At 42.2% G+C, this 42378-nt stretch carries 41 protein-coding genes and 3 pseudogenes; 29 read left to right on the top strand and 15 right to left on the bottom strand.

Annotated features, from left to right (window positions below; genetic code table 11):
• Positions 1–443: 443 nt before the first annotated feature.
• The 3 genes from MiSe_RS26105 to MiSe_RS26095 all read right to left on the bottom strand — a co-directional run bounded on the left by MiSe_RS26105 (position 444) and on the right by MiSe_RS26095 (position 1889).
• The gene (locus MiSe_RS26105) at positions 444–827 is read right to left on the bottom strand and encodes a hypothetical protein (protein WP_226586130.1); all 384 of its coding nucleotides are present in this window, start codon (positions 825–827) and stop codon (positions 444–446) included.
• Between the two features lie 185 nt (positions 828–1012).
• Entirely contained in the window at positions 1013–1555 is a 543-nt protein-coding gene (locus MiSe_RS26100; RefSeq protein WP_226586129.1) for a GIY-YIG nuclease family protein, read from the bottom strand.
• Positions 1556–1565: 10 nt separating this feature from the next.
• Complete coding sequence (locus MiSe_RS26095) at positions 1566–1889, bottom strand: hypothetical protein (RefSeq protein WP_226586128.1); 324 nt, start codon at positions 1887–1889, stop codon at positions 1566–1568.
• Between the two features lie 562 nt (positions 1890–2451).
• Between MiSe_RS26095 and MiSe_RS26090 the strand changes: the two are divergent.
• From MiSe_RS26090 to MiSe_RS25980, 23 genes and pseudogenes are all read left to right on the top strand, one after another.
• Positions 2452–3204, top strand: a pseudogene (locus MiSe_RS26090) (ABC transporter permease); the annotation flags it as partial.
• A gap of 7 nt (positions 3205–3211) precedes the next feature.
• Positions 3212–3450, top strand: a pseudogene (locus MiSe_RS53995) (ATP-binding cassette domain-containing protein); the annotation flags it as partial.
• A 231-nt stretch (positions 3451–3681) separates the two neighbouring features.
• On the top strand, positions 3682–3900 hold the full coding sequence (locus MiSe_RS26080; protein ID WP_226586127.1) for a hypothetical protein: 219 nt from the start codon (positions 3682–3684) through the stop codon (positions 3898–3900).
• Between the two features lie 244 nt (positions 3901–4144).
• On the top strand, positions 4145–4981 hold the full coding sequence (locus MiSe_RS26075) for an ABC transporter permease (protein WP_226586126.1): 837 nt from the start codon (positions 4145–4147) through the stop codon (positions 4979–4981).
• Between the two features lie 15 nt (positions 4982–4996).
• On the top strand, positions 4997–6274 hold the full coding sequence (locus MiSe_RS26070; protein ID WP_226586125.1) for an ABC transporter ATP-binding protein: 1278 nt from the start codon (positions 4997–4999) through the stop codon (positions 6272–6274).
• Positions 6275–6328: 54 nt separating this feature from the next.
• The gene (locus MiSe_RS26065; protein WP_226586124.1) at positions 6329–7216 is read left to right on the top strand and encodes an SDR family oxidoreductase; all 888 of its coding nucleotides are present in this window, start codon (positions 6329–6331) and stop codon (positions 7214–7216) included.
• 43 nt (positions 7217–7259) lie between these two features.
• Complete coding sequence (locus tag MiSe_RS26060; RefSeq protein WP_226586123.1) at positions 7260–8150, top strand: class I SAM-dependent methyltransferase; 891 nt, start codon at positions 7260–7262, stop codon at positions 8148–8150.
• Positions 8151–8210: 60 nt separating this feature from the next.
• Complete coding sequence (locus MiSe_RS26055; RefSeq protein ID WP_226586122.1) at positions 8211–8384, top strand: hypothetical protein; 174 nt, start codon at positions 8211–8213, stop codon at positions 8382–8384.
• 150 nt (positions 8385–8534) lie between these two features.
• Positions 8535–9455, top strand: a complete 921-nt coding sequence (locus tag MiSe_RS26050) for a CgeB family protein (protein WP_226586121.1) — start codon at positions 8535–8537, stop codon at positions 9453–9455.
• Positions 9456–9509: 54 nt separating this feature from the next.
• Positions 9510–11024, top strand: coding sequence for a B12-binding domain-containing radical SAM protein (locus MiSe_RS26045; protein ID WP_226586120.1), 1515 nt, complete (start codon positions 9510–9512; stop codon positions 11022–11024).
• 5 nt (positions 11025–11029) lie between these two features.
• A complete protein-coding gene (locus tag MiSe_RS26040) occupies positions 11030–11884 on the top strand; it encodes a hypothetical protein (protein WP_226586119.1) in 855 nt (284 codons plus the stop codon).
• A gap of 22 nt (positions 11885–11906) precedes the next feature.
• Positions 11907–13277: a glycosyltransferase gene (locus MiSe_RS26035; RefSeq protein ID WP_226586118.1), complete on the top strand. Its 1371-nt coding sequence runs from the start codon at positions 11907–11909 to the stop codon at positions 13275–13277.
• 97 nt (positions 13278–13374) lie between these two features.
• Positions 13375–14184: a class I SAM-dependent methyltransferase gene (locus MiSe_RS26030; RefSeq protein ID WP_226586117.1), complete on the top strand. Its 810-nt coding sequence runs from the start codon at positions 13375–13377 to the stop codon at positions 14182–14184.
• A gap of 421 nt (positions 14185–14605) precedes the next feature.
• On the top strand, positions 14606–15328 hold the full coding sequence (locus MiSe_RS26025; protein ID WP_226586116.1) for a hypothetical protein: 723 nt from the start codon (positions 14606–14608) through the stop codon (positions 15326–15328).
• A gap of 26 nt (positions 15329–15354) precedes the next feature.
• Positions 15355–16515, top strand: a complete 1161-nt coding sequence (locus tag MiSe_RS26020; protein ID WP_226586115.1) for a glycosyltransferase family 4 protein — start codon at positions 15355–15357, stop codon at positions 16513–16515.
• Between the two features lie 320 nt (positions 16516–16835).
• Positions 16836–17972: a glycosyltransferase family 4 protein gene (locus MiSe_RS26015; protein WP_226586114.1), complete on the top strand. Its 1137-nt coding sequence runs from the start codon at positions 16836–16838 to the stop codon at positions 17970–17972.
• 7 nt (positions 17973–17979) lie between these two features.
• Positions 17980–19098 (top strand): glycosyltransferase family protein, encoded by a 1119-nt coding sequence (locus MiSe_RS26010; protein WP_226586113.1) that lies wholly within the window; start codon positions 17980–17982, stop codon positions 19096–19098.
• 5 nt (positions 19099–19103) lie between these two features.
• Positions 19104–20477, top strand: a complete 1374-nt coding sequence (locus MiSe_RS26005) for an O-antigen ligase family protein (RefSeq protein ID WP_226586112.1) — start codon at positions 19104–19106, stop codon at positions 20475–20477.
• Positions 20477–21643 (top strand): glycosyltransferase, encoded by a 1167-nt coding sequence (locus MiSe_RS26000; protein WP_226586111.1) that lies wholly within the window; start codon positions 20477–20479, stop codon positions 21641–21643. The genes MiSe_RS26005 and MiSe_RS26000 overlap by 1 nt, the downstream gene beginning before the upstream one ends.
• Entirely contained in the window at positions 21640–22857 is a 1218-nt protein-coding gene (locus tag MiSe_RS25995) for a glycosyltransferase (RefSeq protein ID WP_226586110.1), read from the top strand. The genes MiSe_RS26000 and MiSe_RS25995 overlap by 4 nt, the downstream gene beginning before the upstream one ends.
• A gap of 133 nt (positions 22858–22990) precedes the next feature.
• Positions 22991–23803, top strand: a complete 813-nt coding sequence (locus MiSe_RS25990) for a 2OG-Fe(II) oxygenase (protein ID WP_226586109.1) — start codon at positions 22991–22993, stop codon at positions 23801–23803.
• Between the two features lie 35 nt (positions 23804–23838).
• The gene (locus tag MiSe_RS25985) at positions 23839–24558 is read left to right on the top strand and encodes a class I SAM-dependent methyltransferase (protein ID WP_226586108.1); all 720 of its coding nucleotides are present in this window, start codon (positions 23839–23841) and stop codon (positions 24556–24558) included.
• 18 nt (positions 24559–24576) lie between these two features.
• The gene (locus MiSe_RS25980) at positions 24577–25515 is read left to right on the top strand and encodes a class I SAM-dependent methyltransferase (RefSeq protein ID WP_226586107.1); all 939 of its coding nucleotides are present in this window, start codon (positions 24577–24579) and stop codon (positions 25513–25515) included.
• Between the two features lie 54 nt (positions 25516–25569).
• Here MiSe_RS25980 and MiSe_RS25975 read toward each other — a convergent pair.
• Positions 25570–26762 (bottom strand): annotated as a pseudogene (locus tag MiSe_RS25975) (RNA-guided endonuclease InsQ/TnpB family protein).
• Between the two features lie 154 nt (positions 26763–26916).
• On the opposite strand from MiSe_RS25975, the gene MiSe_RS25970 reads away from it, so the two are divergent.
• Together MiSe_RS25970 and MiSe_RS25965 are read left to right on the top strand one after the other, a co-directional pair.
• Entirely contained in the window at positions 26917–27930 is a 1014-nt protein-coding gene (locus MiSe_RS25970; protein WP_226586105.1) for an SGNH/GDSL hydrolase family protein, read from the top strand.
• 354 nt (positions 27931–28284) lie between these two features.
• The gene (locus MiSe_RS25965; protein WP_226586132.1) at positions 28285–29580 is read left to right on the top strand and encodes a glycosyltransferase family 4 protein; all 1296 of its coding nucleotides are present in this window, start codon (positions 28285–28287) and stop codon (positions 29578–29580) included.
• Between the two features lie 79 nt (positions 29581–29659).
• On the opposite strand, the gene MiSe_RS25960 is transcribed toward MiSe_RS25965, so the two are convergent.
• The 8 genes from MiSe_RS25960 to MiSe_RS25925 form a co-directional block, all read right to left on the bottom strand.
• Positions 29660–30133 carry a TspO/MBR family protein gene (locus tag MiSe_RS25960; protein ID WP_226586104.1) on the bottom strand — a complete coding sequence of 158 codons (474 nt, stop codon included), beginning with the start codon at positions 30131–30133 and terminating at the stop codon, positions 29660–29662.
• A 154-nt stretch (positions 30134–30287) separates the two neighbouring features.
• Positions 30288–31001 (bottom strand): PEP-CTERM sorting domain-containing protein, encoded by a 714-nt coding sequence (locus MiSe_RS25955; protein ID WP_226586103.1) that lies wholly within the window; start codon positions 30999–31001, stop codon positions 30288–30290.
• A gap of 134 nt (positions 31002–31135) precedes the next feature.
• On the bottom strand, positions 31136–31795 hold the full coding sequence (locus MiSe_RS25950; RefSeq protein ID WP_226586102.1) for a PEP-CTERM sorting domain-containing protein: 660 nt from the start codon (positions 31793–31795) through the stop codon (positions 31136–31138).
• Between the two features lie 134 nt (positions 31796–31929).
• The gene (locus tag MiSe_RS25945; RefSeq protein WP_226586101.1) at positions 31930–32580 is read right to left on the bottom strand and encodes a PEP-CTERM sorting domain-containing protein; all 651 of its coding nucleotides are present in this window, start codon (positions 32578–32580) and stop codon (positions 31930–31932) included.
• Between the two features lie 134 nt (positions 32581–32714).
• Positions 32715–33368 carry a PEP-CTERM sorting domain-containing protein gene (locus MiSe_RS25940; RefSeq protein WP_226586100.1) on the bottom strand — a complete coding sequence of 218 codons (654 nt, stop codon included), beginning with the start codon at positions 33366–33368 and terminating at the stop codon, positions 32715–32717.
• A 580-nt stretch (positions 33369–33948) separates the two neighbouring features.
• Entirely contained in the window at positions 33949–34800 is an 852-nt protein-coding gene (locus tag MiSe_RS25935) for a YkvA family protein (protein ID WP_226586099.1), read from the bottom strand.
• A gap of 283 nt (positions 34801–35083) precedes the next feature.
• Positions 35084–35485: a hypothetical protein gene (locus MiSe_RS25930; protein ID WP_226586098.1), complete on the bottom strand. Its 402-nt coding sequence runs from the start codon at positions 35483–35485 to the stop codon at positions 35084–35086.
• Positions 35486–35851: 366 nt separating this feature from the next.
• Positions 35852–37609 (bottom strand): DUF6798 domain-containing protein, encoded by a 1758-nt coding sequence (locus MiSe_RS25925; protein ID WP_226586097.1) that lies wholly within the window; start codon positions 37607–37609, stop codon positions 35852–35854.
• 486 nt (positions 37610–38095) lie between these two features.
• On the opposite strand from MiSe_RS25925, the gene MiSe_RS25920 reads away from it, so the two are divergent.
• From MiSe_RS25920 to MiSe_RS25910, 3 genes are all read left to right on the top strand, one after another.
• Positions 38096–38368 (top strand): hypothetical protein, encoded by a 273-nt coding sequence (locus tag MiSe_RS25920; protein WP_226586096.1) that lies wholly within the window; start codon positions 38096–38098, stop codon positions 38366–38368.
• A 305-nt stretch (positions 38369–38673) separates the two neighbouring features.
• A complete protein-coding gene (locus MiSe_RS25915) occupies positions 38674–38856 on the top strand; it encodes a DUF6888 family protein (RefSeq protein ID WP_226586095.1) in 183 nt (60 codons plus the stop codon).
• The gene (locus MiSe_RS25910) at positions 38853–39065 is read left to right on the top strand and encodes a DUF6887 family protein (RefSeq protein WP_226586094.1); all 213 of its coding nucleotides are present in this window, start codon (positions 38853–38855) and stop codon (positions 39063–39065) included. Before MiSe_RS25915 ends, MiSe_RS25910 begins: the two co-directional genes overlap by 4 nt.
• A gap of 133 nt (positions 39066–39198) precedes the next feature.
• Here MiSe_RS25910 and MiSe_RS25905 read toward each other — a convergent pair whose 3' ends face one another.
• The 3 genes from MiSe_RS25905 to MiSe_RS25895 are packed head-to-tail and all read right to left on the bottom strand — an operon-like array spanning position 39199 to position 40359.
• Positions 39199–39615, bottom strand: coding sequence for an Imm1 family immunity protein (locus tag MiSe_RS25905; protein WP_226586093.1), 417 nt, complete (start codon positions 39613–39615; stop codon positions 39199–39201).
• A 9-nt stretch (positions 39616–39624) separates the two neighbouring features.
• The gene (locus MiSe_RS25900; RefSeq protein WP_226586092.1) at positions 39625–39960 is read right to left on the bottom strand and encodes a hypothetical protein; all 336 of its coding nucleotides are present in this window, start codon (positions 39958–39960) and stop codon (positions 39625–39627) included.
• A gap of 18 nt (positions 39961–39978) precedes the next feature.
• Positions 39979–40359: a hypothetical protein gene (locus MiSe_RS25895; protein ID WP_226586091.1), complete on the bottom strand. Its 381-nt coding sequence runs from the start codon at positions 40357–40359 to the stop codon at positions 39979–39981.
• 844 nt (positions 40360–41203) lie between these two features.
• On the opposite strand from MiSe_RS25895, the gene MiSe_RS52185 reads away from it, so the two are divergent.
• Complete coding sequence (locus tag MiSe_RS52185; protein WP_307731538.1) at positions 41204–42121, top strand: CHAP domain-containing protein; 918 nt, start codon at positions 41204–41206, stop codon at positions 42119–42121.
• The last annotated feature ends 257 nt before the right edge of the window (positions 42122–42378 follow it).

The following is a 42378-nucleotide window of genomic DNA, read 5'->3' as shown; positions in this document are numbered from 1 at the left end:
TGCCCCTACAGGGTGTTCGATCGGGGTGTAACAAGATGGTCGGGGCACGGCATGGTCAACATTTTCCCCTGATGGACAGTTATTGATGCCGTGCCCCTACAGGGTGTTCGATCGGGGTGTAACAAGATGGTCGGGGCACGGCATGGTCAACATTTTCCCCTGATGGACAGTTATTGATGCCGTGCCCCTACAGGGTGTTCGATCGGGGTGTAACAAGATGGTCGGGGCACGGCATGGTCAACATTTTCCCCTGATGGACAGTTATTGATGCCGTGCCCCTACAGGGTGTGGCATCGGGGTGTAACAAGATGGTCGGGGCACGGCATGGTAAACATTTTCCCCTGATGGACAGTTATTGATGCCCTGCCCCTACAGGGTGTGGCATCGGGGTGTAACAAGATGGTCGGGGCACGGCATGGTCAACATTTTCCCCTGATGGACAGTTATTGATGCCGTGCCCCTACAGGGTGTTCGATCGGGGTGTAATAGATCTTTGCTGCAATGACAACTTCCGTAACAAGGGGATGATTGCTGACTGGTTTTAATTGCTTGATGACGCAGTGGTGGCGAGAAGGCAGGTAAGTATCCTCTGCCAGAAAAGTGTGACCAAACCCGCCAGTAGCTAGCGCCCGAATAATTTTATAACGGTTGTTTAACAGCGTCGGCGTCATTTGATTGACTAAATCTAGTTTTTCTTGAAGGGTAACAACGCCGAGGGAGAGGAAATATATAACCGGCGATACATATCCAGGCAGATTTAAGGTAGAAATATTTCGATTAGACCTCTCCAGAAAAAAACTCAAGGGCAGGCAAGATGCCCACCCCACAAGAGTTTTTGGAGAAGTCTATTAGACTTGTTCCACCCATTTACTTTTCCATCAATTTGTGGGCAGGCACCGACGCCTACCCCACAAGAAAAAATGCTCTCTTGTGGGATGGGCATCCTGCCCGTCAGAATGATTTTTGCCAGAAGTCTATTGTTATAGGGACAATGATTAATTTGATATTTTTCTTACTTCAAATCGAGCAAACCGCTGTCTTTCAGCTTAGGATTAAAGCGAATTTCGGTTTGAACGCCACGGGCTTTTAATTCGGCAAGAATTTCAGCCTCAACTCGTCGGGCGACATTTTTTAATATCTTAGATTGCGCCAATTCCTCACCCGCTGCTTGAGCATAATTTGCCTGTTCTTCAGGCGTCATCAGAGGTTTGACATTAATAGATTGCGTCCATTTCGCTTCATCGGTACTATTTCCAGAGGGAGTCGTACCATTTTCAGCAATCCAAGCAGCTTGGATATTTTCTAGAATCGTGCGGTTGGGGCGGTCAATAGTTTGGACTTTCACCCAATAGCAGAGTTGGGGTTGACGTACCAAATGCTGTTTGAGGCTGAGATAAACATCGCGAGAATAGCCGATAAATTGCAGGACTTGGTGGCGATCGCATATCGCATACACGCCGACTTTCCCTTGTAATTGAACGGGTAATTGTCCGTTTTCGTCAATATAAGGGATAAACTCTAAACCGGCGAGGGAGGGAATAGTTTCGGTAGTCATTGGTTAGTTTTTAGCTAATTTTTCGATAAATGGCACAAAGGCGACTGGGATTAAATATCTTAGCTTTGAACATAAAATTAGGCGGTACGTTGATAATTGCGTACTCGTCGGATTGGTGATACATCTCGAATTCAGCTGGCATCCCTTTAGGCGTTGAGGTACTGTAGGGAACCGGCTGAAACAGCAATGAGGTAAACTCAACGGACGAGCATTGAAGCTGTTCGCCGATTTGGGCGAGAAAAGCTTCCCCCGTCAATAAGGCGAACAGGGTAGCTTTGGCTTCCGCGTCGAGGGCGACACTGCGATCAAAGTTTTCGACTATCTTGAGAGCCATAGGGACGATGGGTTAACGCTTAAAGCTGCTACTTGGATCAGAGTATGGGATTGGGTGCGCGACGTGGTATAAAGAATTTTGACAATCATCGCCGTTCACGGCGATGATTCTTGGTTCGCTGAGTCCACTTACCTCAGATGCCTTGCGTTATCAGAGACAGAGGTGGTTCTCTCCCCAAGCGTTACTTCGGGTGTGCCCCACCCTAGTTGAATCACTTCAAGTTTTGTTGGAAAAACTGATTCGTCTAGTCCCTGCAAATCTTTTACCCACTTCCAGGAGGATCTAGAACTATGAAGTAGAACGCCATAGATTTGATTGCCAAGGTTCAGTGTATGCCGTTAGGCTACTAGGTTTTTCATGTGGTTGAATACCTTGCCACGTCTATACTATAGCCTAAAAGTCCCCCTAAAATGGGGAGGCTAATAACCCATTTTTTAGGTAAAATAGGCGGCGAGAGCGATCGCACCCCAAAGCGCGTGTTATTCTAGCTGCCATTAGGGAGCAGCGGTTGCAGCGATCGCCTCAGTGGTATAAATTGTTATTGGTTAAAGGTTGCTGGGGTATGAGCGATCGCATTCAAACCGAATTAGTAATTGAAGCAGGTCGCACCGAAAGTCAGTATTGGAAAGATTTGTAGCAATATCGGGAGTTATTCTACTTCCTGGCATGGCGAGACATTCTGGTACGCTACAAGCAGACAGCGATTGGCATAGCCTGGGCGTTGATTCGACCTTTTGTCACAATGGTTGTGTTCACGATAGTATTTGGCAACCTAGCCAAGTTACCATCTGAAGGCAATGCCCCTTATCCAATTTTGGTATTTGCAGCCATGCTACCCTGGCAATTTTTTGCCAATGCGCTTGCCGAATGCAGCAACAGCTTAATAGTCAACAGCAATTTGATTTCCAAAGTTTACTTCCCCCGTTTGATTGTGCCTGCGAGTGCGGTAATTGTCAGCTTTGTAGATTTCCTAATTTCTGGCATGATTTTGCTGGCGCTGATGGCTTGGTACAACTTTGTCCCCAATTGGCGCATAGTGACGCTGCCGCTGTTTATCTTAATTGCTTTTGCCGCAGCGATGGGAGCAGGACTTTGGCTAGCTGCACTCAATGTAAAATATCGTGATTTTCGTTATATTGTGCCGTTTATCGTGCAGTTTGGCTTACATATTTCACCTGTTGGGTTTAGCCGTAACATTGTCCCGCAAAAGTGTTGCTGGCTCTACTCATTGAATCCGATGGTAGGAGTAATTGACGGCTTCCGCTGGGCTATATTGGGTGGAGAGTCAAAAATTTACTGGCCTGGATTTAGCATATGAATAGTTTTGGGCATTAAAGGATATTTCTTTGGAAGTGAAGCAGGGCGAGGTCGTTGGCATAATTGGTTGCAATGGAGCTGGAAAATCAACTCTATTAAAGATTTTGATCTAGATCGCTGAGCCAACGGTAGGACGCATTTCTATCATTATGATGAGAATGTCACGTTTGCTAAAATTGAAAAGTTTTTAGATACGCCAGTCAAGCGCTATTCTTCGGGTATGTATGTGCGCTTGGCATTTGCAGAGTGGGATAAGTTTGTAGATATTTATTAAAGGAGGTGATGTTACCATTTAAATTGCTAAGACTTAGATTCTCAAACAGTATATTTGAGAATTTTAGACCAAAAAAACCAGCTTTAGCATTGCCGTGCCAAGCTGGAGTTTTCAACAAATTCTTTGGTCGTTGTTTGTCCTGACATTCCTGACGGAAACATAAATCCTCAAAATCGCCAAATAAGGAGACTCTGATTGCTTATGAGACAGAAACCAAAAGACAAACCTTATCAGTTTAGCAAAAATTTGGCTCGTTTGCTAATGGTGGTATGGGCTGGAGCTATTTTTGTCCCGATTCCATTAGTCTTGTTGGAAAAAGCCCCGGCACGCTTAGCTATAACAGCTCAATTGATGATCTGGAGCAACTTGCAGCAGGCTTGCCGACTGTATCAGGACGCACAAAACCAGGACAATGAATGAGAGAAGCACCAGAGAGATCAGGGTAAGCGCTAGTTAGGAAAACCGCTAGAGCGATCGCCAACGGACTTGTTCCGTTGGCGATCGCTCTTTTCCCTGACTGATACCCTGCTATCGCTGGGTTGGTTTAGCGGATGCGATCACCATGGGAAGTGGGTCTGCTGTAATCTTGTGTAGGAGACAGAGTAGAATATTAAGAATCCTAAATGTATACCCTCAAAATGCCTGCTGGCTATTCATTGCTGTGATGAGCGATCGCATTCAAACCGAGTTGATAATAGAGGCGGGTCGCACCGAAACCCAATACTGGAAAGATTTGTGGCGATATCGGGAGTTATTCTACTTCCTAGCATGGCGAGACATTCTGGTACGCTACAAGCAGACAGCAATTGGCATAGCCTGGGCGTTGATTCGACCTTTCCTGACAATGGTTGTTTTCACGGTAATATTTGGCAACCTAGCCAAGTTACCATCTGAAGGCAATGCCCCTTATCCAATTTTGGTGTTGGCAGCCATGCTACCCTGGCAATTTTTTGCCAATGCACTTGCCGAATCCAGTAATAGCTTGATCGGTAACGCTAACTTGATTTCCAAAGTTTACTTCCCCCGCTTGATTGTGCCAGCAAGTGCAGTAATTGTAAGCTTTGTGGATTTCTTAATTTCTGGGATGATCTTGTTAGCGCTGATGGCTTGGTACAACTTTGTACCCAATTGGCGCATAGTGACGCTACCGCTGTTTATCTTAATTGCTTTTGCCGCAGCGATGGGAGCAGGACTTTGGTTAGCTGCACTGAACGTAAAATATCGAGATTTTCGTTATATAGTGCCGTTTATCGTGCAGTTTGGCTTATATATCTCTCCTGTTGGTTTTAGCAGCAACATTGTCCCCCAACAGTGGCGCTTGCTCTACTCTTTAAATCCGATGGTGGGGGTCATTGATGGCTTCCGCTGGGCTATATTGGGTGGAGAGTCCAAACTTTACTGGCCTGGATTTACCCTATCTTTGGGATTAGTTGCGTTGTTGTTTGTCAGCGGTGTATTATACTTCCGCAAGACCGAGCGCACGTTTGCAGACGTTATTTAGGCAGGAAGCGATCGCGTGTCTGATACCGTAATTCGCGTTGAAAATTTAGGGAAAAAATACATCATTGGGCATCAGAAGCAGGAGCCTTACAGGTCGTTGCGAGACGCAATGGCTAATCGAGTTAAGCAATTAAGTCGCCAACTGCTTAAGCCTTCCTATGGTCAAAGCACTTTAAATCAAAGCTCTGAAGAATTTTGGGCATTAAAGGATATTTCTTTCGAGATTAACCAAGGCGATCGCGTTGGTATAATTGGTCGTAACGGCGCCGGAAAATCAACCCTATTAAAGATTTTAAGCAGGATCGTAGAACCAACCACTGGGCGGATTTGGCTCAAAGGGCGAGTCGCAAGCTTATTAGAAGTGGGAACTGGCTTTCACCCAGAATTGACGGGTCGAGAAAATATCTATCTTAATGGTGCTATTTTAGGGATGAGCAAGGCAGAAATCAAAAAAAAGTTTGATGATATCGTAGGGTTTGCGGAAGTCGAAAAGTTTTTAGATACGCCCGTGAAGCGGTATTCTTCAGGAATGTATGTGCGCCTTGCATTTGCAGTAGCAGCTAATTTAGAACCAGAAATTTTAATAGTAGATGAAGTGCTAGCAGTAGGAGACATTGAATTTCAGAAAAAGTGTTTAGGTAAAATGGGGGAAGTGAGCAGAGAGGGACGAACGGTACTATTTGTCAGTCATAGTATGGGAGCAATATCCTCCTTAACAGATAAGGTTTTTTGGCTAAACCAAGGAACTTTGAACCTGAGTGGGGACACCACTAAAGTTGTGACGAGTTACCTGAATCAAGGGTATCAAAAAGTGTCAGTATGGAATACCTCCCGCTTGAATAGAAATCCCCTACAGATTTTACGAGCTGAAATTTGCTCGGATGAGGATTTAATCGACGTGCGAAAAGGATTTACCATTATGATTGACTATGTAGTTCGTCAAGTCATATTTGGTGGAGTTGTCGCAGCTATTATTCATGGCTTTGATGGAACTCCTTTAATTAGTACAGAAGATGTGGATACTAATCTAGAATTACTGAATAAACGCCATCCAGGTAAATATAGAACTTCTGTGAAAATTCCGGGAGATTGGCTAAACGCTGGCATATATATGCTGAGATTAGTTTCTACGATTCCTTACCAAATCGAGTTTGATAATATCGAGGCATTTCGTTTTGAATTAACAGAAACAGGTAACCCCAAAATCAGGGCGCACAAGCAAGCCTACTTTCTACCCTATCTAGACTGGGAACAGAAAAAAATTGATGACTACAAGGAAGCAGAGAGGAATTAATGAAGAAGTATTGATCGAGATAAAGTAGATATAGTCAATAGAAACAATGGAGTTATGAGTAAGATATTAATTACAGGCGGAAGTGGATTTGTTGGCTCTAATCTGGCTCGATTTTTTGCCAAAAGTAAGTCAGTGTTTGTCAGCAAATTAAGTGCGCCTATAGCTGCCGATTTACTATCATCCGTCGCCAAGCCAGTGTCATTGGATGTGCGGGATGCCAATGCAGTATTTACTACATTTGAAGAGGTATTGCCAGAGGTAGTAATTCATGCTGCGGGCAACAAAAATGTCAAGTATTGCGAAAATCATCCCGATGAAGCGTACGAAACCAATGCGATAGGAACCAAGAACGTAGCTCGTGCCTGCCGCAACATTGGGGCGCGGATGATTTATATTTCCACCGACTTAGTTTTTAGTTGCACAGACGGAGGCTATAAGGAAACAGACCTACCACAGCCCAGTTTAGTTTATGGGAAAACAAAATTGCAAGGAGAAGAATTAGCTCAACAGGAATTAGACAAAGTAGCAATTTGCAGAAGTGGTGGAATTTACGGCAAGGCTTCGCCTCTATTAAAGTGGTTATCAGCACAGATCGAAGCTGGTCAAACGGTGGAATGTTTCGCTGACGTACTGAACACGCCAACTTATGTGAATAACCTGGCGGAGATGATAGAAGTAATAATGCAGCAACGCTTAAGTGGTATATTTCATACAGTAGGACGAGAGCGGGTGAGCCGATTCCAGTTTTTTCACTCTTATGCCAGTATCTTTGGACTCAATACCGAGCTAATCTCTCCTGTACAAGCAGGCGATCGCAGAGAGCAGATGTTACTACAACCAGATGCCTCTCTTTCGATTGAGCAAACATCTGCAATTCTGGGAGTCAATTTTAATTCTGTAACAGAAGGATTGTCTCGCTTAAAGTTAGCAGGTGGCGTGTAATGCCAAACATTTATTAGGAGCGTGCTGAGAGCAAGTAATAACCATGACTTCTGTAAGCGATCGAACAGTCAATTTACCAATTTGGCGAGTTAAGTTTTTTGAAGATTTAAAACGCTCGGTACAACTAGAAGGTAAAAAAGTATTGGAAATCGGTTGCGGGGATGGAGCAATTGCCAAATTAGTGGCAAGGCAGACAAATCCTCAGTTTGTCTATGGGATCGATCCCTATTCTTATGCGATTTACCCAATTTATGAAGAAGAAAAATTAATGTGTCTGAACCTGAACGCAGACAATTTATTATTTCCGAATAGCTATTTTGATGTAATTTTTTCCCACAATGTTTTTGAACATATTTTAGATTTGCCACAGGCGTGGCAGGAAATCAAAAGAGTTTTAAAACCGGGAGGCATCTTTTATACTCATTTCGCTCCTCTATGGACTCATGCTTACGGACACCATTACTATGATGAAACCGATGAAAGTTTCTCTTGCATAATTCCCCCCTATGGACATTTGTACATGAAGCCAGAGCAAATTAATCAATTGCTCAAAGCCAATACCACATTACCAGAAGATCAGAAAAAAGCGATAAGATTTATATTTGGAGATGTTTGTAATAAAATGTTTCCATCTGAGTATCGAAAAGTTTTCCTGTCAAACGATGATTTTAAAATAGAAGAGTATTTAGAAATAAAACAGCATCATCACAATCGACCAATTCCTCAAGAGGTATTTGAAAAATACCCGTCTGTGCCAAAAGAAGATTTTGAAATATCGGGAATCACTGTCAAAGGAGTAAAATTATCCCAGACTGAACCAGAAAGTGAATCTTTGAAAGAACTTTATAGATTTTACGCCTATTACACAGAGTCCCAAAATAAAAAACTGCTGCGGCGGTTATCAATCAAACTAAAAAGTATTTTTAGTGGTTAGTGATGGATGAAAATTGAAAAATGTTTTAATTAATCGAGGTAAGTTAAGCCAGAGGGTAAGATGAAAAAACTGTCTCCTTACATGAGAAAAGCAGATGAACGGGGTGGATTTTGGGGAATTACGCGGGAGAGTTGGGCTGAGGTTAACTTTGTGGAAACAGCAGGCAACCAAGTAGGCGGGAAGCATTACCACAAGGAAACTTATGAGCTTTTTTCATTAGATCAGGCGAAATAGAAATTGAAATTGATAACTTGCGCTCGGGGGAACACATTGAATTTTGTGATAAAAAAGGAGATGTGTTTATCATCGAGCCAGTGGAGCAATATGCTATCTAAGACGCTAGACTTAGAAAATCCTGACTTTCATAGAGAATGAGGCAGCTTTATGCGGCGTAAGTGGAAGATTGGGTTACGTTTGTTTCATATCAATACACTGGATGTCAGCAAGCCGGGTAACGTTCATGGTGACGAAGTAGTAGCGCGCGGCTGGGAGAAGTATCTATTGAGGCGCGACGATGTTGAGTCAGTGTATGTGTATGGAGCCAGCGGAGCGATCGCAGAAGAACTAGACGTCCTCATTCACTTCAATCCTTTCTTGGAATTACATCCTAAAGTTAAGAATATTTTATATCTCCAAAATGCTTTTGCTAAAGAAAAATATCCAGGAGGAACAGCAGGGGTTTTTCAGGAAGTTAAATCCAAATTTGATGGTTACTTATTCACCAGCCAAAAGTTGATGGAAGTATGCGCTAACGGGGCTGTTGTTCCTTTTGCTACCGACCCCGAATATTTCTACCCGCAACCATCAGAGGTTTACCAACATCCTGTATCCTTTGTAGGGAATGATATTAGAGGCCCTATAGTGAACCTACGCTACTTTTTACCCGCGATACCCTTTGGGTTGACGATCTATGGAAATCTGTGGTCTGAACCCTTATCTCAAGTTTGGCGGGGCAAGTTGCCAATGCCAGATCTACCTAAATTATATACAAGTAGCTTGATTAATTTAAACGCCCATATTCTAGAACATATTGAATTGGATACAATTAACTTAAGAATTTACGATATTTTAGCTTGTGGAGGTTTCATTTTATCTGACTATGTAGAGTCTATACCATATATGTTTGGAGATGCTGTCGTGTGTACTGAAGGATATGAAGACGAGTGGGCAAAATTAGTTAGTTATCTAGCCGACCCGGAGGAGCGACAACGGCGCAGTCAAGAGGGACGTAAAATTGTTCTGAGCGACCATACTTATAGGAACCGCGTAGAAACTTTAATCAATTATTTGCAGCAATTTTTGTAGTTATTTGTATTCAATATTGGGGTATAGCTAATACAACTCATTCAGGAGAAAAAAATGAACGTAATTTTCGCAAATATACCCTTCATCAAGTATGACAATCAAGGTAAGATATACACGGGACCTAATGCAGGATCGCGCTGGCCTTGGACGCTCCCAGGGATTCATGGTTATGCTTGTTTTCCATTTTTCATGGGGTATGCTGTTAGCTACTTAATCGAGCATGGAGTTGATGCCAAGTTTTATGATGCTGTTGCCCTGCATCACTGGAATTATGAATTAGTAAAAGAAAATATTGCTAAGTTTAAACCCGATGTTTTATTTCTGGAAACATCTACGCCTTTGTACCGCAAGGTTGAAGAATTTGCCATCTGGGCTAAGGAAAACTTTGACAGCCGTATTGTTTTGGTAGGCCCCCACGTTCAAGCTTATGTAAACGATCTAATTCAAAAACCCTTTGTCGATCACTGTGTTATTGGCGAATATGAAAAACCCGCTCTTGATATAGTATCCAAACTGGATAAGGCCAAGCAGATTTACACCTACGAACACGTAGAAGACATTAATTTTTTGAATGGTAAAAATTTTCTACCCTTTAGACCTTTTGAGTATCTATATAACTACTGGGAACCTACCATGAACACGCCGCGCCCTCAGTTGGCAGTCAGCACTTCGCGCGGTTGTCCATTTAAATGTACGTACTGTCAATGGCCGAAAGTGATGAATAACGGGCAGTACCGTAACCGAATGCCTGAATTAGCGATCGATGAAATCAAGACAGTGATAGAGGAATACAAAACCTATGAAGAAAATATTCAAAGAGAAGAAACTCTATTAACCAAAGTCCAAAAGTATAGTATTCGCAACCTGAAAGACACGCTCAAGGGGCGGCAAAGTATAATACAAGGCATTCAAAAAGTCCAACGTGGTTATGATGTTAAAGGGATAGGGAGTATTCTATTTGACGATGACACTTGGAATTTGGGAACTAAGAGAATTACAGAACTTTGCAAAGGGCTTAAAGAGATTGGTCTACCTTGGACAATGATGGGGAGAATTGACACCTCTAGTTTAGAAATATACGATCTGATGGTCGAGAGTGGCTGTGTTGGAATGCGGTTTGGGGTTGAAAGTTTCAATCAAAAGTTGGTTGATAACGTTAAGAAGAGCTTGAATACTAAGAGAAGCTATGAAAATATTAAGTATTTGATTACCCGCTTCTCTAACATGGAATTCCACTTTACGACCATGAAAAATATACCAGGAGAAACGGATGAAGATTGGGAAAAAGATCTCAAAATTCTAAATGAATTAAAGGATATAGGAGCCAAGTCAAACAACATCATCCACTGGCAAAACTCTGACTGTGTGGCGTTCCCCGGTACAGAGTTATGGGAAGAAATGGTAGCTCTTGGCAAGGGAGAGGAATTAAGAAACTTTGAACTTTACGATGGCGGAACGCATAATGATGCAAAGCTGGCTGAAGCCGTTGGCTGGCTTGGCAAGGACTATAAACCAAAGTGGTCAAAGTATTCTAAGATGGGAGAACCAACTAATCTGCCTGCGGAATGATTCAAATGAAAATTCTGATCGATGGCTGCGTATTTACTCAGAATAATCACACCGAAGCCATTCAGTTTTGGAGGCAACTGATACCACCTTTGATATCTCAATTACAGGGGCATACAATATATTTCCTCAATCGAAGTTCAACCCCGGCTTTCCCAGAACTTGACTGGATAAAAAATCTGTTTGCCCCTGGGGTTGACTTCTCAAATTTTGCTATTGAGACTTGTCGCTTATCGGCTCTGTGCCAAGAGCTTGACATTGACTTGTTTATCAGTACTTACAACACCAGTGCAGGCACTCAAGTAAAGTCCTTGTTTTTGTTAGGGGAGCCATTTTCGTCAACTACTTTGCCAAATCAGGATTTGGTCTTAATATCCAGGCAGCGTGCTAGGAAAATGGCTTATATTTGCCTGATATGTCAAGATGGTGCTGAAAATATAGAAGATCTGGGTATTGTAAAGCCATATTGCATTTGGTTATCTGGTTGCGATCGAGTACATGGCCTTCAGAACCAGTCCGAATTAAACTGGATATCTATTGCTAATCAGATCGTCACGGCTATACACGAACTGGTGAACTATGAACCCACTGCTGAGGCTATTGCTCGTATGAAAGCTGAGGAGGAAGCAGTAAAAGCAGAGGCGCTGGATATTAAACTTAGAGCAGAGGAAGCAGTTAAATCACAGGCATTCTATCCCGACTATAACCCTAACACAAGCCAAAAAACAGCTGATTTTATGTACTTGTCTCGGATATATTATGCTTTGAGAAGAGTAAATAGATATCCAGAATATGCAATCAGAATTTATCAATGGTTCAAAGCAAAGATCGTAATAGTAAAAAAAAGTATTACGGCTGATTAATGTTTAGCTAGTCACATGATTTATGAAAAAGTTGCTGTCTATTTGCTATAATTTCCCACCAGAGCCAAGGACGACGAGTAATCGGATAGCCAGAATTATGAAGTATTTACAGAAAGACTGGCAGATTGAAGTTATAACACCAGTGGAAGATGGATATTTAGGAGAAGAAATTGCGGTTCATTCAGTCAAAAATTGGTATCCTAAATATTTGATAGATCTGCTAATAAAAATTAAGTTGGAAAAGTTATTAGAATGGGTCATTCCTTTTTGGGGGGAACCAGCTTTTTTTTGGTTGGCTCCAGCATTAAACAAAGCTAGAAAATTAATCAAGCAAGAAAGACCTGATGTTATTGTTGCATTCATGATGCCTTATTCTATTGGAATAATAGGCGTTATAACGAAGTGGTTAACCGGGTTACCTTTGGTATTAAACTTTGATGACTCGCCCACTTGTGATGATATGCATAGCAGTTTTTACAGTTGGTTCCATTATCGCCTGACGTTATGGATGGAAAATTTTTACGTCCATCAGGCTGATGCAGTTATCTACGTTTCACAACTAAACTTAGAGAGGGTGCGATCGCGACAACCTCAACAGGATCGTTCAAAGTTTCACCTGGTGCGATATGGAGCCGATCCAGAAGAATTTTCTCAATATCCAGCAAGAACCGATAATGAGTTTCACATTACCTACACGGGAGCAATGGCTGGCTGGTTTGAATTTTATTATAAGCCTGGAGAAAAAACATGTATTAAAAAAATTTATCAAGCTTGGCTGAAATTAGGGCATTATCAGATTGCTAAACTTGACCAGCGAAGCGCCAGTCCGATGTTTGTGGGTCAAGCTGTGCAACAAGTGTTAATCAATTATCCAGAGTGGGAGGGAAAAATTAAAATTAAAATTTATGGAAATTTGTTTGCTAAATACGTTGTTGACCGAGCTTTACAAAACCAGAATCTTACAAATATTGTTTCTGTTTCTAGTCCAGTCTCCAATGAAAAGTCTATTGAATTAGCTTGCCAATGTGACCTGTTGTTTCTGACGCTACCGGCACGTCCGCCTGGGTCTTGTCCTGGGGGTCGCATATCAGGCAAAACCTATGAATATTTAATGACTGACCGCCCGATTCTAGCAGCGGTTCCAAAAGGAGAAAACTGGGATTATCTCGAAGGTAAGCCAGGAGTTTGGCTGGTGGAACCAACAGACGTATCTACCATGATAAAAGTTATTAGTAAAATTGCTGCTGCAAAGTTTTCAGGAAAACAGCTAACCTTCGACCGTACTCATTTATATGATGAACTGAGCTATGTAACTCGCGCCAAAGAGTTTTCTGATGTCTTGGATAAAGCTATATATATTCGCCAAAGTTATCCAAAAATAAGAATGATATGAACTAAGAAATTCGCGATTAAATAAAAGTTACAGCTTGATTTAGCCGGTGTCAGGCTAGCCAAATATTTAACAACTTTAGTTGATTATTGGTAAGAAGATGACTGCTACAACCTTAAGAACCATTTATAAACAGCTAGTCCCCTCAGCGATAAGAGATGCAGTGCGTCCTCTAAAAGATCCATTAGGTATGTATGTCTCACAGGTTATTAGACAAAAATCCAACTGCGAGGTCATGTCTGGGCCATTTAAAGGGATGAAGTACAATAAAATGGACAATACACATCCATTATGGTTGCTCGGAACCTACGAAATGGAAATTCATCCAGCTATTAATCTCTTGCAAAGCTTTGAGTTCGATCAAATTATTAACGTGGGTGCAGCCGAAGGTTATTATGCAGTAGGTATGTCCCTACTGTATCCAAAAGCATCGATTTACGCCTTTGAGGCTCAAACTGACACTTTGCATCCCACAATTTCAAAATTAGCTTCAGAAAATTTGGTGGGTGGAAGGATTGAAATTCTTGGGTTGTGTCGCCCAAGTGATTTAAACAAATTGTTAGAAAAAGAAACTAAGAAAAGCTTGTTGATTATGGATGTTGAAGGCGCGGAAGTTGAGCTTTTAAATAAATCGAAGGTGAGCGGATTGGCTCGGACTGCTGTTCTTGTAGAGATTCATGATATGTTTGTTCCGGACTGCTCTAAAATAATTTATGAGAGATTTAAAAATACTCACAAAATAGAGAAGTATACCACCCGTCCGCGCACCTTAAATGATTTTCCTTTCAAAACTTTTACTATTCCTAGTTGGCTGACAAAGCAGGCTGTTTTAAATTTCATGTATGAATCCCGCTTCAGCAAAGAGGTTACACATCAAGATTGGTTTTTAATGCTCCCTTTGTTAAGGTGAAATCAAATGGAGTTGTTTTTATGTATTTTGGCCCTCTTATACATGATGACTCAGCTTTCCCCGCTCAATTGAACCAAATGCTTACCGTACAAGCAAGTCTATTTGCCATCCCATATGCCCAAAGAAACCCGGTTTTCCAGAATAAGTACGGCAGATTGAGTTTTTCAACATCGTTTGGTAAAAATAGAAAGCGATTTTTATCATTGTTTAAACGAATTAATGATTTTTAAATGGAAAAAAAATGGATATATCGTGTATGTTGGGTTTAAAAAATAAAATAAAACAAAGTGTCAAATACAGATTTTGGTATAGTTATTATAACTTACTGCGCCAAATTAAATGCCTTCAACGTCCTAATATAAAGTGGAAACCTCTAGACCCCTGTTTGCCAAGGTTTGTTTCAATTGTGCATGAAGCTGATGTGCCGTTACTGGCATATAGCCTCAACTCTTTGATGCGACAAGTGGATAAAAGACCTAACTTTTGGCTGGTTGGAGATTCTGATGCTGCTTATGCTAAGCTATATTCTTGGCTTTCAGGTGCTTCACCACCCGATGTAGAGTTTTGGCACTGGGAAAGTTTATTGTCCAAGTTAGATTCAAGGTATCAAACTTTTATCAAAACTTGGTTGAACTCTGGAAAGTGGGGGGGATATGCCAAAAAGTTTGCGATTACTTTAGCAGCAAATGCGGATTCAGATATTCTACTTTTTGATGCAGATGTTTTATGGTTTGGTGATTTTCCCTCTATTTTACAATCTTTGCGCCAGAAAAATCCGACTATCTTAGCGGGTCAAGATTATCAGCAATCCTATGACCTGGAGGTGATAGAATTTTTAGGCGATCGCAGCATCTTAGCAGGCGCTCCTTTAAACTGCGGCTTGGTATATTATTCTCAGGGTATTTTACCCCAAACTATCCCAGCCGAAAAGTTGATGAATTTGCTTCCTTATGCGAAACAAGCAACAACCCACCTGGAGCAAACCATTATTGCTCATGCTTTTTGGCAAGCGAACGGTCAATGGTTTGATTCAGACACCCTTGCGACTACAATGATAGATAACTTCAAACTCAGAAGACAAACTGAATCATTGGCTCGTCACTACGCTGGAGGAAAACATCTTTTCTGGCGCGATGCCTATTAATTGTTAAATGATTTAAACCTCAGGTAATGAAAATCCTTTTCTGTAGTCCTGCCCCTCTAATTAAAGAACTTGGCGCTCCGAAAATTTGGATTGAACTCGCTGAAGAAATGGAGCAACTCGGCTGGGAATGTAAAACAATTTCTCTACAGCAACTTGCAACCATACCAAAGCATCTGAAAAATCATCAACTAAGTTGGCAACTTATTTTTTCTGAAGCATTACGACAATATTTGCGCGAACATGCTGCTGAATATGATGTCATAGACTATGACCAGAGTTATCTTCCTTACTCTAGAAGCGAATTTCACCCACGCACCCTTTTCGTCGCTAGAGCTGCACTGCTTGTCCACCATTTGGAAAAAATAAATATTCCACAGCCAAAAACCTGGAAATCTAAAATTCGCGGTTTAATCAAAGGTAAACGCGATGCTATAGACAAGCAGAAAATAGCACAGCTTGCTCACAAAACGGTGATTGAATCTGACTTAGTGAATGTGGCGAATTATGACGATAAAGATGAGTTGGTTAGGTGCGGAATTCCAGCCGAAAAAATTATTGTAATTCCTTACGGAATTAGTCGCAGTCGCCGACCAATATTTGATGGTATTTCCCTCGAAGTTCCAGGGGAACCAAAAGTAGTTTTTGTCGGCACGTTTGATTACCGTAAAGGAGCCAGTGACTTTCCAAGTATTGTAGAAAATATTTGCGATCGCATTCCGAATGTAACTTTTCGTTTATTAGGCACGGCTGGTTTATTCCAAACTAAAGAAAAAGTTTTATCTTTCTTTCCCCATGAGTTAAAAGAGCGAATTGAAGTAATTCCTAGATTTAACGCCCAAGAGTTACCAGAACTTTTAAAGTCTTGCTCGGTTGGAATTTTTCCCTCTTATTTAGAATCCTTTGGCTTTGGAGTTTTAGAAATGCTTGCAGCTTCTATTCCTGTAATTGCTTATAATGCACCGGGACCACCGATGATGTTACCATCAGAATATTTAGTTGCTCCAGGCGACACTGAAAGTATGAGTGCAAAAGTAATTGACCTGCTAAAAGATAAAAGCAAACTGGCTCAAGCACGAGTATGGGCAAAAGAGCGATCGCAGAAATTTTGTTGGCAGGAAATTGCGAAACATACCAGCCAAACTTATTTAGAATATTGGCAAAGGAAGCAAGCCAGTTTAAATCGCTAGTATATATGTTTTTGCATTCTTACTTTAGATAACATGAATATTCAGTCAATCGTTGCCTCACTCCCGTCCTATTTCAGACGTCATAAGCTAATCCAGTTGCTCTTGCTTATTTCACCAAACTCACGTATCCAATTAATTCAATTCAATGGTACAGCCAGACTCTTTGCAGACCTGGGAGACCCTTGGCATAGACAAATTTTGATTACAGAACACTGCGAACCTGAGTTCTTTTAACTAGCAACTTGAGTTAATATTAATTCCAGAGTAAAATTTTTAGGTAACTAAATATTTAGCCTAACGCAGAGAATTTGAGAGGAAAAATGAAAATATTATCCATTAGCAATTGTCCCCTAATAGAATATCAAGGTTCAGGCTATATTATCCTTAACTTCTGTCGGGGTTTGCGTGATAGGGGGCATGAAGTAGACTTATTTGGGCCAGAATCTTATGAACCTTTTGAATTTTTAAAAGGACGAGCAACCAGTTATCGTCAAGCTGTGGGAATCTTGTTTTTGACCCTAGGTCAATTAACCAAAAAAAAGTATGATATAGTTGAATTTTATGGCGGTGAGTCTTGGTTAACTGCTTTAGTTTTAAGCAAAATTTACCAGCGAAATTTTTTAATGGTTAGCCATTCCAATGGTCTAGAGACGCGCTTATACAAAACCTTAGTTGCAGCATCTAAAACAGGTGCTATGACCAGCCCTTTTACAAAGTGGTATCAGTTCGATCAAACAGCTTTGTTTAAAAGTGCTTTTACTCAAGTCGATGCACTTGTGACCCTGAGTGAAGACGAACTTAAGTATGCTTTAACCTTGGAGTACATGGACAGATATCATGCCATTTTTGTAGAAAATGGACTGAGAGAAGACTACTTGAATTTAAATGTTGAATTTGAGAGGCAACCCGTAATTGGTTATTGTGGTACTTGGATAGAACGAAAAGGCATTAATTTAATTAAATCGGATATTTCTCAGGTGCTAGTTGAGTTTCCCAACTGTAAATTTAAACTGATTGGAGTCGGATATAATTTCAAAAAAGAGGAGCATTTTCCCAGAGAGGTATGTTCGCAAATAGAAGTGATTCCTTTAGTAGAAAATAAGCAAGAATTGCGAAGTATATACCAGTCAATATCTATATTTATTCTGCCATCATTTTACGAAAGTTTTGGAATTGTAACAGCTGAGGCAATGGCTTGTGGTTGTGCAGTTGTTGTTAGTAAAATAGGATTTGGTGCAAGTCTTAAACACCGCCAAGAAGCGATTGTCATGGAAAAGCTGACGTCTCCAAATCTCTATCAAGGCGTTAAGGATTTATTGCAAGATCAAACACTCTGCTTAAGGATTGCCAAAGCAGGTTACCAACGAGTACAAAATCTCAGGTGGGATTTAGCTGTAGAAGTGTTGGAAAATAATTATTTGAAATGGTTAAATGAATTTCAACAAAAAAAGCAGTAAATTGAGGATGAAACTCGGAAAAATTATCACTATTACGGGGAGAGTCCATCCTCATACTTGTGGGGTTGGGGATTACTCGGTAAATTTAGCCGCATACTGTCAAAATCAGTTGGGTGTGACGATTGATATAGTTGTGGAACAAGGTTGTCAGGAATCAGACAATCCTGTCAAAGTTTTCTCTACAGTAGAAAGTTGGTATAAATTAGGTTTGCAGCAACTTCTAGAGTGGCTGAAATCAGAAAATGTTGAAACGGTAATTTTACAGTACACTCCGTGGCTTTATTCTGACAAAGGCTACAACTTGGCATTATTGGATTTTTGGCAACAGTGTCACAAAAGCTTTGAAACCTTATTAATTGTTCACGAAACCTACTTTTGGTTTCTTAAGTATCCGGGGACGTGGATGGTGGGGTTATTACAACAGTATGTATTGCGCTCGCTCCTCCATTCCAGTCATCACGTCTTCTGTGCTTCCGAACTTTACCTGCATCGCTTGAAAAGATTCAGTAACTCAAAATCAAAAATTCACTATCTACCAATTCCCAGTAACATTCCATTCCAACCCCTTTCTTCCTCGCAAAAACAATCGGTACGTCAAAAATTAGGAATTGCCCCCGAACAACTGGTAATAACACTGTTTGGTTGTGGTGAGTCAATTCTGCCAAACTGGATTTCGGCATTGGATCTTTACCTCAATTCCAACTACTCTATTATTTGGTTATTATTAGGAAACGCCCAGTCACTCAGAACCCTAAAAAATCCTGCCATCCGTCCTGGTTATCTCGCTCCGATTGAATTGTCCCATTACTTACAAATTTCCAATTTAATGTTAATGCCTCACCGCTTCGGCATCAGTGCTAAACGCACATCGCTCATGTCCGCTTTAGAACATGGCATACCCGTAATTGGAACGGATGGAATGCTTACAGACTCTTTCTTACGGCAACTCCCCAGCGTATTTTTAGCCCCAGAAAATTCTTACCCCGCTTTCGAGAAACAAGTGCTAAATAGTTTGACTCAACTCCCCGACCTTGATAATTTAACTAAAGTAACTCAAAACTACTACGACTCAAATCTCAGTTGGAGCGTCGTCACTAAAACTTTGCTTCCTTATTTGCAACCGTGAGGAAAATGTCAGGCAAAACTGCTCGCACAATCTCAATTTTTCTCCATTCGCTCCTGTTTTTAGCGATCGCATCCGCCGTACTGACGTACTGGTATGTATCAGAGTATGCCCTAAAAGGCAACTGGCATCCGGAATATTACACAAGAGTAAGTTACATTTTGCTAGTACCGACTTGGCAAAAAGTTTTGAAAGATGGCTTTACCTTGTTACTGCTGTTGTTTAGTGCTTTATTACCACCAACCAATACTGGCAAAAGTTTTTCTAGTAATAGAGGTTTAAAAGCCAGTTACGCACTGTGTCTTTGCGTTTTGGGAATTGCTATTGCTAGAAGCATCACTAGCGAGCTGAGCTTGGTAGCAATCATATCCTGCCTTAGACCGATATTTGTTGTCTTTGCCCTGTTTTTCTTTTGTCACCGTCACCTGAATCGATGTTCTCTGCGCTGGGTTTTTGAATGGGTAAATGTTTTAGCAGTTATTCAAGTTTTCTATGCAATTCGTCAGCGATTATTTGCGGTTTTATACAATGGAGTATCCTGGATAGACAATGGCACAGTCCGCTCTGTGGGAACTTTTATCGGTCCCAATACAATGGGGTTATTTTTAGCCTTAGTTTTTTACTTAAATCTTGAAATTTTACCTCGACACAGATGGCGGTATATTCTTTTGTTATTCTGTGTAATAGGAGTTTTTTTCTCAGGCTCGCGCAGCGCCACCTTAATTGTAGTTTTACTGACTTGCTTCAGTTTATTTAATCAAATCAAGCGAGGGTTTAAAAGCAACAAAGAACGCTCGTTAATGACAGCATTGGGAGCGATATCGCTGCCTGCTATTTTAATCCTTTTAATTCTTCAAGTCAATAGTTTAAATACCCGTGCCGCTGGCACGTCTGCGTCTAGTGGAAGATTAGAAATTATTTTCAACTACATAGATCGCTCCGATACTTTTTCTCTATTGTTTGGTAAACATTTAGGGTTTGGGTCAGAAATTCTGTTCACTTTACATAAAAATGGAATACTGAAAGCAGATAGCGGCAGTTTATTTTTAGCTGACTCTACTTGGGCTTCTTTGCTAGCTCAGTTTGGCTTTTTAGGAATTTTTGCTATTTTTATTACAATCTACTACCTTTGGAAAACTCCTGAATACATTACTCTTCCTTATAAGCCAGCTATAAAAAATAACTTAATCGCTCAAAGGAGCGGATTGCTGGTTTTTATCGCAATTATTTCTTCAGTGGCAGTTTTGCAGGAATCTTATGCCATTTTGCCAATGGTATTGGCGCTCTTATTTGCACTCAGATTAGAGCTACCCTTATATCAAACCTATTATACTATCGAAAAAAATGATGCTTATGCCAACATAGAAGGCGGAGAAAATTAATGGGAATAAGCCGTTCATTGATACATATTTGGCTACCAAATTTAAACCCATACAAAAATATCAAAGGAGGAATTCAAGTTTATTCAGAGTTTCTGATTCAAGCTATGCAGAACCTCTATAGCAAGAGCAATTATGAAATTTTTTCCAAACACGATACCAGCAAACCTCCAGCAGCTTTTAACGTTAGAAATACGCGATTCAATTTTGTGGGAAATTGGCCTTTAGCTTTACGGACGGCTGTTTTTGCGCTTCAACTTTTGCTATTTGGAATTTGGCAACGTCCGCGCTTAGTTTTAACAATTCATCTCAATTTTACCCCAGTAGCTTACTGGTTGAAATGCTTGACGGGAATTCCTTATTGGACGGTAGCTCACGGCGTCGATGCTTGGAATATCAAAAGTCCTAGTTTACAGAGAGCTTTGCATCATGCCGATCGCATTTTATCAGTCAGTGGTTATACGCGCGATCGCTTGCTCAAAGAACAAAATCTCGACCCCAAAAAAATCTCAATTTTACCCAACACATTCGACGCCAATCTATTTAAAATCGCTCCCAAACCTGTTGAATTACTCAAACGATATAACCTGACACCCGAACAACCCGTTATTTTAACCTTGGGACGATTATCAAAACTCGAACAGTACAAAGGATATGACAAAATTCTGGCAGCACTTCCCCAAATTCGGCAAACTATTCCTAACGTTCACTATATTATTGCTGGAAAAGGTGATGACCGCTCCCGCGTCGAAAATTTAATCGGCGAATTGAATTTACAAGATTGCGTCACCCTGGCAGGTTTTATTCCCGATGCAGAACTTTGTCAACACTATAATTTGTGCGATGTCTTTGCCATGCCCAGTAAAGGCGAAGGATTTGGTATCGTATATTTAGAAGCCCTCGCTTGCGGCAAACCAACATTAGGAGGCAATAAAGATGGCGCCCTTGATGCTTTGTGTCATGGAGAATTAGGAGCTTTAGTTGACCCGGATAATGTCGATGAAATTGCTCAAACTCTAATTCAAATTTTACAAGGCAAATATTCACATCCGATAATGTATCAACCTGAAATATTACGAAAAAGAGTGATAGAAATTTTTGGATTTGAACGATTTCAGCAAACATTAGCTGAATTAATAAAATACTCTACAACAGGAGAAACATCGTGAAAGTTTTGCACGTTATTTTTTCCGTTTCATCCTTGCGAGGCGGGCCGAGTCAAGCAGTATTGAGTTTGGTGAAAAATTTAATAGCCTGTGGCGTTGATGCTGAAATTGCCACAACAAATGAGGCAGGTTCAACGTTGTTAGATGTACCTTTAAACCAGAAAATTGAATATGAAGGCGTGCCAGTTTGGTTTTTTGAACCCTTTTCACCGCCGAATCAAGGCGTGTCAATTAATTCAGATAAAGCGTTTATATTCTCAGCAACTTTAACGCAATGGTTGTGGCAAAATATCCGAAATTATGACATTTTAGACAACCACTATCTGTTTTCCTATGCATCCACTTGTGCGGGTGCGATCGCTCGCTGGCAAAATGTTCCTTATACCGTCCGCACCACCGGACAACTTGCCCCTTGGGCGCTTGCTCAAAGTCGGCGAAAAAAACAACTTTATTCCTTTTTAATTGAACGACATAATCTAAATCGAGCAGCGGCAATTCATTGCGCTTCTTCTGGCGAAGCAGAAGATGCCCGCAACTTTGGCGTCAAAGCCCCAATTATTACCCTACCATTAGGCGTTGAACAGATACAAGAGCAACCGGGAGCAAAACAACAACTCAGGCAGAATTATCAAATACCTGCCACAACACCCATCGTGCTATTCCTGGCTCGAATTCACCCCGTCAAACGTCCCGAATTACTATTAAAAGCACTCGCTCAATTGGCACAAAACTATAATTTTCACCTAATTTTGGCAGGAACGGGTGAAACTAGCTATCTCGAAGATCTGAATAATCTAGCATCATTACTGGGTTTAAAATCTCGGATTTCCATGCCCGGTTTTGTCACCGGCGAAGCTAAAGCTTTACTATTACAAGGATCAGATATTTTTGTGTTGCCATCGGTAATCGAAAGCTTCGGGATATCCATCGCTGAAGCAATGGCAGCCGGATTGCCCGTAATCGTCACTGAAGATGTTAAAATTTCATCAGAGATTTTGGCAGCACAAGCAGGACTTGTGGTTCCTGGAGAAGTGGAAGCGCTTGCCCACGCCCTGGCAAAATTACTCCCAAACCCCAATCTCCGCCATCAAATGGGCGAAAATGGCAAACAACTGGCAACTCGTTGCTATAGTTGGGAAGCGATCGCCTCCCAACTTGCCTCGGTTTATACTGCCATTGTTCAGGAACAACCCCTTCCCCAGTTTCCCGAAACATAGTAGCATGAATCCGATCCACTACAATTGCTATCCCTTGAATTGGCAGTTAATTGTCAAGCGGTTTTCCGATAAATTTACGGATCGTTATCAAAAAAATCTCAGGTTTTTGAGATAGTTTTTCAAGGCGAATTAAATGCTTAACTACAACTTGCTCGAAACTCGCATCGATGAATTTGCCAAAACCTTTGCCGAAGCTAAACCGTTTAGACACCTGATTGTTGATGAATTTTTAGAACCAGAAGTAGCCGCCGAAGCTTTCAGCGTTTTTCCCAAAATGCAAGAAATGGATACGCTGAAAGATTTCAGACAGTATAAAGCTCAAGACCCAGCTATTGATAAGTTCGATCCCATTTTTAGCCAAATTATATTTAAACACCTACAATCCCCCCGCTTCCTGGAAATTATGACCAAAATAAGCGGCATTCCCAACCTGCTTGCCGATAAACAGTTATATGCATCAGGACTGGCTCAGGGGGCTAATGGCAGCTTCTTAAACGTTCATATCGATAACAGCTCTCACCCTAAGACAAAACACTATCGCAGGCTGAATCTTCTGGTTTATTTAAACAAGTATTGGACAGAAGAAAAGGGAGGACACTTAGAACTATGGTCAGCAGATATGTCAGATTCCGTAGCGATTTTACCTACCTTTAATCGCATGGTAATTTTTGCGACCGATAAACAGTCTTGGCACGGTCATCGCCACGTCAACACCCCAGACGGAGATACGCGCAAGTCTATTAATATCTATTATTTCACCGAAGAATCACCCGATAAAACAGATTATTACCACGTTACAAGTTTCCGCGCCAGAAAAAATGAAATCCTCAATCAAGTACTCTACCCAGTCGATAATATGGTTCGCACGATGGCTCGTAATCTCAGGCAGAAAAAAGACCAACATGCTGTTTTGTTTGATGAAAATCAGAAGCAAAATGACCAGTGAATTGGCATAAATGGCAACAATTATCTAATTAGCAAATGTCCTACTCTCAACGCATTCTTCAGCAAGGCAACCAACTTACTCGTCTCGCTCATCGCTCTAGATTTAGTGCAGTTTTAGATGCGATTGGTAGCGAAAAATATACACAGGCACTCGACTATGGCTGTGGCGATGGTTGGCTGCTTAAAAACGCTTATGAACGCGGCATCATCACCTCTGGATTTGGTGTCGATGTTGACCAGTCGGTACTATCTGCCAGTCAGGAAATATTCGCCGATATACCCAATTTTAATTTTTTCCATGTCCGCGACATTGCTGAAAAAATAACCCCTCACAGTTGCGATTTAATTTTTTGCACCGAAACCCTAGAACATGTAGATAATACAGAAAAAGCACTCGAGCGAATGCTCGAGTGCAGTAAACCTAATGCCAAAATGATTATTTCAGTGCCAATTGAATTAGGGCCATCGCTTTTAGTGAAGCAAGTTGGACGCTATTTAGCTAATCTTAAAGGTGAATATGGATATGAACGATATAGTCCAAGCGAATTATTTTCTGCCGCAATTCTCTGGGATACTAATAGTTTTCCCTCTTCTCACTCGTTAAACGAACCCAACAAAGCTCACAAGGGATTTGATTATAGAAAAATGGAAAAATTGCTACAGGATCAAGTAAAAATTGAGCGAATAATTTTCTCCCCTTTTCCCTGGTTTGGCAACCTGCTGAACAGCACGGTGATTTGGATTTGTAGAACTTAAATGTTGGGGTAAAATCTTATGTATGGCCTGAAACGAAATGTTAAAAATTTGGGTAAACGCCATCTGAGAAATCTGCTTGAATTTGGGCAAAAATTTGGAATTTCTATTCTGCCGGTTCATTTTTATTCAGAAGTTCCAGATTTGCAAGAACTTAGGAAAGAAGATTATTGGAAGCAACCCCACAGCATGTTCGGGGTGAATGGAAACGATCTCCAAAGTCAGCTTTCTTTTGTCAAAGAGTGCTGTAGCGAAGAATTGCAAGAGAGACTAAAGAAAGGAGATATATACGCTCATGCTTGTGCAGAAAATGGAGAACCAGGTTTTGGATTGGTAGAAGCTGATTTCTTGTTCTGCTTTATATACAGTAAGCGTCCAAAACGGATTATTCAAGTGGGTTGTGGCGTTTCCACATCTGTCATGCTGCTTGCCAGTCAGGAATCAGACTATAAACCGGAAATAATTTGCATTGAGCCTTACCCGACTGAGTTTTTGCAAAAATCTGACAAAATGGGTAAAATAACGCTAATTCCTGAGAAAGCTCAAAAAATTTCTTTAGATATTTTAACAAACTTGGGTGATGAAGGAATGCTGTTCATCGATTCCACTCATACCGTCAAACCAGGAAGTGAGGTGAATCGGTTGATTCTTGAAGTATTGCCAAGATTAAAACCAGGAAGTTTTGTTCACTTTCACGATATCTACTTTCCCTATGAATATAGCAGAGATATACTGAGCAAAGCTTTGTTTTTTCCCAATGAAACTGTTTTATTACATGCGTTTTTAATCAATAATAAAAATTCCTGCATCAAAGCATCACTGAGTATGCTGCATTATGCAAAAAAAGAAGAACTTCAAAAACTTCTTCCTAACTATGAGCCAGAAGCTAACGAATATGGCCTAGAAGTATCAGATGCAAGGGGTCACTTCCCTTCATCTGTATATCTCCAAGTTATATAGTAAATCAGACAGAACCACTGCATAAACATATAACTATAATGTTTAACTCAAAACTTAAAACTTAAAACGGTTGACACTCCCCGGTCTCTTGACGCGGGGATTCTTAAGAGATTTTTTAAGCCAGCCCCCAGCAGTGCGGTACAGTCCCCGCTTGACTCGCTTACCGCTGAATCGATATTCAGTCGGATTATCGGCATTGTAGGTCGGCAAACTATCACCATCCAACGCACTTGCTGATCGGTGTACGATTCTTCCTGCTCCTTAAACTGCAAGCCATAGCGCTCACAGAGCGATTGCAGTTTCAATCTCAGCAGGGAATGGGGAATCTGCACAAAGTTTTGATTGTTGCGCTTACCAATATTGATGTCTTGCTTCATGCCAGGATTGAAGCCGACAATCACGGTTCCAATCTGACTGGTAATGCAGAAATCAATCATGTATCGCGCCGCTTTGTTCAGATAGTCTCTGACTTGATTATTGCGCTTGCGAGTCAGCCTTGCTTGTCGCTCGGTTGTTCCTTTAATCCCCTGCAAATCTTTGATGCTTTGCAAATTGGCGTTGACCTTGTTGAACCACTGGTTAATTGCTTTGAGCGGTTTTCCATCCACGATAAAGGATGCCCCAGTATTACTAACACAAGTTGCCAGATTGTTCAGTCCCAAATCAATTGCAAGTGCTTGATTGGGGTCTACAGGTTGCGGTTCTGCTTCCTGCTCCACAATGTATTCGACTTCAAAAAATCTCGCATTGTATTTAGGCAGAATCCGAACTTCTTTGAGCTTCCTTCCTTGCAACCGCTCTGGAAACGGAATGCGAACCCTTGCGAATTGCTTTTTGAAAGCGTTCGACATCGGCACCTCAAAGAATCCGTCCTTCACTTTGATACGCGGCACGATCAACGGGAAATACCCGTCTTTGGGCAAGTATTTCGGCAATCGAATCTGCTCAAAGCGGTACAGTCCGTTTTTTGCTGCCTGAATCAACTTGAAGAACGAACGAAACGAGCGGTCTACCACTTTCAAGGTTTGTTGAGCGATATCAGTGTTGAGAAGCTGATAGTTCTCGTTCCCCTTGCAGTGGTGATAGTTCGATTCATATCGAAGATATTTCTGTTCAGAAAAATAGAACTGCCTAACCGAGTAAAGCCCTACGTTGTAGAGGTTTTTGCTCAGCCTGCACAGTTCTCTCAAAGCCGTGAATTCAGGCTTGCTGAGTCCGCGAATTTGGTTTTTCTGAGTCAGATACATAACAGTACTCTCGCTATATCTGATTAGATCAGCGAAAGTAGGGTAAAAGTGCAAGCGATGGTCTGCAAAGACTGTAGGCGGCTTTAGCCCCGCGCGTGTCGCTTTTGCTCCCAGGGCTGAAGCCACTGGGTTTCCAAGCTCCCGGAGGTTCTTTATGAGATTACCGGCAAAATACTGGATACCAGGGGGAGCGATCGCACTTGTAGTCGCGACCGAATTAACCCTCAGATTCGCCTTTGGCTTGGGAACGCCCGTTTTAGTCCAAGCCGATCCCCAAACCGGGTATCGATTTCAACCGAATCAAAAAGTATTTCGATTTGGCAAAAGAGTTGAGTACAACCAGTATTCTCAACGATCCGAACCTATTACACCCCAAAAGCCGTCGGGAAAACTGAGAATTTTGATGGTAGGAGACTCCGTGCTAAACGGCGGCAATCCTACCGATCAGAGTCAAACGATTACCGAATTATTTGCCGCAAAATTAGCTGCATCCGGGCAAAAAGCCGAAATTCTCAACGCCTCGGCTGGTTCTTGGGGCATTGGCAACCAATTAGGATATCTGCGGGAATTTGGTACGTTTAACGCCGATGCCGTAATCGTGCAAATCGGCACCCACGATCTGACTCAACCTACCAGCAATAGCAAAAGCGTTGGCAATCACCCGGCTTTTCCCACACAAGCGCCCCTCCTGGCAATTCAAGATGCTTGGACTCGCTATCTTTGGCCTGCCTTAGCTGGTAAATTAGGGCTTAACTCATCGGGAGCGGATTTTTCAGCTTCGCCTACGTCCCAAGATCCGGATCAACAGTATCAGCAAAACATGCAGCTGCTCAAAGAAATAGTAAAGTTAGTTCGCAGCCAGAATATAGCCGTTTTTGTCCTGTTCACGCCGAATCGGGACGATTTGATCCCCAAGGCTAACCAGCCCAAGTACAAATCCGAGTTTCTGCGCTTGTTGTTGACTTTGCAGGTTCCTATCATTGACTCTCATCAAGCCTGGTCAACCTTGCCCCCAACAAAGGTAGAATCCTACTTTCGAGATGAAGTCCATTTGAGCGTGGCAGGGAATGGTGCGATCGCCCTTGAGCTGTTTGGGCAACTTTGCATCCGTCGTCAGTTACCAGCTTGCGCTCGCTTAGGGCGTTCTCCTTCCCCAGGTAGTCGTTGAACAATCTTGCAGCAACGAGGGGTGTTTGGGAATGAGTTAATCGCGAGAAAAACGCCGATCTAGATCTATACAGTCTGTGGGGGTTAAAATCCGGAATCTTCACGCAAGACTTTGTAGTGACCTAAATAAAAGTTTCATTGCAGGTCACAGGCAGAAGCAGAAAGCTCCTCACCAACCCTGCCTTTGAAGCCCCAGATCTTTAAACCGGGGAGGATGGCAGCACCGGAGTTGGTTGAAAATCGTTGATCGTTGATTTTGTTTTTGACCTCGCAGAAACCTTTAGGGCATGATAATTGGGACTTTATAGGAGGGGGGTATAAATTGTACCAGTCCGCGACTCATAAGCAAGGTGGCATCGGCAATGATAAAGCTCAAAAACTACAGCCTTCGATTAGACTGTCGATTATTACCCAGTTTTATCCACCCGACTACGCCGCTACCGGACAGCTAATCGAAGAGCTAGCGATGCAGTTGAGGAATACTGGCGCTTACGTCCACATTTTTACAGGACAGCCTGGTTACGCCTTCCAAAAAAAATCAGCGCCAACCATCGAACGGAAAGACAAACTGCTGATTAGGCGATCGCGCGCCGCCAGACTTTGGCCTAAACGAATTCGCGGCAAAGCCATCAACGGCCTTTTATTTTGCCTGCGTTCGGCATTCCATTTACTCAAAAGCTGCTGGCGGGGCGATGTTTTGCTCCTCACCACCGCACCGCCGTTTTTACCGTTGCTGGGCTATTTAGCTCACCTGATCTTTAAGCTGCCCTACGTTTGTTTGCTCTACGACTTGTATCCCGATGTCGCCGTCGAACTGCAAGTCATCCCCGAAACGCACTGGATGGTTCGCTTTTGGCACCTCGTTAACCAAGAAATCTGGAAAAATTCCTCTGGGATCATCGTCCTCAGCCCCAGCATGGAAAAACGGATTTTGGCAAAATGCCCAGAGGTGGCTGACAAAATTGCCGTAATTCACAGTTGGGCCAATCCAGATTGGATCGTTCCCCTGCCAAAGCAAGCTAATTGGTTTGCCCACAAGCACAATTTAGTTGACAAATTTACCGTTCTCTACTCCGGCAACATGGGGCGCTGTCACGATATGGAGACGATCCTGGAAACGGCAAGTTTGCTGCGAAATGAGCCGATCCAATTTGTCTTCATCGGCGACGGTGCCAAGCGTAAAATTTGCCTGGAACAAGCCGAAACCTTGGGCTTGACCAATTGTTTATTTTTGCCTTATCAAGACAAACAATACCTTCCCTACTCTCTGACTGCTTGCGACTTGTCCTTAGTCAGCATCAGTCCGGGAATGGAAGGATTGGTTGCTCCCAGTAAGCTTTACGGTATCTTGGCAGCAGGGCGTCCGGTAGGGGTGATCTGTGAAGAACATTCCTATTTACGCCAGCTGATAGACGACGCCGATTGCGGTGCGGCTTTCCAGAATCATGATGCCCAGGGTCTAGCTGAGTATATTCGCCACTTGGCTAAAGATCCCGAACTGGCGCATCAGATGGGCAAAGCGGGGCGGCGCTACCTCAAATCAAACTTCACGTTGGAAATTATTGCTAGACAATATTCCCAAATGCTGTACCAAGCATTGCGCGACAATGTAGAACCGGAAGCTTCTATCGTCGTTGAGCAAGTGCAGTAGGTGAAGTACCCGCCGCTAAACGCTTCGCGTTATAGCGATGGACTTGCCGGCGGTCTAGTGAATCAAGATTCAGAGTGCGCTATTTTGATTCGGGGTTAAGGCGACTCATTTCCCAAGTGGTGTAAGTTCCTATGGGACTCCATATTATATAGGGAACTAGCAACAAAGCCGCCCACCCAGAAATTTGCCAAACTGTTAAGGTCAGCAAGACACCCAAAATGGCACCAACTCCCCCGACAATGGTGCCTGCTTGAAGACTGCGAAGCCTTAACATCACTGGATTGAATGCAACGATCGCAATTTCGACTAAAAGGTAAAAGCCCATCAGCAGCCAAGTTCTAGGGCTGCCTGGGTCTTTTTCCCAGACAATATAAGCAGACCAAGCACCGCAAATAAAAATAATCGTCCAAATAATGGGGATGGCAGGTTCAAAAGTTAGCCACTTGGGACGCTGCAAGCGTTTGAACCACTTTAGATCGTCCGGCGTCACCAAGTTACTACCCAGCGCCACTAAAAAAGTAACCGCGCCAATTACCATCCAGGATTTAATCATCTCCCTACCCGCTTCCTGCACCGCATCTGTTGCGATTGTGTCAGTTTCAGCAGCGAGTTTAATCAGTCGTTGGTGGGAATTGCGATCGCATCACACCGCGATCGCCTTTTAATCGCGAGTTTTTGAAGATGGCGAATTGGGATAAAAACTTTATCTATGCATGGGAAGATGCTTTCTTTTTCCTCAAAAGCCAACCGAAACCCAAAACGCTTAACCCAAAAACCGTACCTGGTTCTGGGACAGAAGTTGGAGGCGGGGTGGGAGTTGTACGCAACGAAAACCCCACTGTTCCACTACCGCTTCTATTCTTAAAAGGTTCGCTTAAATCTAGTGGGAGGTCATATCTAAAATCTCCTGCACTTTTTCCTCCTAGTATGTAGAAGTAAACCGAAAAAATACTGAAGTTAAACGAACTAAAATTTGAAAACGAGACAAGAGAAAGATCGCCCCCTCGCGGGATCAAATAACGCGGGAAGCCAGACGGATCTAAAACGGCTTCAGTGCCCGAAAATGTTAGAGGATAGCAAAACTGAATCCCAGCACGGCATCCGTCATATCGTAAATTAGATTTGGTATAAGTTTTCCCCGCAAAGTCAAAATTGAATTCTGTTACGTCAAAAACAGGAACCAGAGGACTTCTGAAAGAGGGAGAACTGTAATCAACCGGAAGACTTGTGGCAGAGGGAGAAGTGTCATCGTAGCTGAAAAAACCACTATATTGGTTGCCAAGTAACGGGCCATCAGTGATATTTACAGTGAAATCATAGGTGATAGTGGCAGCTTGAACTGAGGCAGTTTCCATCACAGCTAAGCTCAAGACTGTTCCAGCAGTCGCTAATGCTAATTTTTGGTAAATGCTGTTAGCCATACTTACTCCTTCACTTTGGGTTGATATCTGTCATTTGTGGATTTCATGCTTTGGTTATAGTGCGATCGCACACCCTACTCTGGCCAAAGCGAGCGCGAGTTTTTGAAGATGGCGAATTGGGATAAAAACTTTATCTATGCATGGGAAGATGCTTTCTTTTTCCTCAAAAGCCAACCGAAACCCAGCATACTTAGCCCAAAAACTGTACCAGGTTCTGGTACTGAAGTTGAGGTTGGTTGTTCACGCAATGTGTATTTCCAAGTTCCTGCACCCGAACTAATAATATTTGTAGGAACCCGAGCGAAGAACAGAAATGAAAAATTAGAGTTTGGATAGAAATTAATAAAATATGACCCACCCCCGAAGATACTACTATAGTCTGTCAAGTAAAATTTCACTTGATCGAGTTCTCCTCCTGGGAGGAAATATGCGGCATTATTCACAATAGGTCTAGGATTGGTAAATCTTAAGTAAGAAAAAGGAGGTTCTTGTGGTGCCCGCGAATTATTGTATACCACATCTTTTTCTCTGTAGGTTTTACCAAAAAAATCAAAACTGAAGTCTGACACCAGGAAATAAGGAATGTAACCGGCTCTAGTGAAACTGCTAGGTGCTGATTCATCGTAGCTGAAAAAACCACTATACTGGTTGCCCAACAACGAACCGCTAGTGATATTCACAGTAAAATCATAGGTGATAATAGCCGCATTTGCCGGGTGAGTGTCCATCACGGCTAAGCTTAAAACTGTTCCAGCAGTCGCTAATGCTAATTTTTGGTAGATTCTGTTAGCCATACTTATCTCCTTCAATTTGGGTTGATATCTGTCCTTTGTGGATTTCATGCTTTGGTTCTAGTGCGATCGCACACCTTATTCGCGCCACATAATCGCGAGTTTTTGAAGATGGCGAATTGGGATAAAAACTTTATCTATGCATGGGAAGATGCTTTCTTTTTCCTCAAAAGCCAGCCAAAACCCAACATACTTAGCCCAAAAACTGTACCAGGTTCCGGTACCGAAGTTGAGGGGAGTTGTTCACGCAATTTATACTTCCAAGTTCCTCCACCTTGACTAATAGTATTTTGAGGAAACTGATCGAAGAACCAAAAGAAAAACTTTTTATTTTCATATAAATTAATAATATATGACCCAATTCCGGCAGAATTATAATCTGTTACCAGAAATTTCACTTGATCGAGTTCTCCTCCGGGGACGAAATATGGGCGATTATCCGTAACTACTCTGGGATTGGTAAATGTTAGGTAAGAAAGAGGAGGAACCATTATAGACCGCACAGAGTAGCGCAAATCGCTTTCTGTGTAGGTTTTACCAAGAAACTCAAAACTGAAATCTGACGGCGCGAAATAAGGATATAAAAGTTCAGATACCCCGCTAGGTTCTGAATCATTGTAGCTGAAAAACCCTGTATATGAATTGCCTTTAAAATCACCGTTTGTAAGATTCACAGTGAAATCATAGGTGATAGTGGCAGCTTGAACTGAGGCAGTTTCCATCACAGCTAAGCTTAAAACTGTTCCAGCAGTCGCTAATGCTAATTTTTGGTAGATGCTGTTAGCCATACTTACTCCTTCACTTTGGGTTGATATCTGTCATTTGTGGATTTCATGCTTTGGTTATAGTGCGATCGCAGCACCTACTCGCGCCAAAGCGAGCGCGAGTTTTTGCAGATGGCGAATTGGGATAAAAACTTTATCTATGCATGGGAAGATGCTTTCTTTTTCCTCAAAAGCCAGCCAAAACCCAGCATACTTAGCCCAAAAATAGTACTGGGTTCCGGTACGGCAGTCGGCGGAGTTGTACGCAGCGAAACCGTTCCACTTCCACTTCCTATTGTGAAAGGTTCACCAGGGTTAAAAGGCAGTTGATAAGTAAAAGATAACCCAGTTGACGAGCCGAACAAAGTAAAGAAACCGGGAAAAGGAGGCCGGAAAGGATTAAATGTGGAAAATGCGAAACGAACAAGCTCACCCCCTCGCGGTATCAAAACCAGTCGCCCAGACGGGTCGGTAACGACTTCACCCCCTCTAAATTGTAAAGGAAGACTAGAGGGAAACACACGACCATCAATAAATAATTGAGAGGGGGTATTAGTTCTTTGCGGGAAGTCAAAATTGAATTCTGTTACGTCGAAAAAAGGAAGAAGTAGACCACCTGCACCAGAGGGAGAAGCGTCATCGTAGCTGAAAAAACCACTATATTGGTTGCCAAGTAACGGGCCATCAGTGATATTTACAGTGAAATCATAGGTGATAGTGGCAGCTTGAACTGAGGCAGTTTCCATCACAGCTAAGCTCAAGACTGTTCCAGCAGTCGCTAATGCTAATTTTTGGTAGATGCTGTTAGCCATACTTACTCCTTCACTTTGGCTCGCTCTCTGTCCCAATCAATTTCCCACTTTAGGTAGATGCCGAATGTATCTTATGCAATCGGCGCTCAGTATGAGCTTTCACACATCCAGCATCTTGATGTCAATAGTAAAAACCCTGATGTTAATTATCAAGATTTTTTCGGCATTTTCATCGAAAATTCACAAATCAGGGTGTTTTATCAAGGAAATAAAAAGAAGTGCTAAGGCAACAGCTAGGAGAATTTCCAACCTGTTCTCTCCTTACGTATTTATACGGATATAACTTGTAGCCTCGCGATTGAAATCGCGGCTACAAAAACAAAACCCGCCTGGGCGGGTGATGAAAGACTTCGCTCCTACCCCCTTCACCTACAGGACTTACGCAAATCACCTTTGTTTCTCTGAAAAATAGTCGGTTTGGTAACTAACTCAAGTTGCTAGTTATCTCATAAATAGAAGCGAATGGCTAATGGTTAATGGCGAGATTGGTAAAAATCCTATATTAGCAATTAGCAAGCTTGCAATTAGCAATTAGCAACGCCCTTGTTTATAACTAGCAATTTGCGTTAGGATAATAATATTATTCTTCGCCGAACCAATCTCGGATTTTCTGTTTCGCTTGCTGTTTCACTTCATCGTTAATATACATTGCTACAGTCCCTATAGCGGCTAGCAATACGCCCAAATCGTCTGTATATCCCACAACGGGAAAAATATCGGGAACCGCATCAACTGGAAATACAAAATATGCTAATGCTCCCAAGATAACCGTTCTTGCCCACACAGGTACTTTGGGATTTTGAAGGGCATAGTAAAGTAACAAAGCTTTTTCTACGACTTCCTTCCCCGCTACTAAAGCAAAATTTTTCAGCTTTTCCCAGAAACTTTCTTCCGAATAAGTTAATGGCTCGTCTAGATTAGTTGTTGTTCCTTTTGGATCGATTAAATTCAGAGGAATACCAGCCGCTTTGAGCTTATCGACAGCAGCCTTTACATATTTGAACCCCGGTTTTTTATCCTCGCCTTGTCGAAGTTCTCTAATAGTTTGAATAAACTCCTCTATCGCCTTTACTTGAGCGTCTGAAATCCTTAGTTCTTTTTTCGCTAATTCAAGCGCCTGTTTTTCTTCCGGTTTGATAGCATTTCCTACCCAAGCAATGTTGATCAGAAAAAACATCACGCCTAAGCGCAGAATATCTTCGGATTCACTGAGGTTTTTCAAACACTCGTCTAATGCTGGGGGTGTGGTGACATAAGTTTGGATTTGATTTTTTACAGAGTCGGATAATTGAGCGAAGTCTATATTCTTAAAAATTAGATTAAGTTCTTCAATATCCACCGCTCCATCTGCTGCCGCTATAGCAAACAAGGCTCCATAAAAAGCTAGGCTTTCGGTTTCAGGCAATTTGGCAAAAATATTTGGCTTAAACATGATAATTACCTATGGCAGTCGTTAGAGTAAGGATTGCCCACCTACTAGCTTAACTGAATAGGCTGAAATTCGGGTTGTTTTTGGCAATCCCTGTTTGGATTTGAACCGCCATAGACCCAGAGGACACCAAGCAAGGAGAGCGCTCGTACTTCGCTGTGCGAGCGCTCAGTTAAAGTAGTTGTAGGACGACGAAATATGGGAAAAAATACTTCACAGTTTCTAGGACTTGCAAATGCCTATTTTTCCTATATTTCGACTAACCTTACCTGGAGTAAATATCAAGCTACGACGCGAAAGCTTGCGGACAGAGAACCGCTAGGTGGAACCCGCGATTTTGGAAATTGCCAGCAGAGTCGGTAGTCGTAATAAATACGCCGTTGGGGTTACCAGCTCGCCCAACTACGGTGATTTGACCAGTCTGTTCGATATCAAAAGTGGCGGAAGAACCGATGGTGGCAATGTACGCACCGCGAGTCACGTCACGGCTAAAAATTACTTCGTAAAAACCCGTGCCTAAGTTTGCTGAGGAGACAGCAAAGAGTCCGCGCGCGAGAGTGCCATCGGCATTGACAACTGCGAACAATTGTTCCGGACCTGGGTTGTCAGGAGATGCTGCTGCAATTGCCATTTCCGATACTTCTTGGTTCGGCATCAGGTTGGTTTTCATTTCTAATTCTATAGTCACGATTTATCTCCTTTTGTAAGTCAATTGGTTGTTTTTGTTTGCAGTCAGTCTTAAACAGCTAAAGCTTAAGCGCCGTTTCAAATTTGTCACCAACTAGATAATATTCTTTAACTTTTAAGACTAACTATTTCTTCTCTATGTATAACTGTTAATCCAATTAGCTGACAGTCGCTTTTTTGTGTTAAACACATTTGGGGTAGCTCAATTGAGTGTCACTTATTTATGCGACATTTGTTTCTGGCTTGCTCTGTTTGGATTTGCACCGCGTTCGCTATCAGCTAGAGGCAGCAATAATGCAATCGGAGGGTTGAGGCTTTTAGAGCGATCCTAGCGAGCGCACTTTATTGCACGCTGTCGGTATTAAGGTCAATTTGATTGATTCAAATCAAGGACTTTGTCAGACTGATTTTGGAAAGCAATCGCAAATTTAGATGATTTTTTTATCGGCACCACCCAATAGTCTATTGAATAGCGAAGCTGCAATTTTTTTACGTCTTCATCTTCAAGTTCGTTATAGAGGTCACGCAGTTTTCTTCTAGCCTTCAAATGATTCAGTCCATCTTCGGTAATGTCGAGGCCAAGTGCATTAAGACGTTCTGCCCAAACTTCTACAAATGGTCTATCCCAAAGCATTGCGGCAGCATCATTCCAATTTACGAAAACTGAACGTTTCGCCAGAGCGCGAAAATAAGTCCAATCACCCCAATTGGGCGGATTAAGAAATACGGCATCTTTAGAAGTCTTCAACCTTGCCCAATCGGCAAGTTGTTCGTAAACGTATGATGGTCTGCCAATAAGTGCATCTTTTATATTGCCAGTCTTCGCTAATTCCCTCCCAAAGTTTGTCACCCCTATCAACAGAATTAAAAGTGTTATAGCTAAATAAAAATACTTATAATCTTCCATGCCAAGGATAAAGTACCTGACTGGTTTTAGGAGGACAGCAATCAGGAAAAATCCAATAATATAAATAATATAGGATTCAACCATAGGATGCAAAATTATAATGCTTGCAGCAAAAGCTACTGCGTAAATATACCGCCGTTGACTACTTCGATTTTCTTCAATTCCAATCCCACAGATGGAAACTAGGGCAGTTCCCGCGATGCAATACCACAAATCAGTACCTCTTACCGGATGCATCACCAGCATAGACGGCGACTTTGCCACATAAGCTGCTAAGACTGCATAAAGCAACCAAATTACGCTAACTAAAGTGGCGATTGTGACAAATTTAAATAGTTTCTCTAGCTTGTGCTTATTTTTGTAGACTAGAGCAACAACTATAAAAAGTAAAACAGCAAACAGAGCAATGCCTTTTGGACTCCAGACATGGGGATAAAAGTGGAAGGGGTAAAACAACTTACAAGCAATCAGCCACAAATCGTTATTAGTAGAACTGCGGCTGAAGGCAGATAAAGTATGCAGTATAGCTGGAGAAGCTAATAGTAAAAATAACGCAAAGGCGGCGAGCCACTTCTTCCATTCCTGCCGGTAATTTACATCCACAAGAAAGAATGCCCCGCAATAGGTTATTGCATAAACTCCATACATACTATTCAAATTAAAACCAATGGATAACCAAATAGCCCATGCAATTGGGCGAGCCTTATAGAATGATGAAATTGCCAGTAAGAAAAACGGAATTGATAAGCCAGTTTGCTCAAGATAACTCGTTACTATTGTGCCTTCTCCAAGAATTGGTTTTACCCCCACTGCGAACATAGCCATTGCCCCAAAAGTAGCCAGCAAAGAATTCGGCACAAAGGTTTTGGCAAGATTTCCGGCAGCGTAGAGTAATAAGATTTTTTCTAGCAAAAAAAGGCATAAAAATAATGGCTCTAGCGGTATATACCGATTAGCCAGAGCCACTAAAGGCCACAATTGAGAAGAATAGTTAGGTAGGGTAGCTACAAATGGATCGTTGGGATAAAGCGAAGAGTCATTGAGTAAGTTTACTAGGGGTATTTGTAGGGATTGGTTAGCGTAATAAATATAGTATCTGTTAATTAAAAATGAACTTATTAGCAATGTTAAAAATGTCAATAAGTAAAAAATATTAGGACGAAATAAAGTAATTTTACTTTTTTCAAAAATTACTTGTGCAGGTTGCTTAACTGGCATAATTCCTTCTTATCAGCTAGGTGCTAAGTTGGACTGGAGCAGAGAGTTCAAGTCTCGCTGCCCATGTTATAGCTCAATATTGATGTAACCGCAAATAGTTATAAGGTCAAATATAGTGAATTAACTAAGAAGGCAAACTTTTCGCAGTTGGAGCGATCGCATTCCCTCACAATAGCAGATGCGCCGACTCGTTCCCTAAAGTTTGGTAAAGCAACCCCACCGGGATATTGACGGCTGTCCCCAATCCCGCTATGCTCTCTGTTTAAGGTTGCTTTAGTTTAACGACAGCAGCCCGTGTCCGCCAAAAATCTAGTATCGCTGCCCAATGCCGCGGGAACGGCAAAGGACAGCTTGACCGCCAAACTGTGAACGCAGCCTGGAGGCTAATTGAGAATTTTAACATTTCTCTGTAGCCACCCTGCTTTGCGCTGCCTGCGGGGTGGCTAGATTTTTTGGTTTCAAATCCAAAAAACAGGAGAATATATCATGGCAGAAGAGTTTTTGTCGGACTCTACCGGATCTGCACGTCCTAATTCTGACGCAGGAGAACCGGAACGGGAAAAGGTGGAATTTATGATTATCAGTTCCCGCGAGGGGGTGATGGCAGAAATCCGCAAGTTTTACGCAATGGGATTTGCGGAAGTGGATGAGTGGAGTCGCTTGACACCAGTACCCAATTCGGAGCGGGTGATGACTATTCTGGTTCGCTACCGGAAATTAGGATCTACCGATTCATCGACTCGGAAGTCGGGACGGTAATTTGTAGGTAAACTGACATCTTGCACCGATAGACTTTGGCGGGCAATACTACCCACCCCACAAGAAAAATTAATCATTAATCTCTTGTGGGATGGGCGTCTCGCCCGTCCGGAGATTTTATATCATGTCCGCGAGAGATCAGTTGTGTATAGTTGATTGTGCGAAAAAGCGTTTTTTCTCCCCCAGCTCCCCCATCCCCTTTGCTCCCCCAGCTCTCCAAACGCAACCGATGCAACCGGACACGATATTAGGTGCAAGTTGATGTTTGTTATGCTAGAGTCAATAAGATTTCGGGGAGTATTGATTTGCCAAAGCAAGAGCAATCTGACACGGCAATATTTCTCTGTCAATTGCTTTCAAATTTGGCTCAACCAATCAACGTATTTCGTTATGCTCAAAAGTTGAAAACGCTCTATATCCAAGCAGGAGTAGCTGATAGAATTGCAATTGTAATTGATGAAAATGGAGATTGGAACTTTGTCTTATGAAACAAGACTTTGAGCAAATGACGAATGCTGAATTGAAGCAATACCTTTCAGCACATAGGAATGATGAGGAGGCGTTTCGGGCAGCATTGCAAGTCCTGATTGGTCGCTGCGATCCTAATACACGCCAACCTTATCCTTTCAAACTGGCTAATCCCGAAAGCGAAGTAGAAGCCATTTTGCGAGAAAAACTGAATGCCAGCCAACAATAGGAGAAATTCACTGCGATCGCCTGTCACCAACGTTTCGGTCAGTAGGGCGATCGCTTTTTAATTTGAACCGCGTTAGCGAAGCGATTCAAGGGTAGCGAATTAGACGGGAAGATCGCGAAGGAAAGCGATCGCATCACGCTGCAATTAATGATGTATCTTCTTGCCAAGTTAGTAAAGTATCGAGTTTTCCTGATTCTGTAAAGGTTCTAGCTGCTAGCAAGCATCGCAGCAAGTCTACACACATTTTGGCTGGATATTCGCTTTCTTGTCCGCCTACAACCAGTGCTTGTATTTCATCAGATTTTGATAAATCGACTAAAGTATAGAATTTGATGTTATCGAAGGTTACAGTAACAACATATTTCCCCGATTGACCGCCGCCAATTGACATGTATGTTTCGTCATCTGTTCCCAAGGTGACTAAAGTTTTAGTTTTGCCATCTAATTCGCGAATCGCTGTTTCTATTTGATGCCAATTTGGGTTGTCGATTAAGCTACCTTCATCCTTATTGCCAATCCAGTTTTCTACTGTCATATCTGACACAAACATTCAGCCTTTCTATTTAGATCTACCAGTACGTTCTTTTGCCTTATCATAAGCTGGGTCGTGTTCGGCAAAACTGACTACGTATACCCGTTTAGGTGCTGGGGATTCGTAAACGCGATACACCAGTCGATAGGAAATCCCCCCAAAGTCTATGTCTAGGGTAGGGAAATCGTTCAAACGTCCTTTGAGATTGTGATTGGGATACCCTCGACAGTCGTAAGGATCTTCACATAGTATCGGACGATAATCTTCGCTGAAAGCAGTTCTAAGTTCTTCTGGAAGTGCTGGTAAATCTTCACTCATGACCAGCGGGTGAGTCTGGAAAATATATTTAGATTTAGTAGCCAATCCGCCTCCAAAGTTAAATTAATTGGGATTGGAATCTGATTTTTGAGCCGCCAGTTTCTCAACATTTTGATTGAACTGGGTCACTGTCATTATTTTCCAGCCTTGTTGCCTCAAAGCTTCAATCTCCGGGGCAAATTCTTCATCGTCTTCAACAATGGTAATTGCTTCAGTCGGATCGTCAGGGTAGACTGTGACAGGCCAAGTTTGATCGGGGATTTGGAGTGCTGCTTCTGCTACTCTGATGGTGCGGCGCAATAAGTCTTGGTGCGCTTTGCGATCGCTTGGTGCTACCTCCAATTCCATCGCCAGACTGTTGACAAGGTATTCCAAGTCTTTCAGCACAGTCTCTAGGGGATGCTGTGTTATTTTTTCTGCCTGTGGCGTGCTTAATTCAGACATCGCTTTATGCCTGCTACTGTTCCAACTATCTTAACTGAGTTAATGGGGGGAGAGCGATCGCATGAGCGATCTGAACCGCGAAGACGCGATAGCGAAGCGAAACGCTTTCTTCGTTTTAGGGCGCGAAGAAGAAGGAGAAGACGGGAGCGATCGCTTTTTAATTTGAACCGCTCCAGGCGCGACATTCCGCAGAGGAGGAAGAGGAGGGAGAGGAGGGAGAGCGATCGCGCTTTGATTTATAGCGGTTTGCAGCTGTATGAGGTACAGCTTGTCTGGTTGATTTGCCAATCGTTAGGTGTAGGGACACGGCATCTACAATATTGTCTGCAAGGGCATTGTATTGTGGACGCCGTGTCCCTACAAGCCATGTACCTCACTCGCTTGAAATCCCCTATAAACCGCAGATGCAGGCAGATCAACGCAATTCCCATTGTGAATTAACAGTTGCTTGCGGCTGTCTGAACTATCCGTATGTTTCCGCAGGTACGGACAGCAGTGAGTGTTTTTACGGTTACAGTGTACCTAAGTACAGCGGCGAGGGTAAAAGCCCACTCTTTTGTCCTATTAAGTTGATAACTTTACAAAAACTTAAAAAAGCAGCCCCTTTGAATGAAGATTATAAAAAGTTTATCTGAATAAAAATTCAGTGAAAGCGCGATTGATAATTTTTTTTTATAAACTAATTTATATTTAATTGCATCTGATTATTGAATCTGACAAACATGGGTTGAATTAACTCATGAAGTAGTCATCAAATTAATGCAATTTAGGGCGTGCCAAGTGTATAAATTTAACTTCGCATTCCCAACAAAAATACAGCCCAACTCGGTTAAAAGGAAAGTCCATGACAAGTCCATCTGTTTTCGGAATTAATCTCAATTCCATACATTATCAAGCGCAAGGTAACAAGTTTGTCGCCGCCAACAACGATCCTAATTATTTGTGGTGTACTGAATTCGCTTATGGTCGAGCGATGGAAAAGGGATTGTTTCGGAACAACCAAGGAATCGGAGCGCCAATTCGGGGTAATGCGGGTTTCTGGGATGATAATGTAGGCTCAAGCAATTGGGGCCGCGAAGTTCGAGCTAACAGTATTGTTGTTTGGGACCCGAATCAAGGTGGAGCTGGTAGTGTAGGTCATGTTGCATTTGTTGAGCGAGTCAATTCAGATGGTTCATTTACCATCTCAGAAGCGAATTGGGGTAGTGCCAGAGGAACGTTTAACTCGCGCACTATTACTCCCGGCAGCAATGCGTTTAACACAGCTAAATTTATTTATGGTTCAGGCATTAGTTTTCCTCCTCCTCCTATCAGGGGAACTGAAGGTAACGATCGCATTAGTGGGGATTCCGGTAACAACACTTTAGAAGGTTTGGGAGGAAATGACACCTTGTATGGTGAAGCTGGTAACGATGTCGTATTGGGTGGCGCTGGAAATGATTACCTTGATGGTTATGCCAGTTATCGCAATACTGAATTTGACACTTTAACAGGTGGTTCTGGCGTAGATACTTTTGCTCTTGGTAATACAAGGCAGGGAGCATTCTACCAAGGCGAAGGTCACGCAGTCATTACGGATTACTCATTTCGAGATGACTATATCCAACTTCGAGGAAGCGCCAGCGGCTACAGGTTGGCTGTTAGTGGTTCAGACACGTTAATTTACCTCAACAATAGCAACGATCTGATTGGTATTGTGAAGGGAGTAACAGACATGAGTCTAACCGCAAGACCAGGAAGGGTAGATTTTACGTTTGTATAACCAGAAACCCGACTTCGCGCGAGAATACGCCCCCCTTATTTTATAGCCCGCGCAGGCGGGCTTTGTTTGTGTAGCCCCACCCTTAAGGGTGGGGATAAAAAAAAGGATGTTGGAAGCAAAATTTTATAGCCCGCGCAGGCGGGCTTTGTTTGTGTAGCCCCACCCTTAAGGGTGGGGATAAAAAAAAGGATGTTGGAAGCAAAATTTTATAGACCGCGCAGGCGGGCTTTGTTTGTGTAGCCCCACCCTTAAGGGTG

Origin of the sequence: Microseira wollei NIES-4236 (assembly GCF_020521235.1) — a bacterium.
GTDB classification, from domain to species: domain Bacteria; phylum Cyanobacteriota; class Cyanobacteriia; order Cyanobacteriales; family Aerosakkonemataceae; genus Microseira; species Microseira wollei.
This window is presented reverse-complemented; position numbering and strand designations above follow the sequence as displayed.

What these genes read in the sequence shown, in the direction of transcription:
- MiSe_RS26100 (WP_226586129.1), bottom strand. Translation starts at nt 1,555, where the DNA reads ATGACTACCGAAACTATTCCCTCCCTCGCCGGTTTAGAGTTTATCCCT.
- MiSe_RS26095 (WP_226586128.1), bottom strand. Translation starts at nt 1,889, where the DNA reads ATGGCTCTCAAGATAGTCGAAAACTTTGATCGCAGTGTCGCCCTCGAC.
- MiSe_RS26080 (WP_226586127.1), top strand. Translation starts at nt 3,682, where the DNA reads ATGAGACAGAAACCAAAAGACAAACCTTATCAGTTTAGCAAAAATTTG.
- MiSe_RS26075 (WP_226586126.1), top strand. Translation starts at nt 4,145, where the DNA reads ATGAGCGATCGCATTCAAACCGAGTTGATAATAGAGGCGGGTCGCACC.
- MiSe_RS26065 (WP_226586124.1), top strand. Translation starts at nt 6,329, where the DNA reads ATGAGTAAGATATTAATTACAGGCGGAAGTGGATTTGTTGGCTCTAAT.
- MiSe_RS26060 (WP_226586123.1), top strand. Translation starts at nt 7,260, where the DNA reads ATGACTTCTGTAAGCGATCGAACAGTCAATTTACCAATTTGGCGAGTT.
- MiSe_RS26055 (WP_226586122.1), top strand. Translation starts at nt 8,211, where the DNA reads ATGAAAAAACTGTCTCCTTACATGAGAAAAGCAGATGAACGGGGTGGA.
- MiSe_RS26050 (WP_226586121.1), top strand. Translation starts at nt 8,535, where the DNA reads ATGCGGCGTAAGTGGAAGATTGGGTTACGTTTGTTTCATATCAATACA.
- MiSe_RS26045 (WP_226586120.1), top strand. Translation starts at nt 9,510, where the DNA reads ATGAACGTAATTTTCGCAAATATACCCTTCATCAAGTATGACAATCAA.
- MiSe_RS26040 (WP_226586119.1), top strand. Translation starts at nt 11,030, where the DNA reads ATGAAAATTCTGATCGATGGCTGCGTATTTACTCAGAATAATCACACC.
- MiSe_RS26035 (WP_226586118.1), top strand. Translation starts at nt 11,907, where the DNA reads ATGAAAAAGTTGCTGTCTATTTGCTATAATTTCCCACCAGAGCCAAGG.
- MiSe_RS26030 (WP_226586117.1), top strand. Translation starts at nt 13,375, where the DNA reads ATGACTGCTACAACCTTAAGAACCATTTATAAACAGCTAGTCCCCTCA.
- MiSe_RS26020 (WP_226586115.1), top strand. Translation starts at nt 15,355, where the DNA reads ATGAAAATCCTTTTCTGTAGTCCTGCCCCTCTAATTAAAGAACTTGGC.
- MiSe_RS26015 (WP_226586114.1), top strand. Translation starts at nt 16,836, where the DNA reads ATGAAAATATTATCCATTAGCAATTGTCCCCTAATAGAATATCAAGGT.
- MiSe_RS26010 (WP_226586113.1), top strand. Translation starts at nt 17,980, where the DNA reads ATGAAACTCGGAAAAATTATCACTATTACGGGGAGAGTCCATCCTCAT.
- MiSe_RS26005 (WP_226586112.1), top strand. Translation starts at nt 19,104, where the DNA reads ATGTCAGGCAAAACTGCTCGCACAATCTCAATTTTTCTCCATTCGCTC.
- MiSe_RS26000 (WP_226586111.1), top strand. Translation starts at nt 20,477, where the DNA reads ATGGGAATAAGCCGTTCATTGATACATATTTGGCTACCAAATTTAAAC.
- MiSe_RS25990 (WP_226586109.1), top strand. Translation starts at nt 22,991, where the DNA reads ATGCTTAACTACAACTTGCTCGAAACTCGCATCGATGAATTTGCCAAA.
- MiSe_RS25985 (WP_226586108.1), top strand. Translation starts at nt 23,839, where the DNA reads ATGTCCTACTCTCAACGCATTCTTCAGCAAGGCAACCAACTTACTCGT.
- MiSe_RS25980 (WP_226586107.1), top strand. Translation starts at nt 24,577, where the DNA reads ATGTATGGCCTGAAACGAAATGTTAAAAATTTGGGTAAACGCCATCTG.
- MiSe_RS25970 (WP_226586105.1), top strand. Translation starts at nt 26,917, where the DNA reads ATGAGATTACCGGCAAAATACTGGATACCAGGGGGAGCGATCGCACTT.
- MiSe_RS25960 (WP_226586104.1), bottom strand. Translation starts at nt 30,133, where the DNA reads ATGATTAAATCCTGGATGGTAATTGGCGCGGTTACTTTTTTAGTGGCG.
- MiSe_RS25955 (WP_226586103.1), bottom strand. Translation starts at nt 31,001, where the DNA reads ATGGCTAACAGCATTTACCAAAAATTAGCATTAGCGACTGCTGGAACA.
- MiSe_RS25950 (WP_226586102.1), bottom strand. Translation starts at nt 31,795, where the DNA reads ATGGCTAACAGAATCTACCAAAAATTAGCATTAGCGACTGCTGGAACA.
- MiSe_RS25945 (WP_226586101.1), bottom strand. Translation starts at nt 32,580, where the DNA reads ATGGCTAACAGCATCTACCAAAAATTAGCATTAGCGACTGCTGGAACA.
- MiSe_RS25940 (WP_226586100.1), bottom strand. Translation starts at nt 33,368, where the DNA reads ATGGCTAACAGCATCTACCAAAAATTAGCATTAGCGACTGCTGGAACA.
- MiSe_RS25935 (WP_226586099.1), bottom strand. Translation starts at nt 34,800, where the DNA reads ATGTTTAAGCCAAATATTTTTGCCAAATTGCCTGAAACCGAAAGCCTA.
- MiSe_RS25925 (WP_226586097.1), bottom strand. Translation starts at nt 37,609, where the DNA reads ATGCCAGTTAAGCAACCTGCACAAGTAATTTTTGAAAAAAGTAAAATT.
- MiSe_RS25920 (WP_226586096.1), top strand. Translation starts at nt 38,096, where the DNA reads ATGGCAGAAGAGTTTTTGTCGGACTCTACCGGATCTGCACGTCCTAAT.
- MiSe_RS25910 (WP_226586094.1), top strand. Translation starts at nt 38,853, where the DNA reads ATGAAACAAGACTTTGAGCAAATGACGAATGCTGAATTGAAGCAATAC.
- MiSe_RS25905 (WP_226586093.1), bottom strand. Translation starts at nt 39,615, where the DNA reads ATGTTTGTGTCAGATATGACAGTAGAAAACTGGATTGGCAATAAGGAT.
- MiSe_RS25895 (WP_226586091.1), bottom strand. Translation starts at nt 40,359, where the DNA reads ATGTCTGAATTAAGCACGCCACAGGCAGAAAAAATAACACAGCATCCC.
- MiSe_RS52185 (WP_307731538.1), top strand. Translation starts at nt 41,204, where the DNA reads ATGACAAGTCCATCTGTTTTCGGAATTAATCTCAATTCCATACATTAT.